Consider the following 57671-nt stretch of genomic DNA (forward strand, 5'->3'; position numbering starts at 1 on the left):
GGAATCTTCCGCTTTCTACAACGCCTGGTTCCTGGATCGCGCAGACGGCGGCGTGTACTTCAACGTATTGGCGGGCGGACAGCCCTATGTGGAAGGGATGGAGCGCAGCAAGGGCAGCCACTCCATGGCGGGGTATCACGCGTTTGAGTTGGCCTATCTGTCGGCGGTGTACAACAAGCTGCTGATTCTGAAGCAACCCATGGATCTTTACTTCAGGCCGCAGGCGAACGGTTTTACCGGAAACCTGTTGCGAGTGCAGCCGGACATCCTGCCCCAAGGCAGCGTGAAGATCGACAAAGTGTGGGTGAACGGCGAACTCTATGAGGATTTCGACCCCGCAGACCTGACGGTGACGTTGCCTCGCGATCATCAGGAAATGAGCGTCAAAGTCAGGCTGACGCCCGCCTGATGCTCTCTACGAGCGCCCTGTGTGCGGGGCGTTCGTCCGCATATTTGGATAGAAAGGAATTAACCCATGTTTTTAAGATCGACGACCTTACTATTGGCGGCGCTGACGCTGTTCGCCTCGCTTTTTTCTTCCGCTTCCTCTGTAGAAATACCGCAAGTCACAGTGCAGACGCCGCCAGTGACGGGGGACTACAAAGGCAAAATCGGCGTGCTGGTGGAAGAACATTTTGATGAAACCGAGCTGGTGGCGTTCCAGCAATATTTTCCCGCCCACGGCTACGAAGTGGTGTTCATGTCATACTTGTGGGGGCAGCCTGAGCTGACTTTTAACGGCAACGATCACCAGCGCCAAGTGGTGGTGAAGACGGATATCACTCAAGCGGATCTGTCGCAATATGCTGGCGTTATCCTGATCGGCGGCTACGCCATGGATCGCCTGCGCTATCAAACCGAGCTGAGCGAAGATGGCGTTTCCCATGCCCCTGCGGTGGAGTTTTTGCGCCAGATTATTGCCACCAATCGCATTAAAATTGGCGCTATTTGTCATTCGCTATGGCTGTTCACGGCGGACCCGACTTTACTGCAGGGTCGTAAGGTCACCGCTGCGCACAATATTGTTGCCGATGTCCGTAACGCTGGCGGGATATTGCAGGTAGAGAATAATCAGGCGGTGGACACCTTCGTGGACGGCAATCTGATTACCGGCAAGCACCCGGCGGTGGTGGGCGCTTTTATGGAAACGTTTTTGCGGGAGCTGGATAAGTCCTGACGTTTACGGTGCGAGAGGAATAGGAGTTTTGTTCCCACCCTGATCAGATGAAAGCAGGGAAGCAAAGGCTTCCCTGCTTGTAACCGCTTAGGGATCGTTGACTATCGCCACTCGCATCCCGCGGCGGGAGTTTCCGTCACAACAGTGGAGTAGTGATAAGCGTAATCGCCATCAACCGCCTGCGTCCCTTCTTTGCCGGCCTCTGAACCGATGATGTAAGTCTCGGCCTTTGACAAACCTGCGTCGGCGTAGGCCGCGATATCGGTGGCGGCGTTGCCGTAGGCGCGCACGATATCCAGCTGCACGTCATTCAGCAGATGACGGATATAGGCGGTTTTATAGGCCTGAGTTTGTGGGCTGGCGGGGTTTTCCGCGTTGCTGTCCGTGCGCAGATGCCATTGAAACAGGCCCTTGGCGTTGAACCAGTTGCGGGTGGTTTTGGCCATCCAGTATTGGCGGCCGGTCAGATAGACCACCTGATAGCCCTTCTCCACATAGTCCCACACCACCTCCGCCGCGTAATTGTGCATCTCCGCAGTGTCTGTGCCCAGATAGTCGCCGATGGCTTCGAAGTCGTTGAGGGTCAGCGTGCCGTCGATGTCGAAGAGCACAGTTTTACGGCCGGGCTGCACCACCGTCAGGTAGCCGGAGGCTTCCGTGTGATCGCCTTCCACCACCATGCGCACGACATAATCGCCTTCCGGCTTGTTGAGGTTGACGTAAATCTTGCCGTCGCCATTGGTGCGATGTTCTCCCAGATATTCCCAGCCAGACATGCCGGTACCGTAGACATAGACATGAATGTCCTCGTCCTCCAGGTCTTTATGGAACAGGGCGGAGTAGTCGAATTTTCCAACCATAGTGGCGGAATCTCCGGCTTTGACGATCTGGTCATGGACCATGTGAAACGGCTTGTTCAAGGAAGCGAGCAGGCGGTTGCCCCAATGGTGGAACGACTCTTGCGCCGGCTTTTGCAGACCGGGAGCATGCAGGACGCTGTCGTAATCAGGGCAATATTCAGCGTTAGCGGTGAGACTGAGTGAGGTGGCGAGCAATCCGCCAGCCAGAAAAGAGAGTTTATGCATGATTTTAGAGAGTCCTTTTTAATTATTGTTCAATGAGGCGTCCCCATTTATTTCCGTTCAGTAAACGGGGTGTGAACGCGGCCTTAATTTTTCACAGCAATATGAAAAACTGATTAAAGCCGTCGGGAAATTGTGCATGCTGAGAAAGCTGGGGAGAATCCCTAATAAAGACTATATACGGTGAGGATTTGGTTGTTTGGGTGCCATGGGGGTTTCAATTGCGTATTCTAATTCAACTGGGGCGGGACGCTTAGAAGTAGCCATGATGCGGATAACTGAATGTATACTTCACATAATCCATTGCCAGAGGCCCGATTAAGATCCAGGCTTCGCTAATCACCTCACCAGCTACTTACGGTTCATGATCACAATAGGCTCCATTTCCAGAGAAAAGGCGAGTGAGGATTTTCCGTTTCTCGCGCAACATTACCGCGGGCGGCGGAAGGCGATTAAGAACTTCACTCATCTGGCGCCGGATTACGTCTTCTGGATTTATCCGGATGGGGATTTATTCGACGCTAAAGACTCACACAAGAACAATACGCCGAAGGGCTTCCAACATATTTTGTTGGATGAGCCGGATTACAGCGGCTTTCTACGGGGGCGAGTCGCCAGCAATTATGGCCCGCAAATCATTGTGGTGTATTGCAGAGAGGAAGCTTTGGCGAGCGATCTGCTCAAGATTCGTCAGTTCCTCAATGGTGTGGCGCAGCTTCCCATCCCGCTGCAACAGAATACGTTAGTCGTGAGTGATAATGCGGATATTTATGGGACGCTGACTGATATTCGCCAACGCGCCAGTATCGTCGGATAACGCTAAACCGGCGCCGGGCCCTATTTTTCACTTCTTCGCCGCATACAACTGCGTCATCTCTTCTGCAATACTCGTCATTTTTTCCCGTAACTCAGGCGGTCCCAGCACTTCCAGCTCGGCGCCGAACCGTAACAAGTCCACGCAGGCCTGACGCAGGGCTCCGACAGGCAGTGTGGCTTTACGCCAGCCCTGGGCGTCCGGGGTTGGGTCCATTATGGTGGCGGCGCGCACATAGGGAGAGTTGAGCGCATCCATCATCCAGACGCCTTTTTCAGATAGGCGCACTTCGGCGACGTAGGTGTGCAGCTCTTCTTCCAGGCGGAGAGTATTGGCGCGCCAGTAACCGGCCAGATCGAATTCCACTGGGCGTTCAAAACGAGTTGTTGAGACGCTCAGATCCTGAATGCGGGAGATGCGATAGGTGCGGAGATCGCCCTCGACTTGCGCCACCAGATACCAGGAACCGCTTTTCAATACGACGCCAAGAGGCTCGGCGCGGCGTTGCTTTTCTCCTTTCCAACTCTGGTAGCGCATCTCGATCGTTCGCTGTTCCCAGACTGCCTGGGTGATGTCCCGGAGATGGGCCGGGTGCTCGGACTCTGCGAACCAGGCGGGGGCGTCCAGATGAAAGCGGGATTGCATGCGTGCCGCGCCGGAACGCATTTCCTGGGGCAGAGCCGCCAACAGTTTCGTCTGGGCGGCGGTGACGGCGGCGCCCAACCCCATATCGTTGGCCGGGCCGGATAAACCGGTCAGAAACAGCGCTTCTGCTTCTTGCGACGACAGCCCGTTGAGACGGGTGCGATAGCCGTCCAAAAGACGGTATCCGCCCTCGGCGCCACGCTCGCTATAAACAGGGATGCCCAATGCGCTCAGTGTTTCTATGTCGCGGTAAACCGTGCGCAGAGACACGCCGCACTCCTTCGCCAGCACTGGCGCGGTGGTCTGGTCTCGGGCTTGGAGGGTCATAAGGATGGTCAGGAGACGGCTGGCGCGCATAACAAACCTGCTGCAAATTTTTTATTTTAAACCTGACAAAAACTGACAGGTATGAGGTCGTATTATGCCACTGTGTTTATTTCCCAACCAAAAGGATATGCGTCATGGCTTCAGATTCGAAAATTGTGTTGTTTCACTGCCCCCAGACCCGTTCCACTGGCTCCATGGTATTGTTGGAGGAGTTAGAAGCGGATTATGAAGTGAAACTGATCAACATCCGCGATGGTGAAAATCGGCGGGATGAGTATTTACAGGTGAACCCTCTGGGTAAAGTTCCCGCGTTGCTGCACGGGGATGCGATGATCACGGAACAGGTGGCGATCTTTCTTTATCTGGCGGACTTGTTTCCACAGGCGGGTCTGGCGCCGGCGCTGAATGATCCATTGCGCGGACCTTATTTGCGCTGGATGGTTTACTACGCCAGTTGTTTTGAGCCGGCGGTTGTGGACAAAGCGCTGCAAAGAGACCCCGCGCCGCGGGACACCAGTCCTTATGCGGATTATGACATCATGTTGAACGCTGTCGTCGAGCGTCTCGCCAGTGGACCCTACATGCTGGGCGATAAGTTCTCGGCGGCGGACGTTTTGTGGGGAATGGCGTTTCACTGGTGTACTCAGTTTGGATTGGTTCCGCGCACGGAGGTCATCGACGCCTATATCAAACGCGTCACCAGCCGCCGCAGTTTCAGCGAGGTGCTGGCCAGAGACGTGGAGATCGCGGCGGAATTACAGGCGAAAACGGAAACTTCGACAGACTGATCTCCCTTCATATTTCTCATCCTATCGCCGCCTGCTGTGGGCGGCTTATGCGTATGGTTTTCCCTGTCCGCCGCTGGATAATACAGACTCCTACCGCCCATTTTGGGTATTCGCCGCGTAGTCATAGGAGTGAGTTGGCGACATGAAAAAAATCGAATATGGCGCAGGCGTTTTCGCCATTCAAGGGTTTCTAACGGCGCAAGAATGCGACGCCTATATTTCCGACAGTGAAGCAATGGGATACGACGAAGCGGAGATCCAAACCGCGCGTGGATCGCAGATGTACAAAGATATCCGTAACAATGATCGCGTTATTTTTGATGACGCCGTCATGGCGGATAATATCTTCAAACGAATCAAAGCCATGCTGCCGCAGGAGTTGGATGGCTGGGAACTGGTCGGCTTGAATGAACGACTGCGTTTCTATCGCTATGAACCCGGCCAGTACTTCAAATGGCATCGCGACGGCTCATACGCCCGCAGCGAAAAAGAAGCGAGCCTGCTGTCATTCCTGATCTTTCTGAATGAGGATTATGAAGGGGGTGAGATCGCCTTCCGCTGGGACAAAATCAAACCCGAAAAAGGCTCCGTGATAGTATTTCCCCATGCCACAATGCATCAAGGCTCCACTATCTCAAGCGGCGTTAAATATGTGCTGCGCACGGATGTGATGTATCGGGAGATGGCGTAGTCTTTTTATTCTCTAAATCTGTGTGGTATTCAGATGGAAGATCTATTAGTCCTACTCCTTAGACTGCTGGGCGTCATTGCGCAAGGCGTGTTCTATTTCGTGATGGAGTTTCTGATCAAAGGCCCGGGATATCTGATCCATCGACTATTCGCCGGTAAACATGCCGACCCGGAAGGATTATTTGCGTTTGTGTTTGGGATATTGTTCTGGATCGTGGTGGGGTTTGCTTGCTATTTCGTCTACAAGGCATTTTTCAGTTAACTATTGAATTAATAGTTCATTCTGTCCGCTACTGCCTTTTTATCTCGTGCTCTTCGGGAAAATAATCGTGCTGTATAAAGTAAGCTTAAAACCTGACGCTTCTAAGAATTTTGATGTGGCGGAAGCTAGAGAGCTTCTCGAAAGCTATCTCGCGGCTATGCTGAAAAATGGTCAAATATTCGAGGATTCTAATATTGCCTTTCATAATGGAGCTTTGAATGCGTACGTTAATCTCCAGGGTTCGCAAGCCATGTTGCTCAAACATCATAGCCAGTTTGGGCTGGATTGTTTGAGTAAGATAGACGCGTTTTTCAATTCTTCTCCACACTGGGAGTGTTTGGATGATGTGCTGGAAGAAGAATTTGATTGGCGTACTTCTTCGTCGTTGATTCTAGCCACTGATATGTTTGCTGAAGGGGCTTCTCTGCGGAGAGAAGGGGATGGCAAAGGGATTCCGCTTTATCACCTTCCTGTGTCTGATGAAGTCAGGGAAAATATTTACCGTTGGAACTTGTCGTATCAAGCCCATGATCGGCTCTGGATAGATAGCGGCTCTCTTGAAATACCTGCTTACAAGGAGATTGCGGAGGTTAATAGCGAATTGTCCGAGATGGGACGGGAATACTGCCGACTAATAGAGCAGGCGACTAATCTACCCACCTATTATTTTCTGTATCGTTATTGGGGGCGTGGTCAGGATGAAGAGCATCGTAAATGCCCGGGCTGCGGTGGCCGTTGGCGTACTTCAGAGCCGCTTGATGGAAGAAGCGAATACTGGCTTTTCCCATTCAAATGTGCCCCTTGCCGTCTTGTTTCCGACGCAGGCGTCGAGATGGATGACGACGACCACGCGCTCATTGGAGAGTGGACAGGCCCGTAGTTATTAGTAGCGCTAAAGTGCTGGTAAGGAAAGAGTCTTGATTCTACATAAAGTAACCTTTGGTTCGCTGGTTAATGATGATAAAGATGAGGCGCTGGAGCTGGCGTTCAACTTTCTCTCTACGCTTGCGCATAATGGGCAGGTGAATGTAGACGATTATGTTTGCGCAGTTCAGCAGGGGCTTGTTTGCGCATATGTTAATACGCTTGGACCCAGCGCCACGGAGCTGAGGTTTTATAACCGTTATGGTTTGAGTTCATTGGAAGGGCTTAAACGGTATTTCGGCGGTGAACCGGTTTGGGAAAAGTTGGAGGATAACGCGGCGAAGAAAGAAGCCTCGTGGAAAGGCGCGCCATTCCTGTACTTGCATACGCTCGACAATGGCGGCGAGTCGCCATTATATCGTGGGGACAATGGAGAAAATATCTCCCTGTATACCGTTCCTTGCGACGCGGATGAGCGTGAGCAGGCTTATTTCTGGCAACGGGATTACCGCCAGTGTGACTCGATTTGGATGAGATCTGCGGTGCTTGAGTCAGAAACCTACAAGGAACTTGCCGACGCCAATAGTGCGCTGACTTTGGCTGGGAAGGAAGTGAGCCGGATCATTGAAGCCGCCACTGGCGTACCTACATACTATTTTCTCTTTCGGTATTGGGGCCGACGTAAAAATGAGGAAAAACGCAGGTGTCCAGGGTGTGGTGGAGATTGGCGGACAGGTCATTCTATAGAGAGGAGCAGCGACCTCTGGTTATTCCCCTACCAATGCGAACCCTGCAGGCTGGTCGCCAGTCACGCACTGGCGGATGACGACGAACGCCGCGCTTCCATTGGCGAATGGAAAGACGGTAAGTAGTTGTTTGGCGTGTGTTTCCGCATTTATTTGTATCTTGGGATTGATGGTCTATTCTGGTTATTTTGTAAGGCTGCTCGTTAGGAGCGGCGCGGACTGAATCTTTGGAGTGGGAAATGCGGAAGTTGGCGGTGGTTTTCTTATTGTTGTCCGGGATGGCTGAAGCGGGTATCTACAAGTGTACGGATGCGTCGGGCAATATGACGTTTTCAGATCGTCCCTGCCCGGGGCAGAAGCAGGAGCAAATCAAAAAGGATGCGGCGCCCGTTGCTACGGATGATGAAGGATCGGCGTCCGGGGAAGCATTGGGGTCTGATTTCTGTTCTAAATCCATTGGCAACGGCAAGGACTGGCTGTCGAGCATGCGAGACGTCGCCAGGAAAAACCTGAACTCCGGCCACATGACGCAGGCGCAATACGATCAGGGCATGCCTGAGCTGAAACGCATCGAGGGCAAGCTGACCCAGCGCGAGTGTTCGCAGGCGAAAGGCAAGCAACGCCAGTTCTTCGAGTGTCTCAATGACGCGTCCAATCACCTTGCCCAGTGTATGAGCACGTATCGGCCCTATTAATCCCCTCAGAAACAGTCGGGCGTTACACCACAAATTCAGACACCTGCCGCCGCAAATCCGACACGGACTGCTGAATGCTGGCTCCGGCCTGGGCGGATTCGGCGGCGGATTGCTGGGTGCGCTCCGACGCATCGGCGATATTGACGATATTGCGGTTGATCTCCTCCGCGACGCCGCTTTGTTCTTCCGCCATGGAAGCGATTTCGGTGGCGCGATCGTACAGACCGATTACCAACTGGTTGATGTTCTCCAGGCTGCTGTCAGACTCGGTGAACGCTTCGCTGGAGCGTTTGGCCCGTTCTGAGGCGGCGCTGATGGAGCGCACCGCGCTCTGACTGCCGCTTTGCAGGCTGTCTATACGATTTTGAATCTCTGTGGTGGATTGCTGGGTTTTATTGGCGAGGGTGCGTACTTCATCCGCCACCACCGCGAAACCGCGTCCGCTGTCTCCCGCCCGTGCGGCCTCGATGGCGGCGTTAAGCGCGAGCAGGTTGGTCTGTTCGGCGATGGTGCGGATCACCAGCAATACGGAGCCGATCTCTTTACTGTGGGAGTCGAGTTGATTGACGACTTCTTCCGCATTGCTCATCTCCGATTGCAGTGAGTGCAGCATATTGCGCAGGTTGTGCGAAATGGAGCCGGATTTTTTAGTTTCTGACTTGATGTGATCGACATCGTTGGCCACCAGTTGCACATGCTCCGCCACATGATGAATGCTGCTGGACATTTCTGAGATAGCGGATGAGATCTGCTCGATTTCCTGCTTCTGATGCGCCACCGCTTCATCGGCTTGCTGGGTGTTCTGCTTCAACTCATCGGATTGTGACGAAGCCAGTTCAGCGGATTTATTCACGTTCAACACGATTTTCTGTATCCGCTCGATAAAGACGTTGAGGCCTTTGCCCACGTCGGCGATTTCGTCATTGCCCTGAATTCTCACCCGTTGCGTCAGGTCCGCCTCACCCTCGGCGATGTTCCAGATGGCTTTGCTTAGCACATCCACCTTTAATACCACCCGCACGCCAAGCACCAGGGATATCAGCACCACCAGGATTATTCCCGCTGCAAGAGAAGCGGTGGTCAGACTGCCGATTAAAGACTCCGCCCCTTCGCGAATCTGCAGGACGGCGGAAGAGATGGATTCGTCTGTTTGCGTTTCGGTGTTTTTCAGCGACAGCCGCAGCGCCTCCGACACTCGTGACAATTCACTGCCGAGCACATTGGCCACCGCCACCTTGCTCTGATTGGTAAGATCCGCGAACTGGCCTTTCAAGCGCTCCATCTGGCCATCAATGCGGGAAGTGCTGACGCCCACCACGAACTGGCCGATCACAGCGCCCTGGGGCGCGATATCCGTACGAATGACGACGATACCGGGGTCTTTCTCCGCCGCATCAATCACCTTGGCCAGCGAGCCTTTGCCTTCGCCCTGTTTGATCAGCTCCTGGACTTTCTCATCGGTGCGGTCGACATAGCGGGTCAACTGCTCGGGCTCCTGGCCGAAAAAGCCATAAAAGCCGGCAAACACGATGGAGTCGCTGTTGTCCACTAACTGCGCCAGACGCGTCAATTCCGGGGTGTCCCGATCCCAGATAGCGGGCGGGGCGATAGCGGCGACGATGCCGGTGAGGTTTTTAACCCCCTCATCCAGGGTCTGTCGCAGATTTTGGGCGATATCCTTGCGCTGAGTCTCCAGCTGCGCGCCCAGTTGGGTCTGTAGCTGCTGCTGGGCGCTGTTGGACATGGTCTGTAATTGCGTGGCGACGGCGCTTTCCGCCGCGTTCAGTTCAGTGCTGACCTTTTGGCGGCTGTCGCGCAGACCGGATTCGACCTCTTTGACCAGACTGTTTAATTGAAATTGGCCGAGCAGAATATTGGCGACAATCTGCAACGCCACCGCGACGCACAACACGATAAGCACCGGCCGCAACAGCCGGGTGGTGAAAAAACGCAGCAATTTAGGCATAGACATCCCCAGAAAGTACTGACAAACGGCGCAAAGCCCCCTTGCGCCCTGACGGGAGAGAAGGGGGCTTTTGTCAAAAACCTTCTTTAAGAATAGTCTATCCCACTGTTTTGGCTAAAAATAATGCTAAGGATTGGTGGCCTGGGTCGTTAAGCCTTACTGGGGCGCACCGCATCGTCACCGTAGATGCCAGTGAAAACCGCGCCGTCGTCTTCGCTCCAGCCCCGATACATGCCTTCCGTATTAAAGTTCAACACTACTGCGCCGGTATGATCGATGGCGATGAGTCCGCCTTCGCCGCCTCTGGGCTGCAACTCTTCGAACAACACCTGCCGCGCGCACTGCTGCAGCGATTCGCCAAGATAGCGATAACGGGCGCAAACCTCATGGGCCACGACATGGCGAATAAAGTATTCCCCATGCCCGGTGGTGGACACGGCGCAACTGCGATTGTCGGCGTAAGCGCCGCAGCCGATCAGCGGAGAGTCGCCGACGCGGCCGTACTTTTTATTGGTCATGCCGCCGGTGGAGGTGGCGGCGGCCAGGTTGCCAGCCTGATCAAAGGCGACGGCGCCCACAGTACCGAATTTATAATCCTCTGCGCCTGGCTCCAGGCTGGGCTTCGCTTTATCCTGGGCCTGACGCCACTGGCTATGGCGCATGGGCGTGCCGAACCAGGAGTTTTCCACCTGGGGCAATCCCATCGCCTTGGCGAAACGGTCAGCGCCTTCGCCCGCCAACAGGACATGTTTGGACTTATTCATGACCGCGCGAGCGACTGACACAGGATTTGGGCTGTTGCGGATGCCCGCCACGGCGCCGGCTTTCAATGTTGCGCCATCCATGATGGAAGCGTCCAGCTCATGGTCGCCGTCGTAGTTGTAGACGGAGCCTTTACCGGCGTTGAACCACTCGCTGTTCTCCAACTCGCGCACCGCCGCTTCGACGGCGTCCAGGCTGGTTCCTCCCTGGGCTAATATCTGTTTGCCCGCTATGACCGCCTGCCGCAGGGCGGCGTGTACTTCGTTCTCCTGGTCCTCTGTGAGCATTCCTTTGGACAAGGTCCCCGCTCCTCCATGAATGGCGATCGCGTATCGATTCGGCTGCGTCATAAAAGTTTCCTGGTTTTCTTGATGAAATACTGCTGGCGCCTGGGGTTTTCCCCAGTTATCGCCCTGGGCAGGGCTTGTTTAACTGGAGCGTTTTAACAGCAGATCAATATTCCAATTTTCCAGTCAGGGGATCAATCATCATGTTAAACGTTTGCCGGTCGACGCTATTTATCCATGTTTGGCGCAGCATGCCGACCATGGCGCTGGCTATCATCGCCGTCTCTGTGTTGACGTCGTCGCCTGCGCGCGCCGCCGACGGATTGGCGGATGTCTATCAACATATCGAGGCCATGCGGATCAGTCGTGAGCTCTGTAACGAGGCGAAGCTGTCTGTGGTGAGCGAAGCGACTTTTCAACAGTGGGCGGAACGCAATCAGGTTGCGCAAGTGGAGGCCATGGTGCGTCGTCGCGCTGAGGACAACCCGAAAGTGGGTGATTTGCTGGAGTCCGCCAGACTCAAAATGCGCCGCTCCCTGGAAAGTAAGATGCCGCAGATATGTAAGGCGATGGCGGGCGCAATCGACAGCGATGAGTTCAATCCGGTCCGCAGTAATCCTGAGTTTTATCGGACGCTGAAGTCTTCCCCGGAGCATGCCGACGCGTCAAAGACGGCTCCCAGTTCATCCAAGAACAAAGGGGAGAAACCTTCGGTGAAGGTGTCCCTTATTTCCGCTGATATGGATAAGTACCTAAAAAAGGGCGGCGGCCCGGATTGGGATGAGGTGGAGAAGGTGGTGCTGATCTCCTCGTCAAACGGTTTCAGCCTGATATTCAAACCTCAGCTTCTATTCAGTAACGGCGATCTGTATCGTGATTTCGATCTGGCGTTGGAAGACCTGGATGTGGACGCTTCCCGGCGCGCCCGGCCCAAAGCCTGGGGGAGCTGGAAGGAGCAAGGCGACACTTATGTTTTCAATATTCCCGGAGACGCTCCTTGGGAGGTTCCCCAAGTTTACCCGGTATGGCCAGCGGATAAGGGCGCGAAACTGGATGGAACCTGGAAAGCCGGTTCAACCATGATCATGCCCAGCGCCGAATTGGGTATGATGGATGTCATCGCCTCAGCGCAAACCATCACTTTCACCCGCTCTGGCCGCTTCGAGTTGAACAGATCGTCCGGCGGCTCCGTGGCGTCTGCAGGCGCGGGCGTTTCCACTTACGCCAACGCTGGGGCCGCCGGAAAATATCGCCTGAGCGAATACGCGCTCACCCTGCAGTTTGATGATGGGCGCACCGAGCGCGTCAGCTTTTACTATTTCGACAGCAAGGGACGGAAATCATCCACCGTGGTGGGCATCGCTGGCGTCACCTTTATCAAACAGGATGATTAGTTATTCGTCAGCGCCATTTGTTCAATGACGGATTCAAGGGAAAAGTTGTAGGCGGAAATAGCTGGGTTCAAAGCCAGGGAATAGCGTGAGAAGTCGACTTTACGCAGGGTCTGCGGATAGTCCTCCAGGCGCTTCAGCACGGCTATGATTTTGCCGGCATTGCGGTGATTGGCCAGCAGCAAAGGGGTATGGAAGATGCTGGTGGCTACCGGGCGGGGCTTGCCCTGCAAGTGGTCGAAGGCCAGGATGACCGCCCAGGCTCCTTCGACATAGTGGCCGCCGGCGGTGATTGTGAGTGCGCCTTCGCTTACTTGGCGCAGAGAGGTCGGGTTGATGTCATAGGAATTGACCCAGACATCACGGCCTGGCGTGCGCTGGTATTTCTCCAACGCCGCCAGGACGCCTACCGTCGTGCGGTAGTTGGCGGACCAAATGGCGTTGGTGTCAGGAAAGCGCTCCAACAGTCCCTTCGTGCGGCTTTCCGCGTCTTCAGCGCTCCAGTCTGTATACACCACCTGGTTAAGCGTGACGTCGTCGAATAATCCCACCGCCGTGCGCAACCCTTTCTCTCGGGCGATGGCCGGGCTGTCGGCGGCGAAGCCGTTGATGGCGATCATATTGACCCTGCGTCCTGAACTGCTGGCCCGGACATCGCGAATCAATGCGACAGTGATGGCGGTGGCGGAGCCGACGTCGTCCGGTAGTAACTGGGCGATCCAATGTTCGAAGCGCTGCTTGGGACTTCCCAGCTTGTCGGCGGCTTCTCCTTCGAGTCCGCTGTTATAGAGCACGCAAATCACCGGAGAGGTTTCGCAGAGCGGTATAAAGGTTGCCGCTGTCTGTAGAAAGTTCGGAAAAATGATGGCGTCGAACTTACGCCGCTCTTTCAGCAGGCGTTCGAACTGCCGCAGCATCAGGTGGCGGTCAGCGTCGCCGTCCAGCACATGCAGCTCCACATCCAGATCTTCCGCGGCGCTTTGCGCGAACAGCGCCACCCGGTTCCAAAACGGGGTGTCGTTGGGGATCAACAGGGCGAAGCGATATTGCGCAGCATTTACTGCGCCGCAATAAAACAGCATAGCCACCAATAACGACGCGCCTCTGATCACAGATGCCTCTCTATTTACACAGTTCTTGCAGTTCAAGCAGTTCAAGACAGGAATATGACAAAGTATCGTCTACCTCTGAAGAAAAGCCAAAGCGGTGGGGGGAGCTGGACGATCATGGCTCACTCAAATGGTGCGAGAAGCGCCGGGCGTAGTGCATGGCGCCGGTATAACTTGGTGCGTTAGGTGATTTTTGCTGGCGCCAAAAAGGTGCGTCGTTAAGGTGATTGAATATCAACTAAATGATTTAAATGATAAAAATCCGCCAATGGTATGAATGTTGGATTGATATGGTCAGTTCTTAACCTCGGAGCGGACCATGAAAGTCACGATAACGCTAAAGAATCTGGTGAAGGGTATTGTCCTGTCCTGTTGCGTAAGCGGCGCTTTTGCAGCGGAACTGGAGAAGGAAGATCTGAAGTTCGGTTTCATCAAGTTGACCGATATGGCGCCATTGGCGATTGCGCGGGAAAAAGGATTTTTTGAAGACGAAGGTTTGTTTGTCGAGCTGGAGGCTCAGGCTAACTGGAAAGTGCTGCTGGACCGGGTGATCACCGGTGAGTTGGACGGCGCGCATATGCTGGCGGGGCAACCGCTGGGCGCCACCATCGGCTTCGGTACACAAGCGCATATTATCACCGCCTTCAGCATGGACTTGAACGGCAACGGCATTACCGTATCCAACGACGTCTGGCGGGAAATGAAAAAGCATATCCCGATGGAGAACGGCAAACCCGTGCATCCTATCAAGGCGGATTATCTCAAGCCGGTTCTGGAGAAGTATCGGAACGAAGGCAAACCCTTCAAGATGGGCATGGTGTTTCCCGTTTCCACGCATAATTATGAACTGCGCTACTGGCTGGCGGCGGGCGGAATTCACCCGGGCTTTTACGCGCCTCACAGAGGAGATATCACCGGGCAGATCAAAGCCGACGCGCTGTTGTCGGTGACGCCGCCGCCGCAGATGCCGTCAACGTTGGAGGCGGGTACGATCTTCGGCTACTGCGTGGGCGAACCCTGGAACCAGCAGGCGGTCTTCAAAGGCATCGGCGTGCCCGTCATCACTGATTACGAGCTGTGGAAAAATAATCCCGAGAAAGTGTTCGGCGTTTCCAAAGAATGGGCGGATAAATATCCCAATACCCATATCGCCATCGTGAAAGCGATGATCCGTGCGGCCAAATGGCTGGATGAAAACAACAACGCCAATCGTCCGGAAGCGGTGAAAATCCTGTCTCAGTCGAATTACGTCGGCGCGGATTACGAGGTGATCGCCAACTCCATGACCGGTGCGTTTGAGTACGAGAAGGGCGATAAGCGCGCTCTGCCGGACTTCAATGTCTTCTTCCGCTATCACGCCACCTATCCCTATTACTCCGACGCCATCTGGTATCTCACCCAGATGCGTCGTTGGGGGCAGATTCCAGAAGCCAAACCTGACAGCTGGTATATGGAAACCGCCAAAAAGGTCTATCGCCCGGATATCTATCGCAAAGCGGCGGAAGCATTAATCGCGGAAGGCAGGATGGCGAAATCCGACTTTCCCGATTTCGCCAGCGAGGACGGCTTCCGGCCGCCTCAAGATGAATTCATTGACGGCGTCGCCTATGACGGACGCAAGCCCAACGCTTATCTAGCCAGCTTCAGCATTGGCTTGAAAGGCGACGAGACAGTGGAATAACGGCCTGCGTCGGGCAAGCCCGACGCCTCTTGGCGTGAGGACGGACAAATGATGGCTCAAATCTCTCAACGACTGGAAAGCGCCGCCTGGCTGGCGCCTTGGGTGCGTCTGCTGAAAGGGGAAAACCCCCGGGAGCAGGTTGCTGCAATTGTGCGGGGCGTCGGCGTACCGTTACTGGCTTTTCTGCTGTTTTTGGGTGTCTGGGACGCGGCGGCGTCGCGCATTCAGACCTCTCTGGGCGCGGTGCCGGGACCGGCGCAAGTCTGGCTGCAGGCGCAGGGGCTCTGGTTGGAACACCGACAAGAGCGGGAAAAGGCGGAGGCGTTCTATCAACGACAGGAAGAGCGCAACGCGAAGAAGCTGGCGCAGGACCCAGCGGCGGAAGTGAAGTGGCGTTCCTACAACGGACGTCCGACCTACTTGGACCAGATCATCACCAGCCTCTATACCGTGTTCGTCGGCTTCAGTCTGGCGGTGCTGATCGCCGTGCCAGTGGGCGTCGTATGCGGGCTTAGCAAGACCATGTACGCGGCGGCCAACCCGCTGATTCAGATTTTCAAACCGGTGTCGCCACTGGCCTGGCTGCCGTTGGTGACCATGGTGGTGAGCGCAGTGTATGTCACTGACGATCCACTGCTGGAGAAGTCATTCGTCAACTCGGCCATTACCGTCACCCTGTGCTGCATGTGGCCGACGCTGGTCAACACTATCGTCGGCGTGTCCGGATTGGATAAGGACCTGAACAACGTCAGTCTGGTGCTGCGCCTGTCCTGGATGACCAAGGTGCGCAAAGTGGTGCTGCCGTTCGCCGTGCCGATGATCTTCACCGGCATGCGATTGTCACTGGGTGTGGGGTGGATGGTGCTGATCGCCGCGGAAATGCTGGCGCAGAACCCTGGGCTGGGTAAATTCGTGTGGGACGAATTCCAGAACGGCAGCTCCAACTCCCTGGGGCGCATCATGGTGGCGGTATTCACCATAGGGATCATCGGCTTTGCGCTGGATCGCGGCATGCTGGCCATTCAACGGCGCATCGCCTGGGATAAAACAGCGGACATACGCTGAACAAACCGAACTTACGAGCTTTAACCAAGAGGAGTCGCCTATGTCCGCTGAACATTTGTTGATCGACCATGTCAGCATAGAATTCGATACGCCAAAAGGGAAATTTAAAGCCCTGGATCGGGTCAATCTGCGTATTGCGAAAGGGGAGTTCGTATCCCTGATCGGGCATTCGGGGTGCGGTAAGTCCACGGTGCTTAATATTATCGCGGGTCTGTTGCAGGCCACGGAAGGCGGCATCGTGCTGGACGGCAAGGAAGTGAACGAGCCGGGGCCGGAGCGGGCGGTGGTGTTTCAGAATCACTCCCTGTTGCCCTGGCTGACCGCTTATGAAAACGTGGAGCTGGCGGTGCGTCAGGTGTTCCGCGGCAAAAAGAACAAGCGGGAAATGAAAGAGTGGATCGAGCACAATCTGCGTCTGGCGCATATGGATCACGCCATGCACAAGAAGCCATCGGAAATATCCGGCGGCATGAAGCAGCGGGTCGGCATCGCCCGCGCGCTGGCCATGGAGCCTTCGGTATTGCTGATGGATGAGCCCTTCGGCGCGCTGGATGCTTTGACCCGGGCCCATTTGCAGGACTCTTTGATGGAAATCCAGAATGAGCTTAACAACACAGTCGTCATGATTACTCACGATGTCGATGAAGCGGTGCTGCTGTCTGATCGTATCGTCATGATGACCAACGGGCCGGCGGCGACCATCGGCGAAGTGCTGTCTGTGGATCTGCCGCGACCGCGCGACCGTCTGGCGCTGGCGGATGACAGTCGCTACAACCATTTGCGGGCGGAAGTGCTGCGTTTCCTGCATGAGCGGCGCGGGGATAAAACAGCGCCCGCTGTGGAAGAGGACTCCAGTACAGTGATTGAAAACGGCGTAAAAATGCCCTCTAAGTCGCCGCGAAAGGCGCAAGAAGCGGCCTGATCAGGCCGCTCAGATGAGCGATTAATAAACTTTATCGCTACGATGACGTTACTTTTCTTCACAGACATACGTATTTCCCGCTAGACTTATCGGCGGCTAAATGACTCTCATTTAGCCGCTAAAGAAAAGAAGAGGGATAATTCCAGTGCCTGTAACTTCTACATCATCACAACCACAATCATCATCAAAACCCAAGCTGTCCATCAAAAAAGTATTGATAGCCAACCGCGGCGAAATCGCGGTGCGGGTCGCCCGCGCTTGTCGCGAGCTGGGCATTCGGTCTGTTGCGATTTATTCGGAAGCCGACCGTTACGCCCTGCACGTGAAGAAAGCGGACGAGTCCCACTGCCTGGGGTCCGATCCGTTGCAGGGCTATCTCAGCCCGCACCAGATCGTGAATCTGGCAGTGGAGACAGGCTGTGACGCGCTGCATCCGGGCTATGGATTTCTCTCCGAAAACGCTGAGTTGGCGGAAATCTGCGCCCAGCGGGGTGTGAAATTTATCGGACCCAGCGCTGACGTCATTCGACAAATGGGCGATAAAACCGAGGCTCGCAGCAGCGCCAAACGCGCCAGCGTGCCCGTGACTCCTGGCAGCGAAGGCAACCTGAGGGACTTGGAGCACGCAGTGGAAGTCGCCGCCGGCATCGGCTATCCGGTTATGCTGAAAGCCACTTCAGGCGGCGGCGGACGCGGTATTCGCCGCTGCAACGACGAGAAAGACCTGCGCAGCAACTACCAGCGGGTTATTTCAGAAGCCACCAAGGCCTTTGGTCGTGCGGAAGTGTTCCTGGAGAAGTGCATCGTGGACCCGCGCCATATCGAGGTGCAGGTGTTGGCGGACGCCCATGGCGGCGTCGTGCACCTGTACGAGCGGGATTGTTCCATTCAGCGCCGTAATCAGAAACTGATCGAATTGGCGCCCTCGCCGCAGCTCACCAACGAACAGCGCCACTATGTGGGTGAACTGGCGGTGAAAGTCGCCAGGGAAGTGGGTTATGAAAATGCGGGGACGGTGGAATTTCTGCTTGATCATGACGGCAGCTTCTATTTCATGGAAATGAATACACGGGTGCAGGTGGAACACACCATCACCGAGCAAATCACCGGCATCGACATCGTCAAAACCCAGATCCGCATCGCCGCTGGCGAACCCCTGCCGTTTCTGCAGGCGGACATCAGCTATCGCGGTTTCGCCGCCCAGTTCCGCATCAACGCGGAAGACCCGAAAAACGGCTTTCTGCCCAGTTTCGGGCGCATCAGCCGCTACTACTCTCCCGGCGGCCCTGGCGTACGGACCGATGCGGCGATTTATACCGGTTACACCATTCCTCCCTATTACGATTCCATGTGCGCCAAGCTCATTGTCTGGAATCTGACCTGGGAGGATATGCTGGAGCGCGCCGAGCGGGCCCTGGAGGACATGCAGATATACGGGATTCGTACGACGATCCCCTACTATCGCGAGATTCTCCGACATCCCGAGTTCCGCGCGGGAGACTTCAATACCGGTTTCGTCGAAGCCCATCCTGAACTGATCAACTATTCCATCAAACGTCGGCCGGAATCGCTGGCCGCCGCGCTCGCAGCGGCGGTCGCCGCGCAGGCGGGCATGTAAGGGAGCGAATTAAGCATGAGTAAGAAAATCAACATCACTGACGTCATCCTGCGCGACGGTCACCAGTCGCTGATCGCCACCCGCATGCGCACGGAAGATATGCTGCCGGTGGCGGAAAAACTCGACAAAGCCGGTTATTGGTCTCTGGAAGTGTGGGGCGGCGCTACGTTCGACGCCTGCGTACGCTTCCTGAAGGAAGATCCCTGGGAGAGACTGCGTCAACTGCGTAAAGCCATTCCCAACACGCGTCTGCAGATGCTGCTGCGCGGCCAGAACCTGCTGGGCTACAGACACTACTCCGATGACGTGGTGACGGCGTTTGTGGAAAAGGCCGCCAGCAACGGCATCGACGTGTTCCGTATCTTCGACGCCCTCAATGACGTGCGTAATCTGGAAACCGCCATTGCGGCGGTGAAGAAAGCTGGCAAACACGCTCAAGGCGCGATCTGCTATACCACCAGCCCGGTGCATACCGTCGAGGCGTTTGTGGATCAGGCCAAGCGGATGGCGGATATGGGCGCGGACAGCATCGCCATCAAAGACATGGCGGGCCTGCTGACCCCGCAAGTGACTTTCGAACTGGTCAGCGCGCTCAAGCAATCCCTGAAACTGCCGATCTTCCTGCATTCCCACTACACCTCTGGCATGGCGTCCATGTGCCAGCTGAAGGCGGTGGAAGCGGGCGTGGATCACCTCGATACCTGTATTTCCTCCTTCGCAGGCGGCACCAGCCATCCGCCCACGGAAACCATTGCGGCGACCCTGAAAGCGGCGGGCTACGAAACCGGTCTGGATATGAAACTCCTGGGCGAGGTGGCGGCGCATTTCCGTGAAGTGCGCAAGAAGTACCATCAGTTTGAAAGCGAGTACAACGGCGTCGACACCAGTGTGCTGATCAACCAAGTTCCCGGCGGCATGATGTCCAACCTGGCCAACCAGTTGAAAGAGCAGGGCGCGCTGGATCGCATTCGCGACGTGTTCGCCGAAATTCCCCGCGTGCGCGAAGACCTCGGCTATCCGCCGCTGGTGACGCCGACCTCACAGATTGTGGGAACGCAGGCGGTGCTCAACGTGATCACCGGCAAGCGCTACGAAACCATCACCAACGAAGTGAAGCGCTATCTGCAGGGCTGGTACGGTCAGGCGCCGGCGCCGGTGAATCTGGAGTTGCAGAAGCAGGCGATTGGCAAGGAAGACGTGATCGACGGTCGTCCCGCCGACCTGTTGCAGCCGGAGTTGCACAAGCTGAAAGGAGAAGTGGGAGATCTGGCGGAGTCGGATGAAGATATGCTGACTTACGCCATGTTCCCGGAAGTGGCCAAGCCCTTCCTGCAAGGGCGCAAGGCGGGCACTCTCAAGCCGGAGCCTTTGCAGCCGAAGGCGGACGCCAAGGCGGCTGGCGTGGCGACCGAGTTCAAGATCACGGTTCACGGCGAAACCTACGACATCCACGTCACTGGCGTCAGCCCCAGCGGCGAGAGCGAGCGTCGCTTCTACATGACAGTGGATGGCGAGCCGGAGGAGATCATGATCGAATCCACCGGCGCTTATACGCCGGCTGAAGGCGGTGGTAAGCGTCAACGCGCTTCCGCGCCCGGTCATATCACCACCGCCATGCCCGGCAACATTGTCGATGTGTTGGTCAAGGAAGGTCAGACCGTGGCCGTTGGCGACGCGGTGTTGATTATCGAAGCCATGAAGATGGAAACCGAGATCAAAGTCGGCGTTGCAGGTGTGGTGAAAGGCGTTTTCGCCAAGAAAGGCGACCGCGTCACGCCGGGAGAAATCCTGGTGGATATCGAGACCGCCTGATCCCGCCTGGTATGCATTCGCCATCGCCGTCCCGGAGGGGGCGGCGGTGGTTTATCCCCGCTTAGCTTATCCTGTCCTTGCCCCTGTCCGTTTCCTTGCAAATAAGCCCCGGTTGTCAGGGCTGGAAGGGCTGAATGTCGTCCAGACCTTTGCCGGTGTCGACCATTTCATGCAAGGCGTCTGCCATGCGTTCGCTTTCCTGCAACACCGTGCGCCAGTATTTGAGGCGGGTGTCCGCGTCCAGATGCTTGAAATCGTTACGATCGGAGATTTTGCCGTAGGGAAGCTTAGCCACTAGTTCCCTGGACGGCGTCAGCATCAAGACGTTGTCATAATGGCGGGGATCGACGCGACGATAAGGTAATTTTTTATCCAGCCACCCCGGCGTCACCTGCTGACTGAAGTGCGGGTAGAGGACCAGTCCCTGGCTTTGATTAAAAGGCAGATCAAAGTGGTAATCCAGAATCCCGCCGTCCCGGTAAACGCCGTTGGGGGCGTCCGTAATGTTGGAAACGCCGGACAGCACCAGGGGAATCGCGCCGGAAGCCATTAACGCCTGCTCCAGATTCTGCGCATGCAGAGGCGCGGTGCGGGTGGGCAGATCCTTTAATTGCAGCGCCGGTTCAGCGCCTGTGTGAAACAGCACGCGTTCGAAAAACCATCCCAAAGCCCGCCGGCTCAGCGCATTGGCCCCGGCGGCCAGCGCCAAACCGAATAGCTGCAGCCAGACTTGTTCTGAAGCGGCGGGGCCTCGGCAGCGGTCCGCCAGAATATGCGTGCGAATCATGGGATGGGTGGCGACTTCCGCTGCGCCATTGGCGCCCAGCGTGGCTTGCACCATCAGTCGGGCTTTGGCGGTAATCTCCGTTGCGTCGGGCTTGTCGGAATAGCGTTCCTGGGAATAATGCTCCGCCAGCCGGGTGATCGCCGCCACCGGATCGGCCTGAGCGAAACAGGCCATGCGCCAGGCGCCTGCGGAGGAGCCGATGGTGTGCAACGGCGTACGGCGATCTTTGAAAAACTCCCCGGACAGATACTTATCCAGCCCGAACAGGATGAACCATTTGGGACCGCCGGACGCTCCGGCCATCAGGTTAAAGTCATTCGCTTTCAGACCGCGATTGCGGATGTGTTGCAAGGCCTTTGGGCCGGCGATCAGGGTTAGGGCGGATGACATGGCGAGCTCCCGTGAAACATCAGTGGGGCATCATGCCAAAGCAAAGGAAGAGCGACAAGCGTGCAGACGCCAGGAATAGGGTGGGAGGCCGGCGTTGCGACCGGCTCCCGGGTTGGCGTTTAAGCCGATGCCGTCCCTGGCGACGAAATACTTTTCGCTCCACAGCGCCTGAGCGCACGACTTTCCGGTTCCCGACGGCATCTGGGGATAACGCGCGCGCTGCCAATCGCCGCACACGTAGGCGCACAACGGGAACTGGCCGGAAAATTGCTGCAGGATTTGGGAGGGCGCGAATGCTACAGAAAGCCCCTGGCATTTACAAGGAAATCCCATCCGCCGCAGCGGTTAAAATGTCAGTGTTTGTAACTGAGTGTAAGGTAACGGAACAACTCACTTGCTCTGGTATATGTTTAATAAGGTTTGGACAAAAAGACTCGACAAATTGAGTAGTGGGTTTAATAGCTGAAGGCTATATACTTATAACTCTGAAAACTAACCATAGAACTAAGAGGTATTCGGGCATGTGTTGGGTCAGTGAGGCGATTCAGAAGATTGAGGCGGATTTCCAACGTTCGGCGGACACGCATTTGATCAAGGTCGATCTGCCCTGCATTCCGGATATTCATCTCTATTTGAAAGACGAGTCCACCCATCCTACCGGCAGCCTGAAACATCGTCTGGCGCGCTCCCTGTTTTTATATGGGCTATGCAACGGCTGGATTCGCGAGGGGACGACCATTATCGAAGCCTCTTCCGGCAGCACGGCGGTGTCCGAAGCCTATTTCGCCCGCTTGCTGGGATTGCCTTTTATCGCAGTGGTGCCGGCGTCCACGTCGCAGCAGAAGCTGGATCAGATCACGTTCTATGGCGGCAAGTGCCATAAAGTCAGCACCGGCAGCATTTATGACGAAGCTGAGCGACTGGCGCGGGAAGTCGACGGCCATTATATGGATCAGTTCACTTACGCGGAGCGGGCGACGGACTGGCGCGGCAACAACAATATCGCCGAATCCATCTTCCAGCAGATGCGGGCGGAACCCTTTCCCATTCCTACCTGGATTGTGATGAGCGCGGGCACTGGCGGCACCTCCGCCACCATTGGACGCTATCTGCGTTATCAGCAGCACGCCACCCGGCTCTGTGTGGCGGACCCGGAAAATTCGGTGTTCTACGATTACTACCAGACCCGCGATGCGTCCCTGACCCTGGCGCAACCGTCCTGTATTGAAGGCATCGGGCGTCCGCGGGTGGAGCCGTCCTTTATCGCCGGTATTGTGGACCGCATGATCAAGGTGCCGGATGCGGCGTCCATGGCGTCGCTGCGCTGGTTACAGCATTTGCTGAATCGTCGCTGCGGCGGCTCCACCGGCACTAACCTGTACGCCACCGTGCAGTTGCTGGCGGAGATGCGCGCCCGGGGCGAATCCGGTTCCGTCGTCAGTATGATCTGCGACGGCGGCGAGCGTTACCTGGATACTTACTATAATCCTCAATGGCTGCAGGACAAAGGCTTCAACACGGCTCCCTATGAAGAGCAACTCAAGCGTTTTGAATGCCGCGGGGAGTTGCACTGAACGTCGTCCGCCGCTGTTGATGCGGCGGCCTTCAACAACATCGATTAGTTCGCACAGACGGTGTCGTTGACCTGCACGGACGCGGCTCCCAGGCTGAGAAACTTGTCGCTGATGATGTTCGGTCGGCGGAATGCGATGTGCAATTCGTCGCTGAGTGACTCCAGATAAAAGCCGTGAGTTTGCAGCACATGTTGTAGACTGCGGCGAGTATGAAACGCCATGTGCGCGTTGCGCGGACAGGCGTACCACCAATCCACTCCCTGCATTTCAATATCTCTGGGCTGCAACAACGTGCTCAGCAACAGCGCGCCGTTCGGCGCCACCAACGAACAAAGTTCTTTGAACAGGTTGTGCTGATCGCTGACATGTTCCACCACTTCGAAGGTGGTGACCAGGTTGTAAATCCGGGATGGTTTTTTACCGTTGGCGTGATGGTGAGGGTCGTAGGTGGCGCAATCGCTGAAGCCCTGACGACGCAACAGACGCTCCAGGTGCCCTTCGCCGCCGCCGAAATCGAGCAGGGATTCATTCCTTAGATTATCGCCCAGGGCGCGCGTCAGGAATTGCGACAAACGTGCGGCGCGCTCGCCAGCGAAAGGAGGATCGGCTTTCAGGTATTCGCTGTTGTACACCAGCCGTTCGAAATCCGCATCGCTCCAATCATCGAAATAGGGCGTGAACATGAAGCCGCATTCGCGGCAACGGTAGTAATCGACTTGAATGAGGGACGGGGGGAAGACCCGGCGGCCTTCAAAATGATCACTGCCGGATTTGTTGAAGTCCGTGGCTCCCATATATTTCACACCGCCCAGGCAGATCCTGCAGGCGTGTACTGCTTTGTCCATAATCGCATCCATTTCTATGCTTATTAGTATCGTCGGCGCTGCCGGAGCGCATCCGACCGACGCCGTCCTGAACCCTTTTTCTTTTTTGATGGCCTACCTGCGCAGCAAGCGCTGCTGTGCGCACGCCAGCCGCGCCTCAGGCCCGAGGGGATGCGCCAGCGTGAATAGACCTATGCCGTTAATATAAAACGAAAAGCCGGGAAATATCCAAGTTTCGTTGGAAAGAGAATGGCGCGAAGCCAAAAAGCAGGCGTAAATGAAGGGAGAGGGCCAAACGCGCTTAGTGTGTTTGCGTACGACCGAGGTATTTGAAGATGGTGGATTTCATCTGCTCCACATCAATGGGCTTAAGAATGAATTCCTGAAATTTGAGGCCGAGTCGATTGGCTTCCTGACTGCCGTTCACATTGGCGGTGACGGCGATGATGGGAATGTCGGCGAGGTCCGGGTCTTCCTGAAAGCGGGAGCAGACATCCAGCCCGGAAGTGGTGGGCAGGTTGAGATCCAACAACACCAGTTGCGGACGGTAAGTGCGGGCCATGGCGATGCCCTGTTCGCCATTATTGGTGGTCAGCAGCTGAATGTTGCGCAGACTGGCGAAAAGACTTTCCATCAGGCGGATGTTGGAGTAGTTGTCTTCGATATAGAGCACCGTGGCCTTGGGCGCAGCCAGGATCTCTAAATCCGGCGGGCGCGGCGACACGGCTTTGACGGCGCTTCGATCCTGAGCTTTGACCACATCGAGAATCGGGAATTTCACCCAGAACAGACTGCCTTGTCCTTCTTTCGATTTGAAGCCGATCTGGCCGTTCATCAACAGCACCAACTGCTGACTGAGGGCGAGTCCGATGCCGGTGCCTTCGATCGCCATATCCTGGGCCAGGCGTTCGAAGGGTTTGAATACCTTATGGTGATCTTTCTTGTGAATGCCGATGCCGTTGTCCGCCACGCTCAGGCACAGCATGCCGCTGCGGCTTTCGTGCTCCAGTTCAATTTTCACCCAGCCGCCTTTGCGATTGTACTTGATGGCGTTGGTGAGGAAATTGGTGAGCACCTGAACCATGCGGGTGTGATCCACTTTAATCAAATAGTCCAGACGCACTTCCGGTTCATAGACGCTGATGTTGTTCATCATCGCCATGGAGCGGATCATGGACACGGACTCATTGACCAGAGACTGCACGGAGCAGGGCTCGATACTGATGCTGAGCTGGCCGCTCTCGATCTTGGACAGGTCCATGATGTCGTTGATAAGAGAGAGCAGGTGTTCGCTGGCCTTGTAGATTTCGTCGATATTCTGCATCTGCTCCCGGGACAGATTGCGGCTTTCCATTTGCATGAGCTGGGCGAAGCCCATGACCGCATTTAGCGGCGTGCGCAGTTCGTGGCTCATGTTGGAGAGGAAACGGCTCTTGGCGTCGCTGTTGGCCTCCGCCCGACGGCGGTGGAAATCGGCTTCGACTTTGGCCTGTTTGGCCAGATACATCAGCCAGTACAGAGAAATGAAACCGATCAATACGGTCACCGCCAGCACTGACAGCAGCACTTCCGCATAGAAGAAGATATTGGCCAGCTCATCCCGTTTCGCCACTCGCAAGGTTACCTGCTCCTGGTGAGCGATCAGCGTCAGTTCATGAGCGATGCGGCGGGTTTCGTCGAGCTTGTCGATCAGTTCGGGCAGTATCGGGTCCGGGTCGTTGACGGCGTTGTCGAACAGGGGCGACAGGGCTTCGATCTGATAGGTGACGGAGGTCATCAAGGCCTGAGTTTTCGGCAGAACGCTAATGGCTTCGCGAAACTCGCCTTTCTTGAACAGGTCCGTGCGGCTGAGCAGCACCGAGTAACGGATATCCAGGTCTTCCGGCAGGTGGTCGCCATGCTGCAGCGCATGGGCGATGATCAGCATATTCATCACTTCCACTTCGATTTGATGAATAGACCAATACAAATCGTCCTTCGCGACACGCACCTCCAACGCACCTTCGCGTAACGTGACTATGGTGGCGGTAACGGCGATGGCGAGTATGACTGTGGCGGCGGCTAATACAACACCGAGAATCGACCGAATTCGCTTGACCAAAAATATCTACTCTGAAAATGACGCGTTACGCGGGTTACTCGACTTTTATCTGAACAAGTTGCCATATGCAACGTTGAAAGAAAATTTCATTTTTGGTTTCGGGGACAAGGTCGAAGGGATATATGACGAAAACCGGACCTTTTTCCCTGATGTTTAACGTTTCTCCATCTATACGCGTGGCCAGCACGACATCATAGGTTTGAAAATCCTGAATCGGAATGTTGGTGGCGTAGTCGTTCAGAGCGATGGCTTTGACTTTGCCGCCCTGCGCTCCCACCAGTTTCATCAGATCACGCGCCAGCGGGCCGGAAAATGTCTTCGGCGCATCAAACCAGGGCGTACTGGTCTTGATGCTGTGCTGGGGCAGTTGATCAAGCATAGCCAGATCGAATTTCGCTACGTTCCTACCGTTAGTGTTGGCGATTTTACCGCTGACGGTAAGCACGGCCCTTCCCTGTGGCGCATTGAGTCCCTCTGCGAGGGCGGGGGCGCAAATCAATCCCAGCCCGAATACTACCAAAATAAGACGCAGTGCTTTCATGACGCCCTCAAATGACCATTTCCTTCATAAAAATAACCGACAAGCATGAGCTTTGAATGACGGACAGGCAAATTTTTTTCGGGCTTTGGACCTCGAATTCTCCCTGCGGAAACGCCTCGGAAGCATGCTGCAGCCGTTCAAGGAACAGTTGTAATTAAATAATAATAGACGGATTCGCATTAAATGCTGAGTCAGTTTCTTATCTGGCCCCATAAATTGACAGAAAAGCGGTCGTTTTCATAGTTCGCCCGCGTAAAAAGATTTTTCCAACTAAACGCACGCAACTCTATGAAAATAATACTTCTTTCGCTCACTATCTAGGATTGCCGGATAATTTGATCTAAAGTTGTCCAGTCAAAGGAGGACTTATGCAAACTGAACTTACTCTCGTTATTGGCAATAAGAATTACTCGTCGTGGTCTTTACGCGCGTGGCTGCCATTGAAGCGCAGCGGGCTGGCGTTTTCAGAGGTGTTTGTTCCCCTGATGACGCCAGGTTACAAAGAAAAACTGTTGCAATACTCCCCGGCTGGAAAAGTACCGGCGCTGTTGATCGACGGCCGTCCGGTATGGGACTCGTTGGCCATCGCTGAATGGGTGGCGGAGCAGAAGCCGGATTTTTGGCCTCACGATTCCATGGATCGGGCATGGGCCCGCGCAGTGACCGCGGAAATGCATTCCGGTTTCGCCGGCGTGCGCGGCGCCATGCCGATGAACTGCCGCGCAAGCGATCGTCGAGTGGAATTGGATGAGGCGACCCGGGAGGAAGTCGCGCGTATCTGCGAAATCTGGACCCAGTGTCGGGAGACTTTCGCAGACCGCGGTCCCTGGTTGTTCGGAGATTGGAGTATCGCTGACGCTTTTTATGCGCCAGTAGCGTCCCGTTTCCGCACCTACGGCGTCGAAGTCAACGCGGCTTGCGCAGGCTATATCGAAGCGACCTTGAGCGACCCGTTAATGCAGGAGTGGTTATCCCATGCGCAGCAGGAAACGCAAGTCATCGAAAAAGCAGAGGCGGGATAACCTCCTCGCGCCTGCGGACGTAATCGAAATTTGATGCCTTCGATGCAAACCTTCTCAACCGTAGCGTGCGGCGCCAGCCGCCGCTGCGTCACCGCCTTTCATGTCGTGTTTTTGTCGCGATGGCGCTGGGCCCTGATTGGGCTTTTGGCGTTATTGACGGCGCATCAACCTGTCTTCGCCCGTGATCCCTGTGACGCAATTTCTCTGTTGGAACAACAATGGCGCGTGCGTCTTGCGGAGTCGCAACGGGATTTGGCGTCGTTCGCCGCGCTGCGGCGCGGAGACGTGGAGCCCGGATTTCAACTGTCCCATCTGACGCCAGTGGCGCTGGATGATGACTCCGCCGTAGAAGACTACATACAGGTTCTGCGTTCCGATGGCTATCTGCCAATGTCGCCGTCCGGACTGGATCAGTGCGCGCGACTGACTAAGGCGATGCAAACGCTGCGAACGGAGCTGACAGCCCAATTAACGGCATTGCGGGAAGCGCGGCTGATGTTGCTTACTCAATCCGTGGATATTCGATGGGCGTTACAGCGACTGTTGTTGAGGCTGGAGCGCCTGCAACCGTTAGCTGTTGAACTTACGCATCGTCAGGCGGCGTCGCAAAATGTCGGGCCTGACGCTGTTAATTCCGCCATTGACGCCGAAGCGCAGGCCGAAGCAGTGCGACGGACCGCCGCCGTCGAACGTTTGACGGCGATAAATCAGCGCACGCAGGCTTTGTTGGCGGAATTGTCTGCGCATTTATTTAAGGACGCCGCGTCCGGGAACCTGGACGTTTTGTGGCCGCAGATCCTGGCGCTGAGCGGCAATCCTGTGCGGGAGCTGGCGATGCGACTGCCTGATTTGCAAGCGCAGCCTCAGGCGCTGGCTGAAGCTATAGAAGCTCTGCGCGTGCAAGCCACCTATCTGCGTAACCACCGCATTGCGGACGACGGCGTGAGAGCTGCGCTGCGCGCCTGGCGAGAACCGCAGCGGGAATGGACCGGGTTGCGGCAGGAGTTGGTCATGCTGCCGGAAATGACCCTGAATGCGTTGATCGGCCCGGTGATGGAAGAATACACACTGGCCCGTGAACGCCAGGAACAGATTACGCTGTTGTCGCTGTGGTCGTTGCAGGTGATTCTGCTGGCCCTGGCCGCCTGGTCAATGGCGCGCGCCGCGGCCTGGTCAACCCAGGCGCTGTCGCAATTGCAGCGACGACTGTTGCGACTGCTGGGACAGACCGCCGCCATGCGACTGGTCAACGGTCTGTTCTGGGTGCTGAAGCCCAATGCGCCCTGGCTGATGATCTGGTGGCTGTCCGTCACCCTCAGCAACCTGTCTCCTTCTCATTGGTACTTATTTCACCTGCTGCGCCCTTTGGGTGTCGCTTACGCTTTGTTTCGCGGCATTCGAGTCATGAGCGAATGGCTGTTTTCCCGTATGTATGGGCAAAACGGCGTCTTCGTCACTCAGCAGACCGGCGAACTGCTGCGGGCTGAGGCGGGACGTCTGGCGGTCAGCGCCGTGGTGTGTTGGGCGTTGCGGGAAGTGGCGTTAGCCACCGGAGGCGGCTACGTTTATTTCATCGTGCAGAGCGCCGTGATTCTGTATCTGTGGTGTCTGGCGATTGTGTCATTGCGCCGTCATGGCGATGTCTGCCGCAAGTTCATTTGTCGTTTGAGTAAGGTGAACTCGCGCGAGTCCTGTTCGCTTCTGCTGGATCGTCCCTGGATCATTCCCTGGTGGCCGCTGTTGTTCATCGCTGCGCAGGCCTGGGATCTGCTGCTGCGGTTGCATCAGCTGCTGGGACAGTTCGACGCTTACCGTTCTCTCAGCGTGCGCATTTTGCGTCTGCATCTGGAAACCGCCACCAGTGCGGAGACAGAGGGCGAAGACGCGGAGGCGGATGAGTATCAGGCCCGTTCCTACCGTTACTGGATGTTGGATCGTCCTCGCGAGGAACAGGCGGTTGTCGCCCAGGACGCTCTGCTGACGACATTGACTAAACCTGCGGCCGACTGGGCGGAGAAGGCGGGAGCAGACAATATGCTATTGCTGGTGGGGGAGCACGGCAGCGGCAAGACGTCTCTGGTCCGCCAGTTTGAGAAACACTGGGACAAGACGCCGGTGCGTTTTCTCAGCGCGCCGCCGAAACTCACTTCTGTAGAGGCGGTGACCGCGTTTCTTGCCGACTCCGCAGCCGTCGGCGATGAGCGAAAGGGGGAGGGCGCGCCGGCTGCGCAGAAAAAAGTCGTGATCGTCGATCAGGCGGAAAACTTTCTGCTCGCCCAAGTGGGAACCCTGGATGGCGTAAAAGCTTTCCTGCAGCATCTTAACGACGCCTCACCGGACACCTTCTGGATCGTGGTCATGCATGCGCCGACTTGGCGTTATCTCAGCCGAGTGTTCCAACGACACCATCAATTCTCCATCATCACCGCCATGCCCAAGTGGAGTCCCACAGACATCCGCAAACTGTTGTTGTCCCGTCATCATGCCTCCCATCGCCGCCTGCGTTACGATGAACTATTGCTGTCGGCGCTGGCGGGAACGGAGTCCGCATCCTTCAAAGCCGCGGACACTCGCGTCTTCAACCTGATGTGGGAATTGAGCGCGGGCAATCCTCTGACGGCGTTGCATCTGTGGCTGGAATCCGCCCGTTTCGATGACCGCACGGTGGAGATCGGTATCCCTCAACGGATGGCGACTTCCGTGCTGAACGCCTTGCAGGACGACGAGTGCTTCATGCTGGCGGCGGTGATTCAGCATGAGAACCTCACTGCGCTGGAGATCGCCGCCGCCACCACTTTACCGCTGGCCATGGTGCGGCAGACGCTGAAATCCGGCTGCGCGGTGGGTATTTTGTGGGGAGATGAGAAAGACAGATATCGCGTGCATGCGCTGTGGTATCCGGCTTTAACCACTTACCTGGGCAGGAAGAATATTCTGCATGGATAACCAATCGGTCGAAAATCTGTTGCAACTGGGCGGAATGTTCGAGCCCGGCAAAATCGCGCTGCTGGCCCTGGGTATCTTTATCCTCTGGGGCGTCAACCGGGCGGCCCGGCGTCTGTCCGACAGCCTGATGGACAAGCTGCCCAGTCAGCGTTTCCTGACCTTGCAGGTGATCACTTTATTCAGCTTTATCTGGTACATCGGCGGCGCCTATTGGCTATTGGTGACGGTGATCGAACCGCCGAAGGAATTCCTGCTGGCCGTTGGCGGCAGCGCCGTGGTGGCGATAGGCTTTGCATTGAAGGACATCGCTGCGTCAATGATTGCGGGCATCATGCTGCTGTTTGACCGGCCTTTTCAGGTGGGGGATCGGGTGGCGTTCGGCGACGACTACGGTGAGATTGTCAGCATTGGCTTACGCTCTGTGCGTCTGCGCACGCTGGACGACAACATGGTGACGATTCCCAACTCCCGTTTCATCACGGAGACGGTCTCGAGCGGCAATACCGGCGCGCTGGATATGATGGTGGTGACGGAGTTTTATCTATCCCTTGATGCGGATCTGGAGCTGGCGCAAAACCTGGTTTACGAAGTGCTGGCCACCAGCCGCTTCATCTTTCTGAAGAAGCCGATCAGTTGTGTTATGACGGAAGTGGCGTTGGCGGATCGTCTGGCGGTGCGTCTGACGGCCAAGGCTTATGTGCTGGATGTGCGCTTCGAGAAAGCTTTCCAAAGCGATGTGGTGATGCGGGTGGAGCGTCAGTTCCGCGCCCATCATATCGCCCGTCCACAGCGGGACGGCGCGCGTGAAAGCGAAGCCGGGCGTGACGCCGTTGCATCCGCGTCAATACAGAGCACGTCTTATCGACCGCCTGAGGCGCCCGTCGCAGACTGAGCGCAATGGCCGCAACAAGGCGACCGTCGTAAAGCTTTGTCACTGGCGGTGATAAAGTGGTTGGTGCGGAGCATAGCCCGGCGTATTTCCAACCGCCGGTCAGGCTTGGCTGCGAGTCGGGCGCAAAGGTCCTCCTGGACGGCGGCCCCGCCTGTGCCTGGCGGTGTGTGCGGGAAGCGCCGCAAGTCAGTTGCGGCGCGCCACATCAGTTACGGAAAACAGGGATCAGCGTTTGAACCAGCCTGAGATTTGATCCAGCCAACCTTTTTCGTTGGCGGCTTTCTCTGGCGTATCCTCCCGGTCCAAATGCGTGGCGGTCGCTTCCGACAGACCCGGGGGCAGGTCATATTTCTCCTTGTAGGCGTCGATGCACATCAGCATCTTGCCATAAGCCTCCGAATCCTCGGTTATGCCCCGTAATTCGCAGATGCGTTTTACGGATAGCTCGAACGCTTTCTCAAAGCCATGCTTGTCCACCGATACCGATTTAAACAACGGCTTCCGCCCTGGAAGCTTCACCCGTAGTTTAAATTCCGTGGCGGGCTTGCGGCCCTCCCGATGCCGGGTTTGCAATTGCAACCCGAGGATGGTGCCATCCTCGTGGATCAATGTATCGCCTTTCAACATCATGAGCTGACGAACGGCGGACTGCCATTGTTCCAACCGCTGATCGATTTCCTTCGCCTCTTTCATCGCCCTTTTCATGGCTGATTTCGAGGCCCCTTCAACCCGCACGTAGCGTTGTTGCTCGCGCCCGTTGATGGCGCGGGTAATTCGCAGGTAGGTACGAGTGCTGTCGCTGCTGTCTTTGAAAACGGTAATGCCCATATCAATTCACTTTGCTTGAGGAATGAGGAGCTTTATCAAGCTGATTTCGTATAACGAATTCAGAATTGGATAGTCTTCGAAGAATTGAATATCAATACGCTAAAGCGGTGGTATTGGATCAACCTTGGCAACTATCTATCAGATAACGCTTCCCAGTCCATACAATCTCCCTAAAGATGTTGATACCAAACCGAGGGGCGCCACAAATGATACCGCTCCGATAAGTCCTTGTTCGGATCTTCATTCATAACGCACGATTACTGCTGGTGATCGGCGGCGCGGAATGCGCCTGACCCACTATAAGAGACGACTACAATAACGTCACACCTATCAATATAACCACACTCCGTGATTTTTCAAATAGGCTTCATGAGTACATATGTAAATAATGTCTATTCGTTCGAAATCAAGCTAATTTTAGAAAGTTAAGGAAACTTTAATGCAAATAATTGGTCCTATATTCGCATGTTATTACAGGCCTGTAGGGGTATTTCATGGCAACGATGTTTTTGCCGGCTTTCGTGGCGGTCATCGCTATTTTCAGCATTTTTCTCTCGCCGCGCGCCAAAAGTGACGGCGCTTTCTTCAAAGGCCTCTCACCGGATGGCCGCCAACCCAGCTTAATAACGCTGATATTTTCACAGGTCACTACCTGGATTTTCGCCAGATCCCTGATGAATGCGGCGATCCTGGGATACTACTATGGCCTGTGGGGCGCACTGGCCTACGCGGCCTATTACCTATCTTTTCTGACTGGCGCGGCCATTATCGACAGTCTGCGATTTCGTCACGGTTGCGGGAGCGTTCAGGAATTTTTACGGTTGCGCTTCGGTGGCGCAGGCGCCTCTTGTTATAACCTGGTCATTGCGATTCGTTTGGTCAGCGAAGTGTTCGCCAATTTACTGGTGATCGGCATTCTCTTTGGCTCCGATGGCAGTCATGCCTACGTGATCGCCATTCTCGGCTTTTCCGCCATCACGCTTCTGTATTCCGCCTTGGGCGGCCTGCATGCCTCTTTGCGCACGGACGTCTTTCAGATGGGCGTCTTTCTAGTCGTTCTCGCCGCGCTGTTGGCGGTGGCGTTCACCGCGGACGACTTTAGTTTTGCGACGCTGTTGTTCAAACCCTTTGTTATCGATGATCCCGGTCCTATCCTGCTGGCGGTGGCGCTGTTGCAGGTATGGAGCTATCCCATGCATGACCCGGTCATGATGGATCGCGGCTTTCTGGCGGACAGGCAAACCACGCGGAAAAGCTTTGTTCATGCCGCCTGGATCAGCAGTCTGTGCATTACGCTGTTTGGATGTCTGGGCGTGTTCGCTGGCGCGCAGGCGCTGCAGGGCGAAGACATGAACGCGGCGTTGACACGACTGCTGGGGGAAACGCCGATGTTGATATTCAGCGCTGCGTTGGTGGTGTCAGCCATGTCCACATTGGATTCCACTCTGTCCAGCTCCGCCAAGTTAGCGGCGGTGGATATGGGTCTGTTGCGCCCGACCCTGGCTAACGGCCGCATCGCCATGACGGTATTCATGCTGGCGGGGCTGCTGTGCGTCTTTTTTGGCGGCAAGGACCTGTTCGCTGCGGTGGCGGTGAGTGGAACCGCCTCCATGTATCTGACGCCAGTGGTGTTTTTCTCTTTATGGCGTGACTGGCGTGATGTGCCGCTATGGAGCTATTTGACCAGCTTCTGCGTGGCGGTGGGGGGCGCGGCGCTTTATTTCATGGAGTCGTCCGGGTACAGCAACCTCATTGAGCCGCTTTTCGGCGTTAGCCATAAATACAGCAAACTGTTGCTGATTTCCCTGGTCGTGATGGCGGTGGGATGCGCCGCTTTTTGGGTGGGAGCGCGCGCTCCGTTTCGTTCGTCCCGCACGCCGCAACCGGTGCTGGAGTGAAGGCGGCGCTGATGACGTTAATGCGGAAAACTCGTGACCTTGGGGCATTTGATGACGCCGTCATGGTGTTTGGCGGTCCCTACGGCAACCTTCAGGCGACTCTGGCGTTGTGGAAGCAAGCGGAGGAGTTAGGCGTCCCCCCGGATCGAATCATTTGCACCGGGGATGTCGCCGCCTACTGCGCGGAGCCGCAGGAGGTGGTGGCGGCTATACGCGACTGGGGCGTGCAGGTTCTGATGGGGAACTGCGAAGAATCGCTGGCTGAAGACGCCGCCGACTGTGGATGCGGATTCGCCGCCGGCAGTCAGTGCGCGGTGCTGTCGGAAGATTGGTACAGCTACTGTCGCCAGGCTTTGTCCGCGGAGTCCAGGGCCTGGATGGGGACTTTGCCCCGTCGTATCCAGTTTCGATTGGGTCCTTGGCGCGCTGCGGTGATACATGGCGGCGCTGAGAGGCTGAATCGATTCATTTTCGCATCCACGCCGCTGGCGACCAAACAAGACGAAATGGCGCACTGCAATGCGGATCTGGTGATCGCCGGTCATTGCGGGATTCCTTTCACCCAGGCGATTAATGGCGTGGTCTGGCATAACCCGGGCGTCATCGGCATGCCCGCCAATGATGGCGCCCCGGATGTGTGGTGGGCGTTGTTGCGAGTGGATAGAGGGGGACGTTTGCGCATACGCCATCAACGCCTGAGCTATGATTATCGCCTCGCTCAGGAGAGGATGCGCCGCAGTGGTCTCGATAATGGCTACGCCAGCGCCCTGGCCAGTGGCTTATGGCCCAGTATGGACGTGTTGCCCCCTGCGGAGCGCGCGCAACAAGGCGCGCCCCTCTCTTTTCCTGCGGAGCTGATGTATCAGGCGAGAGACGCCTGCGACAGCGCCGATTGCACTAACCAGATTGTGTAGGCGGCGTAACAGGCGATCAGCAAACCGCCTTTGGTGCGGTTGATCAGGCCCTGGTTGGCGCGGCTATAACAGAATGCGAACAGGGTGATGGTGAGGAACCCCATGACCGGAAAATCCCGATAGAGGATGTCCGACTCTGTGGTTAATGGGTGAATGGCGCCGGCGATGCCGATCACCGTCAGGGTGTTGAACAGGTTGGAGCCGATGACGTTGCCCAGGGCGATATCGTGCTCCCCCTTGCGGGTCGCGGCGATGGCGGACGCTAATTCCGGCAGCGAGGTGCCGATGGCGACGATGGTCAGACCGATAATCAGGTCGCTGACGCCAAAGAAAGAAGCGGTCTCCACTGCGCCCCACACTAACATGCGGGAGCTGGCGGTGAGCAGCAGCAAGCCGACGACGAGCCAGATCAACGCCATCTTCAGGCTCATATGATCCTGTTCGTATTCCGATTCCAGCTCGCCCACCAGGGCGTCGCCATCTCCCTTCAGACCGGTCATGATCGACCAGCCCATCACGACTACGAAAATACCGAGCAGGATGAAGGCGTCGATTCTGCTCAGGTGTTTATCCAGCAACAGTAAGATGGCGACCGCGCTGACGCCGATCAGGATGGGAAGCTCCCGCCGCACGATGCCGGATTTAACGGCGATAGGACTCAACAGGGCGGTGACGCCGAGAATCAGGGCGATATTGGTGATGTTGGAGCCGATAGCGTTGCCAAGCGCCAGACCGGGGCTGCCTTCCAGCGCCGCGAGGGCGGACACCACCATTTCCGGCGCGGAGGTGCCGAAGCCGACGATGACCATGCCGATCAGCAGGGCGGGCATGCCAGCGTGTTTGGCGGTGGCGGCGGCGCCGTCCACAAAACGGTCCGCGCTCCATAGCAGGACGATTAACCCGACGAAAATAGCGGCTGCGGCGATCAGCATAGGCTCCTCAATGCGGCGTTAACGTTGAGGGCCGTAATCTATCAGATACTTAGCGCCAGCCCAAGGGGAGGGATCAGGGGCGCCAGCTCGACTCCACTTGGGTATGTTGCCGCAGAAAATCGCGCATGCCATCCGCCGGCAGGGGCTTGGCGACGTAGTAGCCCTGAATCAGGTCGCAGCGATGCAGACTGAGGAAATCCAGTTGTGTGCGCTCTTCCACGCCTTCCGCCACCACCTCGATGCTGAGTTCTTTGGCTAAAGCCAGAATCGCTTTGATGATCGCCCGCCCCTGGCTGTCGTGGTTGATTTTATCGACGAAGGACTTGTCGATTTTGAGCTGGTCGATGGGAAGATCGCGTAAAGACGCGAGGGATGAATAACCCGTGCCGAAGTCGTCCATGGAAATGCTCACTCCCAGGTTCTTCAGCGCGTTTAATTTGTCCACGCCCACCTTGCCGGATTGCATCATGGCGGTTTCGGTGATTTCCAGGTCCAGGCAGTCCGGATTCAGGCCACTCTGGGTCAGCGCCTCCCGGGTGACGGCGACGATATCGGTGGCGCTGCCGAACTGGAGCGCGGAAATATTTACCGACATGCGGATTTCGTCCAGGCCTTCGGCTTGCCATTCCCGGCACTGACGACAGGCCTCCTTCAGCACCCAACTGCCGATTTCAATGATCTGACCGGTTTCCTCCGCAATGGGGATAAACTCCGCTGGAGAGACGAAGCCGCGCTCTGGATGACGCCAGCGCAGCAGCGCTTCGCAACCCATCACATTGCCAGCCAGCGCGGACACTTGAGGCTGGTAGTAAAGCTCGAATTGTCCCTTCTGCAAGGCGCTGCGGATGTCGCTGATAATTTGATGGCGCTCCACCGCCATCTGATTCATTTTCTTGTCGAAATACTCGAATCCATTACGGCCCTGACGCTTGGAGTGGTACATGGCGATATCAGCGCACTTCAGCAATTCATGGGCGTCCTTGCCGTCTTCCGGATAGACGGCGATGCCTACGGAGGCGCCCAGCAGGAAGCTGTGGGACTCAATGAGGAACGGCGCCCGCATCGCGTCCAGCAGCCTTTTCACAATGTGGGAAACGTCCATGGGCGATTGCAGATGGTTGACTACGATGGCGAACTCGTCGCCGCCGATGCGCGACATTTTGGTCGCTTCCATGGCCTCATATTGCGCCGACATATCCGCCACCAGATCCTCGACGCGCAAGACGTTGTGCAGACGCTGGGAAATTTCCTTCAGCACCAGGTCGCCAGCTTCATGGCCGAGAGAATCATTGACGTCCTTGAAGCCGTCGATGTCAATATACAACAGGCCGAGACGGAAATTATGTCGCGCCGCTTCGGTGATGGCGCGATGCAGAAAAGCGCCGAAAGTATGTCGATTGGCCAGCCCGGTCAGGCTGTCGTGATAGGCGATGAAGGTCAGTTTGGAGGCCGTGGCGCGCAAGTTGCCGTCCATGTTCTTGAAGGCTCTGGCCAGCTCGCCGATCTCATCCCGTCGTCGCAGGGTGGACTGAAAATCCCGGGCGGCTTCCGGCGGCGTCTCCGCATGGCTCTCGCCCAGTATCTGAGCCAGCTGGGTGACCCGGGAAATAGGCTTGATCAACTGCCCGTGCACCACGCTGAATATCAGTGCGCTGGTGATAACAATCAGCACCAGGGTCAGCCAGGCTACTTGATTGGCCAGATAGAAGGCGTTTTCCTTTAGTTCGCTCATCGGCCAGACGCCGACGATACGCAGGTCAGGCAGCACTTCTCTTTGCAAGGTCAAATAGTAGTTGCCTGGTTCGCCAATCACGACCGCCTCGCGGCTTTCGGAGGGGGGAGGAAGATGATCGAAGACTTCGCTATGGCTGACTGGGTGCTCGCCATCCCCCTGAAGATAGGGCGTTCCGGCGGCGTCGACCAGCATCACGTGGCCGTGTTTGCCAATATGCGTGGACTGAATGTTTTTGGCGATATCGTCCAGGCGACTGGCGATCACCAGACTGCCGGCGCGGTCGCTTTCATCGATGGTTCGCCAGTCTGTGAAAGTGGATAGCGAAATAGATGCGCCCACCAACAGCAGAGGCGCGCCTGAGACGGCGCGGATGACGCAGGTTTTCTCTTTTTCAGGCTGCCCCTTGTCCGCGTTGATCCAGGCCTGCGTTATGGCGTCGGCGTTGTCTTTGAATGCAGCCTGGGGGAGGCTGGTCTGGGGTTTGCCGTCAGCGTCCAGAATCCGCATGTCGATGTATTCGGGAAAAATCTCCTGATAAGAGCGAAACAGTTCCAGCACCGGGCGATAAAACAGGAAGAAGCGTTGCTCTTCGTCATCGGTCATGAAGTACTGACGAATCAGGTTTGATTTGGAGATCAGGCGCAGATTGCCCTGAGCGACATCGACCCGGCGCTGCAGATTCGCCTGGGCTACATTCAGCTGGTCCACCAGTTGATCATTCACCTGGATCAGAAAGTTTTCCGACTGGCGGTGATACAACAACAGCCCTGCGACGATCAATGGCAGCATGATCAATGGCAGCAGCATTAATGTAATTCGGGTTTTGAGTCTGAACATGCGTTACTGGGCAGTGATAGTGACAAAGTCTGCGATCACTCTCCGCATCGTCGAGGCGGGGAGACGCTCTAATTGCTCAAAGCGCGCCAGGCTCTTGGCGGAGGGATAAATCACGGGGTTATTCAGAAAGCTTTTGGGTAGTTGTTGCTCCGCCCCGATATTGGCGGTGGCGAAAAAGATGCTTTGGGTGTTGCGGGCGTTGATCTCCGGATCGTGAATGAAGTTGATGAACTGTAACGCGAGATCCTTACTGTTTGACTTGGTCAACACTGCGATGGAATCCAGCCACAATCCGCTGCCTTCCATCGGGTAGACAAAATCGATATTGGCGTTGCGCTGCATCAGGTTCAAAGCGTCGCCGTTGTAGGCCATCGCCATCCATACCTCGCCGCTGAACAGGTCTGCGCCTTCGCCCGCCAGTGGATTGCGATAGGCGCGAACATAGGGGCGCTGCTTGCTCAGCAGTTCTGCGGCGGCGTTCAGCTCGGTCTCTTCTATGGAATTGACGGAATACCCCAACGACTTCAACGCCATACTGAACGCCGTGGAGGCGGTGTTGATGACCAGAATTTTTCCCTTTAGCGCCTCCACTGGGCGAAACAGATCCATCCATGAAGTCGGCGGTTGCGGCGTCAGATCCTTGCGGTAAATGATGCCGATGCTGCCCCAGGCGTAGGGAACGGTTTGCAGTTCTTCCGGTAAATCCTGCTTTCTCAGCGGGTATCGCACGTATCTCAGGTTAGGCAGGTCAGATTTGCGGAAAGTTTCCAGCCAGCCCTTGGCGTGGTAGGGATCGCGCATCAATTCATCGAAGACTAACAGGTCGAAGCCGGCTCCGCCGGTGTTGGCCATGATCAGGTCGCGCTCGTCATCGTCCTCATAATAGACCTGACGCACCTTGACGTTGTATTTGGCTTCAAAGTCTTCGACCACCTCGGGAGCCATGTAATCTTCCCAGGTGAGAATCACCAAAGTATCTTCCGCAGCGGTCGTCGCACTGGCCGCCACGCCTGATAAAACGAGGCTTAAAGTGAGCGCGAGGCCGCCTCTTAACAAGGGCGTGAAAAGACGCATGCTGATTCCTGAAAGTCCCCGTCAGGTCCGCCGTAAACCCGGGAGTGGCGGGCGCTGGTGTTTTTCTTGGTTATAGTGAGTATAGATGAGTCCGTGAAGATGGCGTTGGCGGGAGGTCTTTTTTCATGCAAGGGTGAAGGCGTTCTGGCTGACATGTCTCACCAAATCAGTAAGATAGGCGCTTTGTTATGGCGGCTTCCCGGTATAACGTCCCCGATCTGTCTGAGTTAGGGACGGTAATGACGTCATGCTTTACGTCAACCGGGTTTATGCGGAAAACCAATGCCCTGAGGCGTCGGCGCTAGTGGCGTTGGCGGAAGCGGAGCGAGTCCGCGGTGTTATTTATCGCGAAGGTGCAAGTTCATGATGGGGGTTAACTGGGACGAGAGCAGGTGATATGGCGGTTTGGGCGATTATTGAATATAAGGCTGAGCTCCTTTTTGTGCAGCGCAGCGCGCGGACGACCAGGGCGGGACAGTGGTGTTTTCCCGGCGGCGGCGTTAAGCATGGCGAAACGCCGGAAGCAGCCTGTGTGCGTGAAGTGCAAGAGGAAACCGGTCTGCAGGTGAAGGTTCAGCGTCTGGTCGCGCAAGTCGGCGGAGAGTACTACTTCATTTGTGCTCTGGAGGCGCTCCCGCCTGTCGTTCAACTCAAACAGAACGAATGTGTCAACCATGCCTGGGTGACGCCGCAGCGGCTGCCAAGGCTGGGTACTATCATGAACTTCAGAGTCGTGGCGCCTCTGCTGCGTAAGCTGGGCTATGACGTGAAGCTTGGCGCGGCGGATGAAGAACCTTAAGTCGTCAAAGAAGGCCGGCGCGATAACGGTATGTTCGCCTGATGCGGACGAAGAATGGGAGGAACCGTGCAGGGTGTGATTTTTATTGGGCTACAGGCGAGTGGAAAATCCTCGTTTTATTTGCAGCAGTTTTACAGGACGCATCTGCGTCTGAATATGGACATGCTGAAAACCCGGCGACGGGAGGACATATTGCTCAACGCATGCATAGAGGCCAAGCAGCCGGTGGTCATCGACAATACCAACCCGACCCGGGAAGGGCGTGGTAAATATATTGATCTGTTTCGGCGCGGGCGTTTCAGTGTGGCGGGTTACTACTTTAGTTCTTCTCTGGCGGACTGCATGGCCCGTAATAGCGGCAGAGAAGGCAAAGAGCGAATCCCTGACGCCGGACTGCGCAGCGTCTATGCAAAGATGGAGTTGCCGGAATACGCAGAAGGGTTTGACGCGTTGTATTACGTCCGGCTGAACGATGGCGAATTTATAGTGGAAGAGTGGCGCAGTGAAATTTAACGATCTCGATAAGAAAATGCGGGTGTATGAGACCGCCCATGATTTTTGTGTGTTGCCAGGCATGTACATCGTGGCGCGCATCGACGGCAGGGGTTTCACCAAACTGACCAAGGAAACGCATGATTTCGAAGCGCCCTTTGATGTGCGCTTTCGGGACATGATGGTGGCGACGGTGGACCATTTGATGAACAGCGGGTTCAACATTGTTTATGGCTACACGCAAAGCGATGAAATCTCGCTGCTGTTTCATCCTGACGACAACAGCTTCAACCGCAAGGAGCGCAAGCTCAACTCCCTGCTTGCAGGAGAAGCCAGCGCTAAATTCAGTCTGATGCTGGGAGACATCGGCGCCTTTGACTGCCGTATCTGCCAACTGCCGAATCCGCGTCTGGTGGTGGATTACTTTCGCTGGCGTAACGAAGACGCCCATCGCAACGCATTGAACGCCCATTGTTACTGGGCCATGCGTAAAGAAGGCGTAGACCCGGAAACCGCCGCGGCAAGTTTGAGCAAAGTCTCCATCGCCAATAAAAACGAACTCCTGTTTCAAAAAGGCGTTAACTTCAATGAACTGCCCAACTGGCAAAAGCGAGGCGTGGGCCTGTACTGGGAGCAGTACGAGAAGGAAGCACTTAACCCAAAGACCGGCGAATCAGTGACAGCCTTGCGTAAACGACTCAAAGTCGACTATGAACTACCAATGAAAGATAAATACAGCGCGTTTATTGAAACGGCGATCCTGCAACATTAGAGAAACTGGACGCGGGCTTATTCATCAAGTTTCGGACAAGCCTGGGACGATGGGTTATTGGGTGGCGACGCTCTGGGAAGTCCTTCGACAAGCTCAGGACGAACGGGGTGTGTCTGGGAATTTGGGAGGTGATGGATTGTTTGTGCGACGCTCTGGAAAGTCCTTCGACAGGCTCAGGACAAACGGGGTATGGCAGGTGAGTTTGGGATTCTGAGGTAGTTTGTGAGCTTATGGTGAGACGCTCAGGGAAGTCCTTCGACGAGCTCAGGACGAACGTGGTATGGCAGGTGAGTTTGGAGTTTTGTGGTGGTTTGCGAGCTTCTGGTGAGACGCTCAGGGAAGTCCTTCGACGGGCTCAGGACGAACGGGGTATGGCAGAGCAAGAGGGGTAGATATGATGAGTGGATACCATTCGGAATGTTCTGAGGCGCTTCCCCCTAGAACACCGCCCATTCTATTAGTAATACTTGCTGGCGCCCTAATGATCCACCGTTCGTCCTGAGCTTGTCGAAGGACTTCCCAGGGCGATGAATATCAAAAAGGAGTTTGAGATTGAGCTTTTTCACCTACATCCTGAAGTGTGCAGATAACAGTTACTACACCGGACACACGGATAATCTTGAAGCGCGTATTTACCAACATAATGAGGGCGTGTTTCCTGATTGTTATACGTTTAACCGTAGACCTGTGACACTGGTTTATTCCCAAACGTTTGCGACGCGTGAAGAAGCCTTGGCCTCGGAAAGACAGATCAAGGGATGGAGTCGGGCTAAGAAGGAAGCTTTGATTAATGGTGACTGGGAGGCTGTGGTGCGTTTGTCCAAGTCTAGGGTTAAGTAGTGTTGGTGGGCGCTCTGGGAAGTCCTTCGACAGGCTCAGGACGAGCGGGCTGTTGGGGTTTTGTGGTTAGATTTTTTGCGGCCTTGGAACGGTTTTTGGGGCGCTCTGGGAAGTCCTTCGACAGGCTCAGGACGAGCGGGCTGTTGGGGTTTTGTGGTTAGATTTTTACGGCCTTGGAACGGTTTTTGGGGCGCTCTGGGAGGTCCTTCGACAGGCTCAGGACGAACGGAGCATCATTAGGGCTCAACAGTGTATTGCTATGGCGAAAGGGATTGGGGTCTTCTAGGGGAGCGCGTCAGAATATTTGGAGTTTACTCCGCTCGCTTCGGTAATCTCGTTCCTTCAGACATTACCCTACATTACTCCGTTCACTCCAGCATTCCCCGTTCGTCCTGAGCCTGTCGAAGGACTTCTCAGAGCGATTCCATCCAGTACCCCCGTTCGTCCTGAGCTTGTCGAAGGACTTCCCAGAGCGTCTCATTAAAAAAACCGCCAGCGCTGTGTCGAACAGGCTGGCGGTGTTGTTACAAGAGGGACGAGCTATTCAGCGCCTATCTCACCATTCATCATCGTCAATAATCACGGGTACTTCCGTATAAGCGCCGCCTTTTTGGGTGACGCGTACGAGGTAGTAGCCGTTGACGGTGTAGTTGTGGGAGACGGTTTGCTGTGACCCCAGGTTGTTAAGCGCGATACGGGTTCCGTCGCCCCAGTCTACAGTGTAGTCGCGGGGATGTCTGGAGACGATGTCGCCCACGCAGCTGCGGATGGAGACCGGCATATTCACCTTGGTGGGAACGGCTGTGTCGTAGGCGGGACGCAGTTCCGGGGACAGGGCGCTGCTATAGGGTCTCAGGAAGTCGAAGAAAACCAGTCCGGTGCGCCAGATCTGCCAGTATTGCGGACGCAGAATATAGGCGCCGAATACCTTGGCTTCTGCGGTCAGACCGAAGCGAAAATCTACGGTACCCAGGGCGGCGTTGACTGTCTCGCGAACGCCGTTGTTGTCGCCATCGCCACAGAGGTTGCCGTAGTAGCCGAACAGCTCAATGGGGAAGGACGGCTTGGCGCCGACTTGCGCGTACAGGAACCATTCGCCGTAGACGATGCCTTTCGCCGCCACCTGCAGATAGGGCTCCAGGTTGACCTTGGCGCTGATTTCCGCACCCAGACTGTTGCGCAGGTCGCCGCTCAGATTCTGGTGATGCGCGCTGTTCTTGGTGCAGGAATGGGTGGTGCAGGTGTAGTCAAAATCTCCCTTGTAGCGAAGAGGTTTCACTGCGGCGATCTTACCGGTGGCTTGCACCTGAATATTGCCGGTGCCGACTTCGATAGGCAGCTTCAGTTTCACCAGAACCGGAACCGGGCCGACAAAGAACACGGTTTCCATCAGCTTGGGTTCGGCGATCTCCCAGTTGAGGTTGCCGAAGTCGTGCTTGGCCACGCCGGTCAGGCTGAACTCCCCGGAGACGTCGTAGTTGGACTTGGCCACCACATGACGCACCTTGAACTTATAAGGGATGCAGAACTTGCGCTTGTACTTGTAGTGCAGCTCCAGGCGCACGTCGGCGTCCACATTCATATTGCCAGCGAAATCAATGTAGGCGTTGTCCTGACCAAAACGTTTGTTGTGGCTGAACGTCTTGTCGATGCTCTTATCGAAGGTCTTGTTCTTATCCTTCCATCCGCCGCATCCCAACAAACGTGAGGAGCGCGCGCCCAGAGGGCTGTCGTCTGTGTCCGGCTGCAGGCCGAACTCATCCATATAGAGCTGCGCCTCCGCCTGTGACGTCAGATTGGCGCCGCGGCGATCGATGATCCAGGCGTCGAAGGTGTCAGCGAAGGGACGATCTTCTCCTGTGCGGTTGGCGGTGAGCCAGTTGCCGTTATCCTCGCGGATTTCCTGCTCCAGCTCTTCCTTTTCCGCCTGCGGCAATCCGCCATATAAATAGGCGTTTTCAACGCCTTCGCTGCTGTGGATATAGTAGAGTTCGACGTTGCGGGACAAGCCCTGATCGTCGGTGGTGGTGATCTGTTTTAGTTCGAATCCGTCGCCGGATATCAAAACGGTTTCGTTGATGCTCGTCTCAGCGCTCGCCGCGCCGGAGATCAGGAAACACAATGCAAAGCCGGCGACCGCAAGCTTTTTGCATAAGCCGGTCAGGGAACGGTGTGCGGACATAATGAATTCCTTTGGGAAGTACGGGCGCGACAAGGCCGCGCCCGTACGGGGTGATGGCTAATTGTCTGGATGACTGGCGCTAGCGTCCTTGATCACCAAGGACCATCCGGGTCGCATTCGCCGTTGCAGGTGTCCTTGTCGGCGATGGTTTTCGCCGTGCCGCCGCTTTGCACCGCCAGTGACTTCAACTGACTGATTTCGTCGCTGGGCATGGTGCGCGCCAGGGAGCTGCGCTCCATATCCGACACCGCCAGCATCTCTTCCAGATTGCCCAGCTCAACCAGTTCTTTGTCCGCTCTGGCCGCACGCAGGCCCACGTTGCCGCTGACAAGAATATCCACGTCGAACTGGATGACAGGGTTGGCCAGGATCTTCGGCTTCACCTTGTTGTCCACATAGTTGGCGCCGCCGCAGGCGCCGGACGCATTCTCGCCAGCGTCGGTGACGATGGTCATCATCAGCTTGTCGCCGTCAGCGTAGAGGCTGCGCAGAGAGTCAGCGCTTTCACAAAGCGCATCCCCCAGGGCGGTGTTGCCGGAACAGGAGACGCCGCTCAGATCGGAGCGAAGCTTATTGAGGAATGTGTTCCATTGTGTGCTGCCGACGGGAAGCACGGACGCCACATGCTGATAGCCGCCGCTGATGGAGCGCAGCGAACCGCGGCCGTCGAATACGCGGATGTCCAGATAATCGCCGTTGAATCTGCTGACGAAGGAAGCGGCCTTGGAGACCATCAACGTCTTGCCGAACTCACAGCGACTGGCGCCGTCCCAGCGTGGGGAAGCCATCGAGCCGGTTTTATCAAATAAGAGCACGCCGCGGGTATCCGCCGCTGCGGTTCCCGCCATGGAGCCCAGTAGCGCGGCGCCGCAAAGAACGCCCAAAGTTAACTTTTTCATGAAGTTTCCTTTTCCTATATGCCGTAAAAATTGTTGTTGTATCTGCGCCTTTGAGACGCCCGCTCAAGCTAATGATTCTTCGTTGTGAAAACCTGAAAAAGTTTTGTAAACACAACGAAAAAACCTGAAATTTTTGTTGAATTTATTGCTTTCTCGGGGGAGTGAAGCGCCAGCGATAGCCAAAAGAAGTAAGCGGTAGCGCAAAAAATACTGATAGAATGGCGCGTTCCAACCACGGCGTTGGGAAGAGGCCTACTACTCCAAATAATGACTGGCGCCAAGTCATGACGGCGGCTGTCCGCCGATAATCAACCAGTGGCCTCAGCATAGAAAAGGAATAACAAGGAAATGGATAATGGACGGCAAAGGGACGGACTTGGAAGTCGCTTCTCCTATTCTACATACGCGCAATAAAGAAGCCTTTGACGACGCGGTGGAAGAATACAACATCGCCGGCGTCTGGTTATTCAACCCTCGCAATCAAACCATCGCCCGGGCCGATGGCCTGGTTCATCAGGTGCGCGTCAAAACCTGCGATGTGCTTGTATTATTGATTCGCCACCACGACCGGGTGGTGACGACGGAAGAGTTTTTCGACCAGGTCTGGGAAGGACGTTTCGTAGGCGAAAACGTCCTGAAACGCAGTATTTTCGAACTGCGCCATATCTTTGAGGATAAATCCCGCGACTACATCGCCACTGCGCCCAAGCGCGGTTACCGGCTGAAAGCGGCGGTGGCTCCAGTGCGCCCCGATCAGCCAGAGCCTCAACCTCAACTGCCACCTGAACAGGAGACGGCGGCTCCGCTACCCCCCGGCAGCTTGGAGGCGGAACACGCGCCGTCTGACGTTACGATTTCGCCTGCGCCTGTCGAGATAGCGCCTCCCAGTCCACGTCCTTCCCGTTTTGATTTCAAGCGTCTGGCCGTTGGCGGATTCTTTTTATGTCTGCTGATCTGGGGGATGGCGCAAAAACAGGCGTTGCGACAGGCGCAGGAGGAGAATCTGCAACTCCAGAACGACTCTGTGCAAATGAACCGCTTCATGCTGGATATGCTGGCGCGATACAAGACCACCGGCAGCCGACATGAAAGCGCGTTGAAAGCGATGCTTGACGAAGAGCGTCCCCGTATCGACCAACGCAAGCTTTCTCCGGCGGAACGCCTGCGTCAGTTACGTTTTCTCGCTGCCTGTTATCTGGCCGGCGGACATTACGCCGACGCGCGTATGGTGCTGGATCAAAGCGTCAGAATGGGGGAGGAGATTCACGGTAAGGACGCCGAAGAAGTGGTTCGCATAAAATTCGCGCTGGTGGAAACCCTGGTGGCGATGAACGAGAGACAGGCGGCCTACGAGATAGCGCGTTATACCCTCGATCTGATTCGCATGGCGCACGAATCGAGAAAAGAGCTGCTGGGGCGGGGCTATTATTGGATGGCCATGGCGCAACTGGAGTGCATTTATCCCTATTGCGACCGCCCCAAAGCGTTGGCGTCGGGGAAGCAGAACGCGGAGAGAGCCATCGCCTTGTTTTCCGAGAGCCTGGGCGTGGATGCTACGGAGACGGGCGATGCGCTCTGGCTACTGAACTGGTTCGTCAGGGACAGTGCGAGCAAGATCGAGATCAGTCGCCGCGCCTTGAACATCTATCAGGCCAATCTGGGTGAACTGGACGAGAAAACCGCAGCGGCTTATGCGGAACTCAGCCGCACCCTCGCCACCTGGGACGGCGACCTGGAGTCCGGGGAGCGCTACATGCTGAAAGCTCTCGCGATCCGGCAGAAGTTATACCCCGAAAATCATTACCAAGTGGGCAAAACCTACCGCTATCTGGGCGAACAGTACATGTTCATGAATCAGCCGGAGCTTGCCGCAGGATATTTCGCCAAAGCCTCTACGGTGATCGGCGCAGTGAAAGGCGCTGGCGATCCAGAAAACCTGGAGGCGCTGATGTGGTTATCGAAGGCCTATCTGTACAGGGAGAAGTTACCTCCGGCGGAGCGCGCTATCGCACAGGCGATGGCTATTATCGCCACCCATCAGATCACGCCGCCTTATTATCTGCTGCAGGAAATGAAAGCGGTGGAAATGCGGGTGAAATCGGAAAAACTGGCGCAGGAAAGCAGCCTGGACCAGGTATTAACCGCATGCTGGGGCTGAAAGCGAAAAACACCTTCGCCACGGCGGTGGTGGAGCATGAGTACCAGACCTTGCTGCTACACAAGGAGCCCGGTTGGCTGGATGAAACGCGCTACATGGATACCTTCAATCTGTTTTTGGACGATTACCTGCGTCTGAACCGTTATTTCGTGAGGCCGGATCTGCAGTTTGTCGCCGCCCGCAGCATGCGTTTGTGTCGTCGTAAAAGCGAAGCGCTGTGCGGTAGCGTAAGAGACGCGCTGCAACGCCGCAACCTGGAGGCGCCAGAGCGAATCGTCGCCCATTCTGACTCGGCGGAACTGGTGAAAACCAGCGTGGTCGAATCGTTCTGAGTTCATAAAACTGTCGCACAAGCGTCACTTAACTGACCTTAAGTTGAAACGCGCACCCTCTGTAATAGCCGTGATTTTTCATTTCAAAACATCAAATTCCGAAAAAACAGGCTGATTCCCTTCCAGCGACTACACTGTCCCGGAGGTGAAGCGGAAGTCGCCTGAACAATCCGGCAACGAGGGGGAGGGAAACATGCAACCCAGTCATCACAGGTTTGCTGCGGCATGCCTGGCGTTTTTATTGGCGCTGCTCGCTGGAGCGGCGTCGGCGGAAATCAAACCTTATCTGCAAAGTCCGACGGACACATCGATCTGGATCTCGTGGAAAACCGCGTCCGGCTCCGAGTCCCGGGTTGAGTATGGCGTCGCGGCGGATCGGCTGGATCAAAGCGCTAGCGGCGGCGTGCAGTCGTTAAGCTCGGACTATCAGTATCACGGCGTGCAATTACAGGGACTGCAAGCGGATACGCTGTATTACTATCGGGTGCAAACCGGCGCTGAGGTCTCCGCTGTCTATCGCTTTAAAACCCAGCCGGCGCGAGGCGATGGCTCCGGCCACTACCGCATTCTGGTTATGGGCGACCACCAGATTCGCAATGAGAATCGCTATGAGCAGCTGGTGAAAGCGGCGAAAGCCAAACTGGAAAACAAGTACGCTGAGCCGATTGAAGAGGCCGTTAATCTGATTCTCAATGACGGCGACCAAGTGGACGTCGGCACGCTGGATCATTACGCCAACCTGCACTTCGCGCAATCGGCGGCGATTTCTCCGAATGTGCCCATCATGACCACCGTGGGCAACCATGAATACTACTATGACGGCGACCTCAACAACTATCGCGCCCACTTTTTCTATGACGGTCTGAGTTATCAGGGCATCTCCGGCGCGCCTAACGAAAGCTACTACGCCTATCAGGTGGGGCGGCTGGTGGTCATCCACTTGAACAGCATGAAGGCGGACGCCGTGCAGCAGAACTGGCTGACCCAGGTTGTCGCTGCTGCGGATGCGGACGCCAGCGTGGACTGGATTATCAGCATTATTCACCACCCTTATCAGGCGGAGCAGTACATCGGCGATATTTCCCATCCGCTGCGCGACGCCTGGATGGCGATCCTGTCCAGCTCGCAAAAACATGTGCTCAACATTGGCGGACACCATCACCTGTACGCCCGCGGACAGACCCGGGAGTGGCCGTCCTATCACATGATTTCCGGCGGCACCGCCTGGGATCAGTACTGGGGACAGTCTACGGAGCAAGACTTCGACGACGTGCAGAAGACCATCGCCAACTGGGCATGGCAAGTCATCGACCTTGATCTGCCGGCGCGGGAAATGACGGTGGAAACCTATGCGGAAGCGCATCCGTTGCTATACAAAACCAAAGGCTTCCACTACAACAGCCGACTCATCGACTCCTTCCATCGTAAACTGGATTTGCAGAAGCCCTATCAGCCGAGCATCACCACGGAAGTGAAAGGGCCTGTCAGCCTGCCTTTCGTATTTAACAGCTCGCCTTTCAGCAGCGGCGAGCCGGAAGAGATGAACAGCACCCAGTTTCAGATCGCCGCCGATGCAGGGTTCAACGATCTGAAAGTCGATAAAATCCGCGATTTTGAGAATATCTTCGGGGATACCGGCGCGCCGGAGTATGAGCCGGTGGATATCCACGCCGGCGTGGACATTCTGGCCTGGGAAATTCCCGCCAATGGCTTGCCCAATGGCGACTACTTCATCCGCGTGCGCCATCGCGATAAAAACATCCTCTGGTCCGACTGGTCCGAAGCTAAAGCCTTTACCGTTGCAGGCAGCACTGACGGCGAGCCGGGGCTCAGTGTCAGCAAGGACAAATATCGCAGCGGCGAAGACGTGGTGGCGCATCATCAGAACGGCTACGGTAACGCCAAAGACTGGGTCGGCGTGTATAAGAAAGGCCAGACTCCCGGCGCCGTGCGCGCCACCAAATGGTCCTACGTGGACGGCCCGACCGGCAGTCTGACCTTCAGTGGTCTGGCTGATGGCGAATACTTTGTGGGCTTCTTCGAAAACGACGGCTATTCGGAAATGGCGGAGCGCGCGAACTTCTACATTGGTCCGGTGGCGGAACTGTCCATGACGGACACGGAGTACGATGAAGGAGAGACTGCGACGGTCAGTTGGAGCGGCTCCAGCGGCGGCGCCAAGGACTGGATCGGCGTATATCGCGTGGGCGAGGTTCCCGGTCAACAGTCTTCCAGCGTATGGCAATATGCGCCGGAAACCTCAGGAACCGCGGACTTTTCCGGCCTGGCCAAAGGCTATTACTTCGCTGTCTTCTTCATCAACGACGGCTATACCGAAGTCTCCAACCGGGTTTATTTCTCGGTCGGCGATCGCATTGCGGAACTGAGCCTGCTGAAAACCCACTTTGAGTCCGGTGAGGACATCGTCGCCAACTTCAGCGGCGGTCCAGGCATTGCTAAGGATTACCTCGGCATTTTCGAGCAGGGCGCGGTACCGGGTCAGACCGGCAGCGAGCTGGTTGCCTATCTGTATTTCGACGGCGCCGCCAGCGGCAGCGTCACCTTTACCGATGATTTACCTGACGGCGAGTATTTTATGGCCATGTACACCAACGACTCCTACACCGAAGTCTCCAATAGGGTGACTTTCAGTGTCGGCGAAGCGGCGGTGGCGGGAGATCTGAACGGCGATGGCGTAGCGGACAGCGTCGACCGGGATCTGCTGCGGAGCATGTTCGGAAAATGCGATGGCGACGCTGGGTATCAGACGGACGCGGACTACGACGGTGACGGCTGCATTGGTCGCCAGGATTACCGGTTGTGGTACGCGATGTTCAAGAGCGGGGGCTGAGGCCCCGGCTCCTCCGGTTCCGATAGCTTTACTATTCAGTAGTCAGTAGTCAGGAGTACTCCATGAAGTTGTTGCATGTTTTCGCTGTGATTCTGCTTGCCCTGTCGGCTTCCGCGCGGGCTTCATACATTTCGTTCCAGACGTCGACGGACCATATTGTGGTGGGCGATGCGTTCTATGTGGATGTGATTCTGGAGAAGCCGTTTGACGGCGTGTTCGATGGCGATGAGCTATTGGCGTTTGGCTTTAATCTTGGTTTTGACGCCGGTGTGCTCCAGCTTATCGATAGCACGGTGGGAGCCCCTTGGGACGATGATTCCGCGCTGTTTCCCGGGATCGACGTGGCGGGGTCTGTATTTCCCGGCGTGGCGGGCGACAGCGGCGCTGGCATACTGCTGGCGCGCTTGAGCTTCAGCGCCGTCGCGGCAGGTCTGTCCCAGCTGAGTCTGTTTGGCGATAGCGCTTCGAATCCAGATCTGGGGCTGTTGTATTTGTCGGGAAGCGATGTGATCGATGGGCGCAAGGATGTGCGCATCCACTCCGTGCCGCAGCCTGCTTCAATGTGGATGCTGGCGTTAGGAGGCTTGGGATTGCTGGTGAGAAGGAAAGTCGCTGGCGTTCGCTAACAGGGAAATCATGGCGTCTGTCGCCGCAGTCGCGGCGGCGGAGCCTGAATACTGAAGGAAACCAGTCGTAGGCGTTAATTATGCTAAGGAAAATAATAATCTCAATCAGTCTGTGGACGTTATCAATGATGGCGTCCGCGCATTTAAGCGGATTCACCGATACTTCTATTCAGATCGCCGAGCCGGGCGTGAAGGTCATCTACACGCTGCCCAGCGACAACCTTCTGGAACTGGAGCCCAACGTAGAGATGCGCGTGGCGCCGCCGGAGGATTACATCACGCAGGTCGCCGCCGGCTGGTTCGTGGCGGCGGGCAAGCGCGCCTGTTTTCTGGAGGATCGCAAGGCGAAGGCGTTGCCGGAAATCGCCTCCTACCAATACACCCTGACTTATCAGTGCCCGCAGGGCATGGAGGCGGTCAGCATTCGTTACGAGCTGTTCAATGAGCAGTGGCGCGGCCATCAGAATTATGTGCGGGTGTTTATGGCGGACAACCGCATGCGCATGCGCTTTACCTTTGATCGACAAAAGCTGGACCTGCCGGTAGCAAAGCTACTGCAGGAATGGGGTTCCCGTCTGTCGCCGGAGTTTCTGGCCATGGACCCGCATCGTCGTTTGGATGTGGAGGGTTGGGAGAATCCACTGGCGGACGATCAAGGGGCTCAGGATGAGGCTAGCGCGGCGCAAAGCGGCGTGATTGACCCGGCGTTTCTTTGGGTGGGTATGGAGCATATCTGGCAAGGCGCGGACCACATTCTGTTCCTGTTATGTCTGCTGCTGGTGCCGGCTTCCTTCGGACGCATCTTGCTATGGGCGACCTCATTCACACTGGCGCATTCGATTACTCTGGCGCTGTCCGCCTTTGAGGTCATCTCCATTCCACCCTCCGTGACGGAGCCTCTGATCGCCCTTACCATCGTTTTCCTGGGGCTGGAGAACCTGTACTACCTAGCGCGACAAAATCGCGCAGGCGTGGACTGGGACAAGGTATACCGTAATCGCTGGTGGGTGATCTTCTGCTTTGGATTAATTCACGGCGTGGGCTTCAGTTACCTGCTGCGGGAGCTTAGCTCCGGGGAAGGCGTTTGGGGACGTTTACTGATGTTCAACCTGGGCGTGGAAATAGGGCAGGTGGCGATCATCGCGTTGCTGCTGATCCCCGCTTACGTAATGTTTAAGTGGCGTCATGGCCTGAAGCTCGGCGGCGTTTCCTCGTTGCTGACCAGCCTGGTGGGACTGATCTGGCTGGCGCAGCGGATATAGGTCTGTTGAGTCTCCTGTTAGGCGGTGTCTAGTCCTGGAACAGGTGTCAACTCTATTCAGGACGGGTCACGGTAATAAAAAGGGCGTCGCAATGACGCCCCTTTACAGTGGAATCAATAGATAGTTCGCAGGGAACGATTTAGGGTTTCATCCAGGGTTGTTCGACAATAATACTGTCGATCACACTTCGGTATTCCCGTATCTTCGCATCCAGGTGACGCAGCTCGTAATTCAGGTCGTCCCGGTGGTTTTCCAGCTCGCGCATCTGCTTCAGCAAGTCGCGGCGCTTCTGCGCATCGCCGGAGCCATTGACCAGCTCATTCTCAATGGCGTCAATTTTATCGCGGTTCTTGTCCAAATCTTTTTCTGCGGATGTGCGCTTATCTTCCGCGTCCCTGATTTCCTTCTCCATATAACGGACGAATTGCCCGCTTTCCACCGCGCGCATAAACACCGGCTCCAAGTCAGGCGGGCATTGGCCTTTGTAGGCATCGCCGCCGCGACCCAGGTCAAAACCATTCTGCGGCTTGCAGTAATTGCGGGCGCCGTCGTCAAAACCGGCGCGATAAGCGTCCAGGTCAGGCGCAACATTGTAATCCGAACAGGCCTCTCTATGTTGCGAGAGGTAAGTGGCTGAACGGCCGGCTACGCCGTCTTCATAACCGATGACGCGCCAGTCTGCGTTGCGGCATTCGTTTTCGTTCATGGTGGCGCATGCAGAAAGATTCAGCAGCGCAGCTACGACAAAAATGCGTCTGACCATTTGTTAAGTCCCAAACTTCTGAAAAACAAGGCGGTCGCAGACAGCAAGTCATGCAACCCTGAGGTTAGAGATAATTTTAGTTGATAATCGGCGGTGTTGCTGTCAATGACTGTAACGAACTGTGAGCAGTCGTCGATATCAGTGGTGGTCGCGACGTCTGACCACCACCATTTTTCCGTACAACATGGCGCCGAGCGCTACGCATCCGCCGAGAAAGGAGGCCAACGCCAGAGGAATCTGGTGAGGTCCGGGACCGAGCGCGAGATTCGCCAGACTTGGAATCAACAAGCCCAGCAGGCCGGCGATATGCAGCCAGGCCATTTGTGAGGTAAGGCGGAACCAGCAGCCGCAATTCGGGCACTTACGCTCCACATTCACTCCGCTGCGGTGAGTCTGAATAAACTGTCTGGCAGAAAACGCTCTTTTGCAGCGGGGGCAGGTGGTTTTCATTTTTGCGCTCCTGTTGAGAGGGAGATCGCACCGGTCAGGGGACTTCTCGCACAACCCTGAAACCGATGGTTCTGACTCGTTCATCCGGCTCGACGCCAGCTCTGATGGACGGTTGCACATAAGGACTGGTGTTCATCCAGGTCCCGCCTTTCACCACCCTGGCGTTACAGTCCCCGTCCACTCTTGGCGCCATGCTTTTTCCTGCGCCCTCATGACTGTCGTGATAGCAGTCCTGCGTCCACTCCGCCACGTTGCCTGAGACATCATACAGACCGTAAGGGTTAGCGCTGAAACGCCCTACCGGTCCCGGGTGGAACAACGCGGTTCCGGCAGGACAGCCGCCCAGATCCTTGTCGCAGTGATCGACGCCCTGAACGTACTCCTCGCCCCACCAGTAATGGGTTTGCGTTCCGCCTCGCGCGGCGTATTCCCACTCCGCTTCACTGGGCAGGCGGTAGTTGAGTCCGCTTTGCTCGCTCAACCAGCGCGTGTAGGCGACGGCGTCATCCCAACTGACGTTGATGACAGGTTGCTCGCCGCGGCCCCAGCCTTCATCAGAGGGTAAGGCGCGATGTGTGGTCCGGGCGAAGCGGTCGTAGTCCGCGAATGTCACTTCGGTGGCGCTGATCGCGTAAGGGCGTTGCGCCACGACTTCATGACGAGGTCCCTCGTCGGTAGAGGCGTTAGGCGGCTGATCGCCAACCACGCCGACGCCTTTGGGTACGATGACCATACGAGGGCCTGCGCCGCCGTCCCTGAGTGAGTCCTGCAGCCAGGGCGGTGCGCTCTTTGCGGTCATTTGGGAGCACCCCGCCGTTAACGCAAGCAGGGCGCAACCGGTCCAAGTGATTGCGCGCATCATTTGCCTTCCTGTCTGATTATTTCTGTCCAAAACCAATAATGAAGCCAATACCGCCTTGCGCTGCGGTCATCGCGCCGGCGCTGCTGCCGTTTATAGTGATGCCGGAGCCCAGCAGTTCCAGGAACTTGGTGCGCATGAGGATCTGCACCTGGGTCTGTGTGTACACTTTCACCGCCTTGCTGCCGTCGTCGAGCATTCTGGCTCCGCTGAGAATTTCTTTGAGCAGCTTGCGGCTCTTCATCAACTCAGGGTGGTCAAACTTCAGCAGCTCTTCCGCCAGACGTTTTCTGCTGGCGCGAGGCAGTTGTTGATACATCTTCAAGAGGTTGCCGCTGCCAATGCCTTTGTTGGACAGGAAGCGATAGAGGATGGCCTGATTCCCCAAGGTTTTGACAACGTCGGCGATTTGAATGACGTCCAGTGCAATCATGAGCGCGCCGAACTCTGGGGACTCATCCAGCCACTCATTGTAGTGAGCGTTGCCGCGCACCACATTGGTCGTGCGTCCGATGGCGACCCCACATTGGAAGGTGGCGGCGCTGGTGGCGGCCATGGTCAATGGCATGGCGGCCCAGGCTGCGCCGGCGGACACTGTGCCGCCGCCAGCTTCTCCAATTACCAAGATCCAGCCGATGGCTGCGCCGGTGCAACTGAGACCGGCATTGGTAAGTTCTTTGCCGAGGCTGGACTTGGCCGTCGCCACGACCTCTTCCTTAGTGGCTTTGGGGGGGAGCTGAACTTCTCGAATGTAGACGGTTTTGCCGTCAGCCCGGCAACTGTGGCGTAACACTTTGATATCGAAGAGGGGAGGCGGATTTAATGGATCGCCGCCGGCGACAAAGGTAACGGGACGCAGCGCGATGAAGGTGACGCCGGCTCCGTAAAATTCATCCGTAGCGTCAAGCGCCAGGTAAAGTTGAGCGAGTTTAGAGTCTGGAAAGTAGCGTCTGACCTTACTTTCGGTGGAGTCAACGAAGATAGAAGTCGTCAGATTTGCGGCGCCCATATAATACTCCTTACGTTCTTGCATGAACTGGAATCGCAGGCGCTAGGGGAAGCCTGCGAGAAACATCGAATTTGATGACAAACAAACTGAAAGCGTTAGTTTGCGTGAAAACCCGTCAATATTGATCTGTTTTTATTAAGGTTTCAGGACGTCGGGGCGACTGCTGCTTGAAATCCCCTGCGACGCCCCGATTAGGTTAAGAGAGAAAATGAATGAGGTCCGGCGATGTTGAAAGTACTTCCCTATGGAGCGCGTCATCAAAGCGGCGTCCTGTCTTTAATCATTAATATTCAGCGCAACGAATTCGGCGTGCCGATTACCGCGGAAGAACAGCCAGACCTGATGCATATCGAAGATTATTACCAGTCCGGCGCCGGCAATTTCTGGGTGGCCATGGATGTGGAGCAGGACCTTGTGGTCGGCACGGTGTCGCTGCTGGATATTGGCGCAGGACAGGGCGCATTACGCAAGATGTTCGTGCATAAGGACTATCGAGGCGGCCAATTGGGCGTGGCGGCGAAGTTACTGGAAACACTGGTGCAATGGTGTGAAGTGAAAAAAGTTCATGAAATTTTCCTGGGGACTACGCCGCAATTTCTCGCCGCTCACCGCTTCTACGAAAAAAACAGTTTTACTGAAGTTTCCCCTGCAGATCTTCCGCAAAGCTTTCCCGTTATGGCGGTGGACAAAAAGTTTTATAAACGACAAATATAACCGGCGAAGCCTGCGGACGTAGGCCAATTTTCCGCCAACTTTACACTCCGGTCTATCCCTGGATTATGAAAATGTCATGATTTACATGGGGTTGTGGCCTTCCTACGATTACCTTGCAGCTTAACGGCAGTCTTAAATCAAGCTGTAAACATCTTCCCGAATCCAACAGTTGAATGTGTGTAGGCGCGGTTTGATCCGTGTTTTGGTTGTCCTCTGTGAGCAGCATCGCCGTCCCCAGGAAGTGAGAGGGATTGGCCAAGCCTGATGCGCCGCCATGGGAAGTGGAACGCTCGGTATTTCAGGTTAACTTAACGTCGAGGTTTTAAATGATAAGGATAAATCGTTTCCTTAAGTATTGCGCCGCCTTGTTGCTGCTGTCTTCGGCAGCCGGCGTCATGGCGGATGTGGATGAACAGTATCTGCGGGACAGCGGTGAAGAAATCAGAGGCTTATACGGTCGTCATGTACAGTCCCAGATCTATGTCGATCAACAGGCGTGCGGGGAACCCAGCCCCAGCGCGGTAGCCTGCTCCCCTAATCGCATCAGCGTCGGCACTCGCTTCATGAGCGGTCAGGAAAGCCAATACGGTCAGTACGTGGCCAAGTCTATCCTTGCGCACGAGTGGGGACACACCATCCAGTTCACCAAGAACATTCGTTTACAA

52 protein-coding genes (2 of these 52 running past the window's edge) are annotated in these 57671 nt (G+C 56.0%); 32 read left to right on the forward strand and 20 right to left on the reverse strand.

Annotated elements, in window-relative coordinates:
• Both O5O45_RS27050 and O5O45_RS27055 read left to right on the forward strand, forming a co-directional pair.
• Positions 1-409, forward strand: the 3' portion of a protein-coding gene (locus O5O45_RS27050) for an AGE family epimerase/isomerase (protein WP_305902414.1). The gene continues 1535 nt to the left of window position 1, outside the view; only the last 409 of its 1944 coding nucleotides appear in the window; the start codon falls outside the window, past its left edge; its stop codon occupies positions 407-409.
• 66 nt (positions 410-475) lie between these two features.
• Positions 476-1177 carry a DJ-1/PfpI family protein gene (locus tag O5O45_RS27055; RefSeq protein WP_305902415.1) on the forward strand — a complete coding sequence of 234 codons (702 nt, stop codon included), beginning with the start codon at positions 476-478 and terminating at the stop codon, positions 1175-1177.
• A gap of 101 nt (positions 1178-1278) precedes the next feature.
• On the opposite strand, the gene O5O45_RS27060 is transcribed toward O5O45_RS27055, so the two are convergent.
• Entirely contained in the window at positions 1279-2262 is a 984-nt protein-coding gene (locus tag O5O45_RS27060; protein WP_305902416.1) for a lipin/Ned1/Smp2 family protein, read from the reverse strand.
• Between the two features lie 361 nt (positions 2263-2623).
• Here O5O45_RS27060 and O5O45_RS27065 point away from each other — a divergent pair, with 361 nt between their 5' ends.
• The gene (locus O5O45_RS27065; RefSeq protein ID WP_305902417.1) at positions 2624-3076 is read left to right on the forward strand and encodes a hypothetical protein; all 453 of its coding nucleotides are present in this window, start codon (positions 2624-2626) and stop codon (positions 3074-3076) included.
• Between the two features lie 27 nt (positions 3077-3103).
• On the opposite strand, the gene O5O45_RS27070 is transcribed toward O5O45_RS27065, so the two are convergent.
• Complete coding sequence (locus O5O45_RS27070; RefSeq protein WP_305902418.1) at positions 3104-4075, reverse strand: helix-turn-helix transcriptional regulator; 972 nt, start codon at positions 4073-4075, stop codon at positions 3104-3106.
• Positions 4076-4179: 104 nt separating this feature from the next.
• Here O5O45_RS27070 and O5O45_RS27075 point away from each other — a divergent pair, with 104 nt between their 5' ends.
• The 6 genes from O5O45_RS27075 (at position 4180) to O5O45_RS27100 (ending at position 8090) form a co-directional block, all read left to right on the forward strand.
• Entirely contained in the window at positions 4180-4833 is a 654-nt protein-coding gene (locus O5O45_RS27075) for a glutathione S-transferase family protein (RefSeq protein ID WP_305902419.1), read from the forward strand.
• A 142-nt stretch (positions 4834-4975) separates the two neighbouring features.
• Positions 4976-5524 (forward strand): 2OG-Fe(II) oxygenase, encoded by a 549-nt coding sequence (locus O5O45_RS27080; RefSeq protein WP_305902420.1) that lies wholly within the window; start codon positions 4976-4978, stop codon positions 5522-5524.
• Positions 5525-5557: 33 nt separating this feature from the next.
• Positions 5558-5785: a hypothetical protein gene (locus O5O45_RS27085; protein ID WP_305902421.1), complete on the forward strand. Its 228-nt coding sequence runs from the start codon at positions 5558-5560 to the stop codon at positions 5783-5785.
• A gap of 67 nt (positions 5786-5852) precedes the next feature.
• On the forward strand, positions 5853-6665 hold the full coding sequence (locus O5O45_RS27090; RefSeq protein ID WP_305902422.1) for a DUF2310 family Zn-ribbon-containing protein: 813 nt from the start codon (positions 5853-5855) through the stop codon (positions 6663-6665).
• Positions 6666-6702: 37 nt separating this feature from the next.
• The gene (locus tag O5O45_RS27095; RefSeq protein ID WP_305902423.1) at positions 6703-7521 is read left to right on the forward strand and encodes a DUF2310 family Zn-ribbon-containing protein; all 819 of its coding nucleotides are present in this window, start codon (positions 6703-6705) and stop codon (positions 7519-7521) included.
• Between the two features lie 113 nt (positions 7522-7634).
• Positions 7635-8090: a DUF4124 domain-containing protein gene (locus tag O5O45_RS27100; RefSeq protein WP_305902424.1), complete on the forward strand. Its 456-nt coding sequence runs from the start codon at positions 7635-7637 to the stop codon at positions 8088-8090.
• Positions 8091-8112: 22 nt separating this feature from the next.
• Here O5O45_RS27100 and O5O45_RS27105 read toward each other — a convergent pair whose 3' ends face one another.
• A complete protein-coding gene (locus tag O5O45_RS27105) occupies positions 8113-10056 on the reverse strand; it encodes a methyl-accepting chemotaxis protein (RefSeq protein WP_305902425.1) in 1944 nt (647 codons plus the stop codon).
• A 149-nt stretch (positions 10057-10205) separates the two neighbouring features.
• Positions 10206-11168, reverse strand: coding sequence for an isoaspartyl peptidase/L-asparaginase family protein (locus O5O45_RS27110; RefSeq protein ID WP_305902426.1), 963 nt, complete (start codon positions 11166-11168; stop codon positions 10206-10208).
• A 140-nt stretch (positions 11169-11308) separates the two neighbouring features.
• Between O5O45_RS27110 and O5O45_RS27115 the strand changes: the two genes are divergently transcribed.
• A complete protein-coding gene (locus O5O45_RS27115; protein ID WP_305902427.1) occupies positions 11309-12499 on the forward strand; it encodes a hypothetical protein in 1191 nt (396 codons plus the stop codon).
• On the opposite strand, the gene O5O45_RS27120 is transcribed toward O5O45_RS27115, so the two are convergent.
• Positions 12496-13608 carry an ABC transporter substrate-binding protein gene (locus O5O45_RS27120; RefSeq protein ID WP_305902428.1) on the reverse strand — a complete coding sequence of 371 codons (1113 nt, stop codon included), beginning with the start codon at positions 13606-13608 and terminating at the stop codon, positions 12496-12498. The two genes, O5O45_RS27115 and O5O45_RS27120, sit on opposite strands and share 4 nt — an antisense overlap.
• A 316-nt stretch (positions 13609-13924) precedes the next feature.
• Here O5O45_RS27120 and O5O45_RS27125 point away from each other — a divergent pair, with 316 nt between their 5' ends.
• The 5 genes from O5O45_RS27125 (at position 13925) to oadA (ending at position 20703) form a co-directional block, all read left to right on the forward strand.
• Positions 13925-15286, forward strand: a complete 1362-nt coding sequence (locus O5O45_RS27125; protein WP_305902429.1) for a CmpA/NrtA family ABC transporter substrate-binding protein — start codon at positions 13925-13927, stop codon at positions 15284-15286.
• A gap of 48 nt (positions 15287-15334) precedes the next feature.
• Positions 15335-16351 carry an ABC transporter permease gene (locus O5O45_RS27130; protein ID WP_305902430.1) on the forward strand — a complete coding sequence of 339 codons (1017 nt, stop codon included), beginning with the start codon at positions 15335-15337 and terminating at the stop codon, positions 16349-16351.
• 40 nt (positions 16352-16391) lie between these two features.
• Positions 16392-17273 (forward strand): ABC transporter ATP-binding protein, encoded by an 882-nt coding sequence (locus O5O45_RS27135; protein ID WP_305902431.1) that lies wholly within the window; start codon positions 16392-16394, stop codon positions 17271-17273.
• Between the two features lie 145 nt (positions 17274-17418).
• Positions 17419-18891, forward strand: coding sequence for an acetyl-CoA carboxylase biotin carboxylase subunit (locus O5O45_RS27140; protein WP_305902432.1), 1473 nt, complete (start codon positions 17419-17421; stop codon positions 18889-18891).
• Positions 18892-18906: 15 nt separating this feature from the next.
• Positions 18907-20703: a sodium-extruding oxaloacetate decarboxylase subunit alpha gene (gene oadA, locus O5O45_RS27145; protein ID WP_305902433.1), complete on the forward strand. Its 1797-nt coding sequence runs from the start codon at positions 18907-18909 to the stop codon at positions 20701-20703.
• 115 nt (positions 20704-20818) lie between these two features.
• On the opposite strand, the gene O5O45_RS27150 is transcribed toward oadA, so the two are convergent.
• Both O5O45_RS27150 and O5O45_RS27155 read right to left on the reverse strand, forming a co-directional pair.
• Positions 20819-21880 (reverse strand): patatin-like phospholipase family protein, encoded by a 1062-nt coding sequence (locus O5O45_RS27150; protein WP_305902434.1) that lies wholly within the window; start codon positions 21878-21880, stop codon positions 20819-20821.
• Positions 21881-21910: 30 nt separating this feature from the next.
• Positions 21911-22213, reverse strand: a complete 303-nt coding sequence (locus O5O45_RS27155; protein WP_305902435.1) for a hypothetical protein — start codon at positions 22211-22213, stop codon at positions 21911-21913.
• A 188-nt stretch (positions 22214-22401) separates the two neighbouring features.
• On the opposite strand from O5O45_RS27155, the gene O5O45_RS27160 reads away from it, so the two are divergent.
• Positions 22402-23454, forward strand: a complete 1053-nt coding sequence (locus O5O45_RS27160; RefSeq protein WP_305902436.1) for a PLP-dependent cysteine synthase family protein — start codon at positions 22402-22404, stop codon at positions 23452-23454.
• Positions 23455-23498: 44 nt separating this feature from the next.
• On the opposite strand, the gene O5O45_RS27165 is transcribed toward O5O45_RS27160, so the two are convergent.
• From O5O45_RS27165 to O5O45_RS27175, 3 genes are all read right to left on the reverse strand, one after another.
• Complete coding sequence (locus O5O45_RS27165) at positions 23499-24299, reverse strand: class I SAM-dependent methyltransferase (RefSeq protein ID WP_305902437.1); 801 nt, start codon at positions 24297-24299, stop codon at positions 23499-23501.
• Between the two features lie 280 nt (positions 24300-24579).
• Positions 24580-26379 (reverse strand): ATP-binding response regulator, encoded by a 1800-nt coding sequence (locus tag O5O45_RS27170; RefSeq protein WP_305902438.1) that lies wholly within the window; start codon positions 26377-26379, stop codon positions 24580-24582.
• 34 nt (positions 26380-26413) lie between these two features.
• Complete coding sequence (locus O5O45_RS27175; RefSeq protein ID WP_127974103.1) at positions 26414-26920, reverse strand: putative pterin-binding protein; 507 nt, start codon at positions 26918-26920, stop codon at positions 26414-26416.
• Positions 26921-27288: 368 nt separating this feature from the next.
• On the opposite strand from O5O45_RS27175, the gene O5O45_RS27180 reads away from it, so the two are divergent.
• The 3 genes from O5O45_RS27180 to O5O45_RS27190 are packed head-to-tail and all read left to right on the forward strand — an operon-like array spanning position 27289 to position 31780.
• The gene (locus tag O5O45_RS27180) at positions 27289-27942 is read left to right on the forward strand and encodes a glutathione S-transferase family protein (protein ID WP_305902439.1); all 654 of its coding nucleotides are present in this window, start codon (positions 27289-27291) and stop codon (positions 27940-27942) included.
• A gap of 42 nt (positions 27943-27984) precedes the next feature.
• Entirely contained in the window at positions 27985-30888 is a 2904-nt protein-coding gene (locus O5O45_RS27185) for a hypothetical protein (RefSeq protein ID WP_305902440.1), read from the forward strand.
• A complete protein-coding gene (locus tag O5O45_RS27190; protein ID WP_305902441.1) occupies positions 30881-31780 on the forward strand; it encodes a mechanosensitive ion channel family protein in 900 nt (299 codons plus the stop codon). The genes O5O45_RS27185 and O5O45_RS27190 overlap by 8 nt, the downstream gene beginning before the upstream one ends.
• Positions 31781-32005: 225 nt before the next feature.
• Here the strand turns inward: O5O45_RS27190 and O5O45_RS27195 are convergent, their stop codons facing one another.
• The gene (locus O5O45_RS27195; RefSeq protein WP_305902442.1) at positions 32006-32608 is read right to left on the reverse strand and encodes a hypothetical protein; all 603 of its coding nucleotides are present in this window, start codon (positions 32606-32608) and stop codon (positions 32006-32008) included.
• A gap of 494 nt (positions 32609-33102) precedes the next feature.
• On the opposite strand from O5O45_RS27195, the gene O5O45_RS27200 reads away from it, so the two are divergent.
• Complete coding sequence (locus O5O45_RS27200) at positions 33103-34506, forward strand: sodium:solute symporter family transporter (protein ID WP_305902443.1); 1404 nt, start codon at positions 33103-33105, stop codon at positions 34504-34506.
• 11 nt (positions 34507-34517) lie between these two features.
• Positions 34518-35420, forward strand: a complete 903-nt coding sequence (locus O5O45_RS27205) for a metallophosphoesterase family protein (RefSeq protein ID WP_305902444.1) — start codon at positions 34518-34520, stop codon at positions 35418-35420.
• Here the strand turns inward: O5O45_RS27205 and O5O45_RS27210 are convergent.
• The 3 genes from O5O45_RS27210 to O5O45_RS27220 form a co-directional block, all read right to left on the reverse strand.
• Positions 35369-36352 (reverse strand): calcium/sodium antiporter, encoded by a 984-nt coding sequence (locus tag O5O45_RS27210; RefSeq protein WP_305902445.1) that lies wholly within the window; start codon positions 36350-36352, stop codon positions 35369-35371. The genes O5O45_RS27205 and O5O45_RS27210 overlap by 52 nt on opposite strands.
• A gap of 73 nt (positions 36353-36425) precedes the next feature.
• Positions 36426-38924: a bifunctional diguanylate cyclase/phosphodiesterase gene (locus tag O5O45_RS27215; protein ID WP_305902446.1), complete on the reverse strand. Its 2499-nt coding sequence runs from the start codon at positions 38922-38924 to the stop codon at positions 36426-36428.
• Positions 38925-38927: 3 nt separating this feature from the next.
• On the reverse strand, positions 38928-39998 hold the full coding sequence (locus O5O45_RS27220) for a polyamine ABC transporter substrate-binding protein (protein WP_305902447.1): 1071 nt from the start codon (positions 39996-39998) through the stop codon (positions 38928-38930).
• 397 nt (positions 39999-40395) lie between these two features.
• Between O5O45_RS27220 and O5O45_RS27225 the strand changes: the two genes are divergently transcribed.
• The 4 genes from O5O45_RS27225 to O5O45_RS27240 all read left to right on the forward strand — a co-directional run bounded on the left by O5O45_RS27225 (position 40396) and on the right by O5O45_RS27240 (position 42901).
• Positions 40396-40797, forward strand: coding sequence for an NUDIX hydrolase (locus O5O45_RS27225; protein WP_305902448.1), 402 nt, complete (start codon positions 40396-40398; stop codon positions 40795-40797).
• Between the two features lie 54 nt (positions 40798-40851).
• Positions 40852-41310, forward strand: a complete 459-nt coding sequence (locus O5O45_RS27230) for an ATP-binding protein (RefSeq protein ID WP_305902449.1) — start codon at positions 40852-40854, stop codon at positions 41308-41310.
• Complete coding sequence (locus O5O45_RS27235) at positions 41300-42061, forward strand: tRNA(His) guanylyltransferase Thg1 family protein (protein ID WP_305902450.1); 762 nt, start codon at positions 41300-41302, stop codon at positions 42059-42061. The genes O5O45_RS27230 and O5O45_RS27235 overlap by 11 nt, the downstream gene beginning before the upstream one ends.
• Positions 42062-42613: 552 nt before the next feature.
• Positions 42614-42901: a GIY-YIG nuclease family protein gene (locus tag O5O45_RS27240; protein ID WP_305902451.1), complete on the forward strand. Its 288-nt coding sequence runs from the start codon at positions 42614-42616 to the stop codon at positions 42899-42901.
• A gap of 556 nt (positions 42902-43457) precedes the next feature.
• Here O5O45_RS27240 and O5O45_RS27245 read toward each other — a convergent pair.
• Together O5O45_RS27245 and O5O45_RS27250 are read right to left on the reverse strand one after the other, a co-directional pair.
• Entirely contained in the window at positions 43458-45083 is a 1626-nt protein-coding gene (locus O5O45_RS27245) for a PKD domain-containing protein (RefSeq protein ID WP_305902452.1), read from the reverse strand.
• A gap of 92 nt (positions 45084-45175) precedes the next feature.
• Complete coding sequence (locus tag O5O45_RS27250; protein WP_305902453.1) at positions 45176-45982, reverse strand: vWA domain-containing protein; 807 nt, start codon at positions 45980-45982, stop codon at positions 45176-45178.
• Between the two features lie 355 nt (positions 45983-46337).
• On the opposite strand from O5O45_RS27250, the gene O5O45_RS27255 reads away from it, so the two are divergent.
• The 5 genes from O5O45_RS27255 (at position 46338) to O5O45_RS27275 (ending at position 53211) form a co-directional block, all read left to right on the forward strand.
• A complete protein-coding gene (locus tag O5O45_RS27255; RefSeq protein ID WP_305902454.1) occupies positions 46338-48140 on the forward strand; it encodes a winged helix-turn-helix domain-containing protein in 1803 nt (600 codons plus the stop codon).
• On the forward strand, positions 48128-48472 hold the full coding sequence (locus tag O5O45_RS27260) for a hypothetical protein (protein ID WP_305902455.1): 345 nt from the start codon (positions 48128-48130) through the stop codon (positions 48470-48472). The genes O5O45_RS27255 and O5O45_RS27260 overlap by 13 nt, the downstream gene beginning before the upstream one ends.
• A 193-nt stretch (positions 48473-48665) precedes the next feature.
• The gene (locus tag O5O45_RS27265) at positions 48666-51323 is read left to right on the forward strand and encodes a fibronectin type III domain-containing protein (RefSeq protein ID WP_305902456.1); all 2658 of its coding nucleotides are present in this window, start codon (positions 48666-48668) and stop codon (positions 51321-51323) included.
• Between the two features lie 62 nt (positions 51324-51385).
• On the forward strand, positions 51386-51949 hold the full coding sequence (locus O5O45_RS27270) for a cohesin domain-containing protein (RefSeq protein ID WP_305902457.1): 564 nt from the start codon (positions 51386-51388) through the stop codon (positions 51947-51949).
• Positions 51950-52029: 80 nt separating this feature from the next.
• Positions 52030-53211: a HupE/UreJ family protein gene (locus O5O45_RS27275; RefSeq protein WP_305902458.1), complete on the forward strand. Its 1182-nt coding sequence runs from the start codon at positions 52030-52032 to the stop codon at positions 53209-53211.
• A gap of 139 nt (positions 53212-53350) precedes the next feature.
• Here O5O45_RS27275 and O5O45_RS27280 read toward each other — a convergent pair whose 3' ends face one another.
• The 4 genes from O5O45_RS27280 to O5O45_RS27295 form a co-directional block, all read right to left on the reverse strand.
• Positions 53351-53974 (reverse strand): DUF2799 domain-containing protein, encoded by a 624-nt coding sequence (locus O5O45_RS27280; RefSeq protein ID WP_305902459.1) that lies wholly within the window; start codon positions 53972-53974, stop codon positions 53351-53353.
• Positions 53975-54112: 138 nt separating this feature from the next.
• The gene (locus tag O5O45_RS27285; RefSeq protein WP_305902460.1) at positions 54113-54424 is read right to left on the reverse strand and encodes a hypothetical protein; all 312 of its coding nucleotides are present in this window, start codon (positions 54422-54424) and stop codon (positions 54113-54115) included.
• 34 nt (positions 54425-54458) lie between these two features.
• Entirely contained in the window at positions 54459-55286 is an 828-nt protein-coding gene (locus O5O45_RS27290) for a formylglycine-generating enzyme family protein (RefSeq protein WP_305902461.1), read from the reverse strand.
• Between the two features lie 16 nt (positions 55287-55302).
• A complete protein-coding gene (locus tag O5O45_RS27295) occupies positions 55303-56292 on the reverse strand; it encodes a hypothetical protein (RefSeq protein ID WP_305902462.1) in 990 nt (329 codons plus the stop codon).
• Between the two features lie 225 nt (positions 56293-56517).
• Between O5O45_RS27295 and O5O45_RS27300 the strand changes: the two genes are divergently transcribed.
• A complete protein-coding gene (locus O5O45_RS27300) occupies positions 56518-57006 on the forward strand; it encodes a GNAT family N-acetyltransferase (RefSeq protein WP_305902463.1) in 489 nt (162 codons plus the stop codon).
• Between the two features lie 326 nt (positions 57007-57332).
• Positions 57333-57671, forward strand: the beginning of a protein-coding gene (locus tag O5O45_RS27305) for a neutral zinc metallopeptidase (protein WP_305902464.1). The gene runs 837 nt beyond the window's last position; only the first 339 of its 1176 coding nucleotides appear in the window; it begins with the start codon at positions 57333-57335; its stop codon lies beyond the right edge, outside the window.

Source organism: Hahella sp. HNIBRBA332, assembly GCF_030719035.1.
Taxonomy (GTDB): Bacteria; Pseudomonadota; Gammaproteobacteria; order Pseudomonadales; family Oleiphilaceae; genus Hahella.

Bases quoted from the DNA above. Each gene is read 5' to 3' on its own strand.
- O5O45_RS27055 (WP_305902415.1), top strand. From the start codon at position 476: ATGTTTTTAAGATCGACGACCTTACTATTGGCGGCGCTGACGCTGTTC.
- O5O45_RS27060 (WP_305902416.1), bottom strand. From the start codon at position 2,262: ATGCATAAACTCTCTTTTCTGGCTGGCGGATTGCTCGCCACCTCACTC.
- O5O45_RS27065 (WP_305902417.1), top strand. From the start codon at position 2,624: ATGATCACAATAGGCTCCATTTCCAGAGAAAAGGCGAGTGAGGATTTT.
- O5O45_RS27070 (WP_305902418.1), bottom strand. From the start codon at position 4,075: ATGCGCGCCAGCCGTCTCCTGACCATCCTTATGACCCTCCAAGCCCGA.
- O5O45_RS27075 (WP_305902419.1), top strand. From the start codon at position 4,180: ATGGCTTCAGATTCGAAAATTGTGTTGTTTCACTGCCCCCAGACCCGT.
- O5O45_RS27080 (WP_305902420.1), top strand. From the start codon at position 4,976: ATGAAAAAAATCGAATATGGCGCAGGCGTTTTCGCCATTCAAGGGTTT.
- O5O45_RS27085 (WP_305902421.1), top strand. From the start codon at position 5,558: ATGGAAGATCTATTAGTCCTACTCCTTAGACTGCTGGGCGTCATTGCG.
- O5O45_RS27100 (WP_305902424.1), top strand. From the start codon at position 7,635: ATGCGGAAGTTGGCGGTGGTTTTCTTATTGTTGTCCGGGATGGCTGAA.
- O5O45_RS27105 (WP_305902425.1), bottom strand. From the start codon at position 10,056: ATGCCTAAATTGCTGCGTTTTTTCACCACCCGGCTGTTGCGGCCGGTG.
- O5O45_RS27110 (WP_305902426.1), bottom strand. From the start codon at position 11,168: ATGACGCAGCCGAATCGATACGCGATCGCCATTCATGGAGGAGCGGGG.
- O5O45_RS27115 (WP_305902427.1), top strand. From the start codon at position 11,309: ATGTTAAACGTTTGCCGGTCGACGCTATTTATCCATGTTTGGCGCAGC.
- O5O45_RS27125 (WP_305902429.1), top strand. From the start codon at position 13,925: ATGAAAGTCACGATAACGCTAAAGAATCTGGTGAAGGGTATTGTCCTG.
- O5O45_RS27130 (WP_305902430.1), top strand. From the start codon at position 15,335: ATGATGGCTCAAATCTCTCAACGACTGGAAAGCGCCGCCTGGCTGGCG.
- O5O45_RS27135 (WP_305902431.1), top strand. From the start codon at position 16,392: ATGTCCGCTGAACATTTGTTGATCGACCATGTCAGCATAGAATTCGAT.
- oadA (WP_305902433.1), top strand. From the start codon at position 18,907: ATGAGTAAGAAAATCAACATCACTGACGTCATCCTGCGCGACGGTCAC.
- O5O45_RS27150 (WP_305902434.1), bottom strand. From the start codon at position 21,880: ATGTCATCCGCCCTAACCCTGATCGCCGGCCCAAAGGCCTTGCAACAC.
- O5O45_RS27155 (WP_305902435.1), bottom strand. From the start codon at position 22,213: ATGGGATTTCCTTGTAAATGCCAGGGGCTTTCTGTAGCATTCGCGCCC.
- O5O45_RS27160 (WP_305902436.1), top strand. From the start codon at position 22,402: ATGTGTTGGGTCAGTGAGGCGATTCAGAAGATTGAGGCGGATTTCCAA.
- O5O45_RS27165 (WP_305902437.1), bottom strand. From the start codon at position 24,299: ATGGACAAAGCAGTACACGCCTGCAGGATCTGCCTGGGCGGTGTGAAA.
- O5O45_RS27175 (WP_127974103.1), bottom strand. From the start codon at position 26,920: ATGAAAGCACTGCGTCTTATTTTGGTAGTATTCGGGCTGGGATTGATT.
- O5O45_RS27180 (WP_305902439.1), top strand. From the start codon at position 27,289: ATGCAAACTGAACTTACTCTCGTTATTGGCAATAAGAATTACTCGTCG.
- O5O45_RS27185 (WP_305902440.1), top strand. From the start codon at position 27,985: ATGCAAACCTTCTCAACCGTAGCGTGCGGCGCCAGCCGCCGCTGCGTC.
- O5O45_RS27190 (WP_305902441.1), top strand. From the start codon at position 30,881: ATGGATAACCAATCGGTCGAAAATCTGTTGCAACTGGGCGGAATGTTC.
- O5O45_RS27195 (WP_305902442.1), bottom strand. From the start codon at position 32,608: ATGGGCATTACCGTTTTCAAAGACAGCAGCGACAGCACTCGTACCTAC.
- O5O45_RS27200 (WP_305902443.1), top strand. From the start codon at position 33,103: ATGGCAACGATGTTTTTGCCGGCTTTCGTGGCGGTCATCGCTATTTTC.
- O5O45_RS27205 (WP_305902444.1), top strand. From the start codon at position 34,518: ATGACGTTAATGCGGAAAACTCGTGACCTTGGGGCATTTGATGACGCC.
- O5O45_RS27210 (WP_305902445.1), bottom strand. From the start codon at position 36,352: ATGCTGATCGCCGCAGCCGCTATTTTCGTCGGGTTAATCGTCCTGCTA.
- O5O45_RS27215 (WP_305902446.1), bottom strand. From the start codon at position 38,924: ATGTTCAGACTCAAAACCCGAATTACATTAATGCTGCTGCCATTGATC.
- O5O45_RS27220 (WP_305902447.1), bottom strand. From the start codon at position 39,998: ATGCGTCTTTTCACGCCCTTGTTAAGAGGCGGCCTCGCGCTCACTTTA.
- O5O45_RS27225 (WP_305902448.1), top strand. From the start codon at position 40,396: ATGGCGGTTTGGGCGATTATTGAATATAAGGCTGAGCTCCTTTTTGTG.
- O5O45_RS27230 (WP_305902449.1), top strand. From the start codon at position 40,852: ATGGGAGGAACCGTGCAGGGTGTGATTTTTATTGGGCTACAGGCGAGT.
- O5O45_RS27245 (WP_305902452.1), bottom strand. From the start codon at position 45,083: ATGTCCGCACACCGTTCCCTGACCGGCTTATGCAAAAAGCTTGCGGTC.
- O5O45_RS27250 (WP_305902453.1), bottom strand. From the start codon at position 45,982: ATGAAAAAGTTAACTTTGGGCGTTCTTTGCGGCGCCGCGCTACTGGGC.
- O5O45_RS27255 (WP_305902454.1), top strand. From the start codon at position 46,338: ATGGACGGCAAAGGGACGGACTTGGAAGTCGCTTCTCCTATTCTACAT.
- O5O45_RS27260 (WP_305902455.1), top strand. From the start codon at position 48,128: ATGCTGGGGCTGAAAGCGAAAAACACCTTCGCCACGGCGGTGGTGGAG.
- O5O45_RS27265 (WP_305902456.1), top strand. From the start codon at position 48,666: ATGCAACCCAGTCATCACAGGTTTGCTGCGGCATGCCTGGCGTTTTTA.
- O5O45_RS27270 (WP_305902457.1), top strand. From the start codon at position 51,386: ATGAAGTTGTTGCATGTTTTCGCTGTGATTCTGCTTGCCCTGTCGGCT.
- O5O45_RS27275 (WP_305902458.1), top strand. From the start codon at position 52,030: ATGCTAAGGAAAATAATAATCTCAATCAGTCTGTGGACGTTATCAATG.
- O5O45_RS27280 (WP_305902459.1), bottom strand. From the start codon at position 53,974: ATGGTCAGACGCATTTTTGTCGTAGCTGCGCTGCTGAATCTTTCTGCA.
- O5O45_RS27285 (WP_305902460.1), bottom strand. From the start codon at position 54,424: ATGAAAACCACCTGCCCCCGCTGCAAAAGAGCGTTTTCTGCCAGACAG.
- O5O45_RS27290 (WP_305902461.1), bottom strand. From the start codon at position 55,286: ATGATGCGCGCAATCACTTGGACCGGTTGCGCCCTGCTTGCGTTAACG.
- O5O45_RS27295 (WP_305902462.1), bottom strand. From the start codon at position 56,292: ATGGGCGCCGCAAATCTGACGACTTCTATCTTCGTTGACTCCACCGAA.
- O5O45_RS27300 (WP_305902463.1), top strand. From the start codon at position 56,518: ATGTTGAAAGTACTTCCCTATGGAGCGCGTCATCAAAGCGGCGTCCTG.